The organism is Salinisphaera sp. T5B8 (assembly GCF_040361255.1).
Lineage (GTDB): Bacteria > Pseudomonadota > Gammaproteobacteria > Nevskiales > Salinisphaeraceae > Salinisphaera.
On sequence record NZ_APNG01000002.1, the window covers coordinates 1 to 56,316 of the forward strand.

Here is a 56,316-nt window from a genome sequence, read left to right on the forward strand (position 1 = left end):
TGAGAGAAGTTTAGCCGGTGGGAGCGTTTTCACACAGCCTGGGCCGATAGCAGACGCAATCGGGGCGGCTTGTCTTTCTTCGGAGATGACCCACTGCCGGGCCTAAACGGACGTGCTTCGGGGGCGCGGCGTCTTCGGGGTCCGACTGTCGACGCTGCAATGCACGCGCTTGCGAGCGCGCATGTCGCGGGTGCGCCGCAACCGCCGCCGTGCCGGTCTAGACCTGAGGCGGCTGCGCGTAACGGGCTGCTATGCAACCGGGTCGGTCATAGGCGCCGGGGTATCCGAGTGGGCCTATGCACACCATAGGCGGCACGCCCTGCCCTGTGTGTCGAGCTTTCGACAGCGATAGGGCCACGCCCGGCGCAAAATGCCGAATAGGCGATCAGATGCCGTAGGCGGCTTCTGACATACGGTCCACAAAGCCTTCTCCGTCGAAGCTGCGCACCATGCCCCGGCTGTCGAAAAATTCGTCCAGCTCCTGCTCGGACCAATCGCCCTCGAAGTTGAACCAGCGCAGCACTTTCTCCTACTCGACGATGCCGCGCCGAAGCGTGCTGTACTCCCCTTTCTCGAAGGCATCTTCCATCACCATCATCACGCGCTCGAGTTTCAGTGCTTTTCGATAGTTCTTGTCGGTTAGAAATCGGATCATGTAACCCGCGTGCTCCCTCGTTTTGACGCGGATGTGATTGCGCTGTGCCGCCGTGCGGCGATTGCTCTGCCGTGGGCTGCCCAAGGGTTATCAGGTCGGTGTGGAACCGCCTGCCGGGGCTCGAGGGTGAAATGACGATGGGCGTTTTGAGTACGGGTCGCGGCACGGGCCGCACCGATCAAGCCCGCTCGATGCTATATGCGGTCAGGCTATTGGCAACCGCTGCGACACGAAACCCGCGTCTGTGTGACGCGGGTGTCACCACCCCACCGGCGAACCGCCCTACCCGGCGAACGGGCCTCACGGATTGGCGATACGCTCGGTCAGTTCGCGGGACAGATCCTGAGCGCGGGTGATCTGTTCGCTTGTCATCCGGCTTTCGAGTTCGTCGCGCAGCCCGCTTTGTGTCGCCCCGGTGGCGACGACGTTGGCCCAGGCATAGCTGCGGATGTAGTCGCGTGGCATCCCGGTTCCCTTCAGGTAGAGCCATGCCAGGCTGGTCTGTGCGGTGCTGTAACCGTCATTGGCGGCCTTTTCGAGCCAGCGTGCGCCTTCGTCGTAATCGCGCCATACCGGCTTGCTGTTGACCATCGACGTGCCCAGCTCATAGGCGGCCTCGGTATCGCCACCTTCGGCGGCGCGGGTGAGCCATTTGCGTGATTCGGATTTGTTCTCGGGTACGCCATACCCGATCTCGTACAGTCCCCCGAGTTCGGCGGCGGCGCGGGCGTTCCCCTGCCGTGCGGCACGCTCGAACCACTGCGCGGCCTTGTTGATTTTGTCGTCGGCCATGCGCACCTGGGCGAGATACAGATTGCCCAAGCGCAAACCGGCGAGCGTGATGCCGGTGTCCCAGGCTTGCTCAAAGAGCTGGTAGGCCCGCTCGTCGTTCTTCTCGATCCGCACGCCGTCACGCTCGATGACTTCTGAGTAGTCACGCGTGTACGCCCACTCGTCCATCAAGCCATTGGTCTGATAGGGCGCGTGGAGCTGCGCCAGCAGCAACAGGGCCGGGCCGTACCCCTGCGCGGCGCCAGCTTCGTACTGTCGAATCATGACCGCCATGTTCTTGGGCGGGCCGTACTGTGCCCGCGCGCCCATCACGGTCTGGGCGCGGGCGACCCCGGCGTTGGCGAGCACGTGAATCAACGGGCGATAGACGGGCTCGAACGGCGGCCAGTACAGATCCGGGGGCGTGTAATAGGTCGAGCCGGTTCTGCTATCGACCTGGTAGGCAGTATCGACCAATCGCTGGGCGGTATAGCCGAGCCGCTGGTAGGTGGCGGCGGTCGCCAATACGACGGCCAGACCGGCGATCCCGGCTGTGATGGCGATAGCGCGCCGCATAACGTCCCCTGTTCGTGATTCGGTTCAAGCCGGTGAAAAATAGCGGCCCATCGCGCTAATCCTTTCACCTGCTTTTCAGGTGCTCTCGCATTGGCGGCGCTCTCGCGTCACTGGCTGCGGACACGTTCGCTGTAGGCGGTGAGCAGCTGCGTCTGGAAGTCGATGGCGTCTTCGAGCGCGTGGGTGAGCGTGATGCGCGGGTGATCGCTGGGCGAGCCGGGGTAGCAGTTGAGTTCGATGATCGGATCGCCTGACCAATCTGCCGAGGCGCACAGCGCGCCGTCATTCGACTGCGTGGTGCGCAAGCCGTGGGCAATGGTCTGGGTCAGCGTGGTCGCGCCCGGCTGCGTGTGCGGCTTCAAGGCGGTGTCGATGCAGCCTTGCAGCGCGATACACAGGGCTTGGAATGTGCCGTTGTCGAGCACGAACGCGGGGCCGTCCTGATCGACACGCAGCAGCCAGCAGTCGGGCTGGTTGGTGGCGCATAGACTCAGCGCGGCGTGGTCGAAGACCGTCCCGACGCATTCTTCGGTTGCCTGGATCGCTTGCGGTATCACCTGCCCATCTCCCCCTTGGGCGTGTGCTCTAGCCCAAATGCCTGTCGTGTTTCGTGTGTCATCACAGCCCGCCCGGCCCGCGATGTTGCCATGCCTCGATGCGGCGGATGATCCGATCGAGCGAGTCGGCTTCGCTGGGGCTGATGTCGCGTACCTGCGTCGCCAGGCTGATCAGCGCTCGCTTGCCTGAATCGGCAACGGCCTTGCGCGCCTTGAGCCGTTCGCGCTTGTGGGGCTTCATGCCGCGCCTTCACAGGCGGCGCTGTCGTGTGCCTGTTCGGCGCGCTACTCAATTGCGGGGGATGGTCGATCCGACAACGGCTGTCGCCTGAGACAGGCGCGCTCGAATCGCGTTCGTGACCGCTAGAGGCCACAGTCTCGCGTGGTGTGTCGCGGGTGGTCATCGAATGCGACGCTCCGCGCGGGTGACGCTGTGTTTACTGGGTGCACGTGGCGGCACTGGCTTGGGGCTACGTCTATAGGGCTTGCATTGATGCTCTTCGCAAAGCTTGGTGTCGGAACCGTACGTACCGCGTGGTGATGCGGCTGTAACGTGCGTGCCGCGGTGGATCCGAGGACTGCGACCGACGTGGACGCACGGCGCCCGGCAATGCGCCTGACCCGGCCCGTGCGATGCGCTATGGGACGCGATGTAACGGTGGCGTCGATACTGTGAACGCAGTGCGTGGTGATGGCGCTGCGTGTACTGCGTGGTTGGCGTGAATGCTCGCGCAATGGGGCTTTGTGTGCAGCGTGGCTGTTGGCGCTTTGCGTACTGCGTGAGTGTTGGCTCTGCGTGTATTGGCTCAACGTCAGCGAGGCGCTGTGCGCCGTTCTAAGCTTTTATCTCGGGGCGCGCCGATCAGCACGCGTGTTGGCACGCCATCGCAGGATAAGGCGCTTGTGCGTGCCTCAGACGTGCATTGAGCAGGCTGCCCCTCGTGCCTCGCATCATCGCGCTATCGGCTGGACGGCTCGCGTAGCACGAACTGAGTGCGGTTGCCGCGTGGGCTGCGTGCGATCGGGTGCCGCTCTACCTGCTGCCCTCGCAGCTCGGCATTGAGCCTCGTTCCTCGATCCATGGTTCTGCTGCGAGTGTCGGGTGAGCTTGCTGCTACCCGCGAGAAGGCGGGTGCTGAGGGGCATGGTGCTCTCGCGGCTAAGCGACGCCTGTGGCTACGAGATACGCGTGGTTGATCTCGGGTCCAGCGAACACCATCAGCAGCGAAGACGCGACGAGGTAAGGCCCAAACGGCTGCGGCGTGTCGCGGCTCGCCCTGCGGGTGAGGATCTGGGCAGTGCCAACAGCGAAGGCTGCCGTGGCACCGATGAATATCACGCCGGGTATCGCCGTCCATCCGAGCCATGCCCCGACCATCGCGACGGACTTGAGGTCTCCGTACCCCAAGCCCTGCTGATCGCTTACTAGCTCGAACCCGTTGGCGATAACCCAGAGCACGCCGTACCCGGCGATCGCCCCACTCGCTCTTCTCACGCTTGAGGCTTTTCGGTGCTCAGCCATGAACTTTTCGGCCCGCGTCTCGGCGATCCGGAGGAGTCGCTCACGCTCGAGCAGGATCTGCCGAACCATCGGCCGGATATTTGCTTCCATCGATTTCACCCTTCTGGCCCTATTAGAGGGATTTTCGACCCCCTTCTGTGAGCCATAGGGATCGCTGCCTCTGACCGCTTCGCAAACGCGACGAAGGGGTCAGAAGGGGGGTCAATCTCCCTTATATGGCTGACGGAAGGGTGTCGTTTTGAACGTGTTTTTGAGCAGATTTGCACCCTTTGGTGAGCCATATAAGGGAAAACGCCCCCCTTTGGTTCTGAGCGGAGATCATTCGCACTGTGCCCAGGTGACGGTAATGGAAGGGGGGCTTCTGGCCGTATATGGCTGACCAAAGGGTCTTAATCGGTTCGCCCGTTTGGCCTGAATTGCCACCCTTTGGTGAGCCATATAGGCACTTGGCACCCCTTCCGTCCTCACGGACTCTTCGTGTCGCTTGGGGCCGCAGGGCTGGAAGGGGGGCTTCTGGCCTTATATGGCGAACCAAAGGGGTCATTTATTCCTGGGCTGAACCGAACGATTGGGAAGGTATCAGTCCGTTCATCCAAGCCACGTCGACCTTTCGACTGCCGAAGATCCGGCTGGCGACAAGCACCGCATGGCGGCGGTGGCCTCGTACGGCCTGGCCGCTCGGGATTCGCCTGTTCGGGCAGCATGGCGATCGGGTCACACTCTAGTGCGACACGCGTGCTACCCCACTGATCTACCGTCGCCTCTTTATCAGGAAGTGAACTCTAGTGGCACTAGAGTGCGACACGCGTGCGACAGGCGGATCCGCACGTCTGCGCCGTCCCGTTTCGGCCCCGCCCTGTCGCACTAGAGTGCGACTGCAGTGCGACAGCAGTTTCCTCGACATTCCCTGAGCCCATCTCGACTTACCGTTTGTTCGCTCTGACGTCGTCTCTAAGGAGGCCGACACGTGTCCAGATCGACTATTTAAGGAACGAGATATGTATTTCATGGGCCTCGATGTTGGCTATTCGAACCTGAAGGTGGCGGGTGGTGCGGCTCGCAACATGACGATTCATGAGCGATTGCCGGCCGGCGCCGGACCCGCGGCTGATCTGGATGAATCGCTCGGCGGCAACCAGACCAGCGGTGTTGATGTCGACGTGAGAGGTCAGAGCTGGGTCGCCGGTGTCGAACCAAGCGGGTTTGCTTCCCCCAGAGAGAAATCCATTCCGACTACACGGCGACTTGTTCACGCCGATGCCGAGTGTGCTGATCGGAGTGTGGTAATCGAGACTGGCGTGCGGGCGATGCCAGTTATAGTCATGCAGCCAGTGCGGCAGATGCGCCGCGCGTTGATCCGCATTCTCGTAGGCGCGGGCATACGCCCACTCGTGGAGCGCCGTTTGGATCAGCCGCTCGGCCTTGCCGTTGGTGCGCGGACGGTACGGCTGCGTTCTTCGGTGTTTGAGCCCGAGTCGGCGACACGCCTTGGCAAACACATGTGAGCGATAGCAGGCGCCATTGTCGGTGAGCACGCGATCAAAGGGCACGCCCAGGCGTCGGTAGTATCGCAAGGCCGCGATCAGCGCCGCCACGGCGCTGACGCCCTTTTCTTTGGGCCAGATCGTGGCATGGCTGACGCGGCTGTGGTCGTCGATCGCCCTATGCACATAATCCCAGCCGGCACCCCGTGAGCGGCCGGCCTGCCGATCGCCGGTCATGCGATGGCCGGGGCGCTTGAAGCGGCCGAGTTTCTTGATGTCGAGATGCAGCAGGTCACCGGGGGCCTCGTGGGTATAGCGCTGGATCGGCGGCGCCGGATCGAGCACGGACAGCCGGTTCAGGCCGGCCCGCTGAAGCACGCGTGCAACCGTGGTCACCGGCACATCGACCTCGCCACTGATCGCGCGATAGATACGGCGCTCACGCCGCAAGGCTACGATCCGTTGCTGGGTCACCGCCGACAGCTGATGCGGGCAACGGGCCGGGCGTGAACTGCGTTCATGCAGGCCTGCTTGTCCTTGCGCCCGGTATCGAGAAAGCCACTTGTAGGCTGTTCGCGGACTTACGCCCATCGCTTGCGCCGCCTCGATGGGTCGCAAGCCGTCCTCCCGGATCCGGCGGACCAGCAGGGCTCGACCATGAACGGTCAGACGCGCATTCTTGTGCGTGTTCATCCGGGTCACTCCTGAAGCTTGAAGGATTCGACACCCATCAGCCTCAAGGCGGTCGCCCCGGATGAACAACCCACTGAGAGATCACAGCTAGGCGTTCCAGTTTCGGCCAGGAATCTGTCGTTGTTAGTGGAACCCCGGCCCGCATGCTGCACGGAATGTGTCGTTGTTAGCATGGTGCTAGAACTAGAATTCGCGCTTTAAGTTGTTGATTTTAAGACGCAACTCACATCGGAATTCGCGTCTGTCGCTCAACACGGAATCTGTCGTTGTTAGACTCCTCACAGGCACTGCGAAGCCCTGATTAGGTTGCTGATTATAAAGCGGATGTACAGCGCCATTTGGCGGGCTTGAGCCGACCCGGAATCTGTCGTTGTTACGTCGATGGCCGCACTGGTGGGTCGCGAATAAATATCAGCGGATACCGAGGCTTACATGGCCGGCGCTGAGGCGGAGTGGCAACACGGAATTTGTCGTTGTTACAGCGTCTGGCATGGCTGGTGCGGGATCGCCGGACAGGGCCTACGGGCCGCTGGCGCTGCACTAGATCTATCGTGCGCTCTTCTGCCTTGGTCAATGGGAACGGTTGCCCATCTGACTGAGAAAGGCGTGCTGAATGCGGAGGAATACGAGTCACGCAAGGCCAAGTTGCTGGCCGGATAAGGCCCTCGATCCCAGACATGGCGGCTGCAGCCCTTCGGGGCCGCAGCCGCTTTTTTATGGCTACTGGCCGAGCGCGCCCATCTGGGCGGTCAGGGCCTGCATGACCTGCGGCGGCAACGTGTTGCCGTTGAGCGCGAGGCTGTTGTCCTTGTAGTCCAACACCATGCTGTAGCGCGCGTTGTTCACAGTGACGAGGTTGTTATTCTCCCACTGGTCGATCATGCGTGCGACCTGATTGGGGTTGGACGATTGTTCGACCCCGTAGGCCAGCAATGAACGATCCGCGAAGGCGGCGGCGCTGACCTGCATGCGCTGCATCACCCGCGCCGGCAGCGGCATGTACTCACGGGCCCGTTCGGATAGCGGCTCACCGAGGCTGAGCGTGACGCCCATGCCGGCATTCCCCCGGCTGGTTTCCAACGATGACACGTCGAGTTCGATTTCCGAGTCGGTATCGAAGATGGAGGCCACGTCATCGAGAAATGCCATGCGTTGACGCTCGGGCACTTGTTGCATCGGCGTATTACCGATCTTGTCCAGTGTGGTGAGCGTACGGGCGAGCGCATCCACGCGCATCTTGTTCAGGTTGAACTCGACGGTGCCGCCCTTGATGTCGACCTGGTCGCGTTGCGCAACGCCCGGGCGATCGAGTTCGACGTCACTGATGGCCAGCTTCGATCGGAAGTCGCCGCGCTCGTCGCGGTAGTCTGCCGTGGCGTCGAAGTCGGCTGCGAACGAGACCGACTCGCCGCTGGGTGCGTTGAACGAGAACTTGCCGATCGTGATCTTGGCTTGCCCGGAGCCGAGCATGGAGCGCAGTACCGTCTGCTCATAGCGGTCATCCATGCGCGAATCGCCGACGAGACGAAGCTCGTTCACCGCAACGCCGCCCTGACTGTCGGAAATACGCACGCCGGGGGCAACCAGCTCGAAGGTTTCATCAAGGTCAGCGCGTTCGTAGAAACCAGACAGACCGTTCCACTCGACATAGGTCTGCACACCGTTGGCATCTTCGCTCGTGCCTTGCGCGACGGGCGAGCGCAGCTCGACCCGGAAGTTTTCGTCGTCTGTAACCCACGTTTCGATCCGCAGCGGGGGTTCGCTGAAAATGCTCGACAGGTCCGGGTCAGCATCACGCGACAGCGTGCTGACGATGTGCGTCTGCCCGAGGCCAGGCACCCACGGATGGGTGATTTCGTTGTTGAACGTCGCGCGCTCGTCACCCAGGCCACCGACCGAGACCTCGGCTTGTGAGCTCATCCAGCCCCGGTCATAGGATTCGATCGCGAAATCGAAGTCACCGCGCTTGTTCATGTTGTCGATGCCGGCCCGGAATTGGTTTTCGACTTCGGAGCCGGTCAAATACGGCACGAGCGCGGCGATGGCCACGACCAGTACCAAAACGATCGCAAGGATCTTTTTCACGTGAGTTTCCCCCTCGTAATGATGATGGCCAACGCCGGCACACGGCTATCCCGCAAAAAACGGCTACGCGCTTGGTCGACCGGGTAAAGCGTTGCCCGCCGATATGCGGACAACAGTTCGACGGGCCGCGCCCTGAGGCGACTCGTCTACGCCGCCGCTTAGTGCAGCGTGCGAATTTCGCGGGCGTGCTTGAGCTTTTCCATGACCGAATGCGGCGGATCACCGGCCTGTCGACGCTGGCGGTACCAGGCCATGAGGATGTAGCCGAACACGTCGTCGGTGATGGTGCCGCGCTCGAGGTCGTTGACGTCCTCGAGTGCTTCGATGGTGCCTTCGACGATATCGAGCTGGCCGGTCTGGCTGTCGAAGTGTCGAACCGGCAGTGGCCAGTCGCCCGGCACGTCGATGGATTGAACGGTAGCGGTATGGGTTGCGGTCATTGGAATATGCGTTGGCTGCTCGCCGGCGAGAACCGGCGGTCTGTTCTTATTCGACCCGTTCGGGGCCGGCGTGTATTGAGCTCTGCCGCATTGGCCGGTTTCAGCATGGCACGGCCGCCAGGGATCGCAAAGGCGGCTTCAGACAAGCGGTTGTCGCTGCCCTACCCCGCAGCTTGCGCCCCGATGATTTCGCCCTGCCGGGCGTTTGACGGCTAAGCGATCGAAAGGTAGCCCACCCGCGAAAGCGCGCAATCTTGTGCTGTATCCCATCTTGAATAGCGTGCCGGGCGAGGTTGTGCGTGCCGGCGACATACTCCGCGGCTGCGATGACTCATGCCATGTCCCGCGTCGGTCATTCGGCCAACGACACAGCCTCGTCCCAGTGTTTACCTCTGGCGGGGCAACTGGCCTTCTTGGCGACCTGTTGAACAAGCGGGCCGGCCAGTTGGTAGGCGCGACCGCCGTCGTCGGGCTTGGTCGCGTCCAGCATCTGCCGGTTTTTAAGGGTGTTGCACATGGGTGTCTGAATCCAGAGCGAGCTTTTCGCCGACGAAGGCGACGCAGCATGAACGTCCGCGATTTCTTTGGTCAGCCCGGCCTGGACACCGGGGCTGACATTGCCGTGTTCGTCGGTTTCAGTCGTTGTTGCCTGCTAGACAAGCTCGCCGAACTCCTCGGCGAATTTGACCAGGTCGTTGCTGGCCATGCTCATGACGCCACCACGCATTGGGAGGGCATCATCGAGGAGGCCGGCATGCGCAGCCGGTCTACGACCGCCTTGATGACCATGCTGTCGATCCCAACTGCGTGTGCGGCCGGCGCGCCGATCTATCGCCGTTCATCGACATACCCGTTTGCTACAAGCCCTACCGCACCAGCTATAAACGTCGTCATTTCCCCAGCTGGCTACTATTGCTCGCAGCTCGAAGGTAGATTTGCCAACCTGCGGCGGTGGCTTAAGTCGGCAGCGAGTTATAGCTTCGTGCTCTACGATGTTCACGACAGAGCACTGATCGATACCACGCTCGAACGGCTGGACGCCTATTGATCTCTGCCGTCACGTTCGTGCTCGCGGTGTTCTGTGTCGCTGGATACACCGTACCGGTTCAATCTCCAGAGCATTAAGACAGCGACCATAATGAACGGGAAAAGTACAAGAATCGCCACAGGCGCCTCCGCTAGTCCTCGCGGTTCCTTACCCAGCGCTGAGTTTTAGCACCGCAAAGCATTTTCAGGAGAGCCACGCCACGCTTAATTTAGCGTAGTTCGGTTTCGAATTGGCGCTGTGCAGCAAATCCATTTTCCGTACCAGTTAAATGGCTCTGGCAACTGATTAACTCCACGCCAGGCCCGGCTATAGCGTACGTAACCGAGTCAGTCTGATCCGTAGGCATCGCTCCGGAGGATACGAGTGAATCATTCTCAACCCCTGCTTGCGACGAACGCCTCTACATCGGAAAGTCTCCAGCGCGTGCATTCAGGTCCGAGTCGGACCGGCTGCGGCAGCCGCCCCTCCCGGGCCCAACGCCATATCGTATTTCGCGATACTAGAAAGCGATCTGCAAGGTCCCGGTCTCGCTCGTACCGCAGTGTCATGTCGATTTTTCCCGCCATGCTTTTCAGTGCGCTGTTTGAATTCACAAGAACAAGCTACGGCATTACATGATCTATTTTGTCGAGTTAAATACACGCAATGAACACGAGTGCTATCGCCATCGTTGAGAAGATATCTAAAGCGACGAAAACGTTTAGACCTATTACGTAACGCTGCAAGCACAGACCGCCTCATGTTGGACAGTAAGCAAGCGAAGGAATCGGCGAGTCACGAAATGCTCGCTCTTTCAGACTGTAGACTGCAGCGGCTCGTAGTCTCCCACGAGAGCCGAGTGCGACCCTATAGTTGGCTATTGAGATCCCCCTGGCATGAGGCGACCAAGTAGCTATTCGCCAAGCGGGATCGGGTTGCAGCAAAACCTAGCCCACTGCTCCATCATTATGGAGCGTTGCTCCAACAGCTCATCACGAGCATAAGCTGCTCGCGTGGAATCGCTATTGACATGTGCAAGCGCTAGCTCGCTCACCTCATCTGAGGCGTCGGTGCAATTGCGGGCCCAGTCTTTAAAGCTAGATCGAAAACCGTGCGGCACGGCGTCGACATCCATTTTTCTGGTTAACGACGATAGACTCATATCTGATAAAGACCCGCCGCGCGAGGCCGTGAATACCGTGTCCTCGTTTTCAAATCTGGGTAAGGTACGCAACAACGCGACTACCTCTTTCGATAGTGGCACTCGGTGCGCCTTACCGTTTTTTGTTCGCTGTCCTGGCACTACCCACAATGCAGCGTCCAAGTCGATTTCATTCCAAGTGGCGAATCGCACTTCCCCAGATCGAGCGGCCGTCAATATCGCAAACTCAAGCGCCCTCGCCGACATCCCTGTACGTTTTCGGAGCCGTCTCATGAATTCAGGTATTTCTTGCCACGGTAGTGCGCGGTGATGCTTTACCGTCGAAATTTTTGTCGGCTTCGGCAACACCTCCGCTAGATTTCCTTTCCATGCTGCTGGATTCGCGGTCTCGCGATATTTGCGGGCAATCGCCCAATCAAAGACCGCCTCCATCCGTTGTCTAACGCGATTCGCGGTGTGCGTCTTGTCCCTCCATATCGGCTCGATAACCGATAAGACGTGCGACATCTCGACGTCCGCCACTTCCATGTCGCCAACGACTGGAACTGCATATAGCTCTAGGGAGGAAAGCCAATTTGCACGAGAACGCGCGTTGCGAAACTCTGGAGCAATCGCCTCGTGCTTGCGACGAGCAGCCTCGGCAAAGCTCAATCGTTTAGCCTGACTCGCGCGCAACGCCACCTTCGCCGCTTTCCGCTCCTCGATGGGGTCAAATCCCTGGTCAATCTTGCCGCGTGTAACGCGTGCTTTTTCGCGCGCCTGAGCCAGAGTGACGTCAGGGAAACCGCCGAGCCCGATATCTCGTCTTCGACTACCGACGGTGGCACGGAGAATCCATGATCTAGCACCGGATTTCGAAACCTGGAGTAGCAATCCGGCCACGCCGCCCACGGCATGCATGCCAGGCTTATCTAATCGCTTCACCTGAATCGCGCTTAGTTCGATTCCCTTTTTTGGCATCCCAACGACCTACCCAACAATAGCGATGGTATTGGAAGATACGTGGCGTTACTGGACGAATCAAGTAACTATTTATTTTAAAAGGAATATACAGCTCATTGGTAAGCCTTGATACTGGATAAAACATGTTCCCGACACTTCTCCCCGGCACCATCGCTTTTTTAGCGCCCTTTCCGGCAGCGATCTCAGCTCCATAGCAGGCACGCACGCCAATGCGTCGCGTACCGATGGCGTGCGAATCCACGGCCATCGGCTTCGAATACCGTTTATCGGTGTTCGCTGTACGCCGGTCGGCGCACATACCCTATTCGCCTCGCAGGCGTCGATACTGCGAGCATGCTTCAATCTCCCCCAAACACACGGGTTGGTAACCGCGGGTTCACCCTGCTGGAACTGCTCGTCACTATTGCCGTGGCCGCTGTGTTGCTGGCGATCGCGATCCCGTCCTATCTGGGCATGGTCCAGCGCAACACGATTGCGGCCAACGCCAACGATCTGGTGGGCGATTTCAATTATGCCCGCAGCGAAGCCGTCGCCCGTGGGCGGCCGGTCCATGTATGCCAGAGCAACGACCAGTCGAGTTGTGGCAACGGCAGTTGGGACCAGGGTTGGATTATCTTCGCGCCGGACGCCGGCAGCACCGCCCCCACGAACGCCAACATTCTTCGCGTACACGGTCAGCTCGACCAGACCATCAATGTCGGCTACAGCCGCTCGGCTGGCACGCAGGTCATCTTTGATGCCAACGGCTTTGCCCGGTCAAGCAACGGGACATTTGATATTACCTCCAACGATACGACCGATCGCACCCAGATTCGTATCGCCACCAGCGGGCGCATCGAACGTCTGGACCCTGGTGAATCGTCATGAAGCAGCCCGCTCAAGTCCAAGGTTTCACCCTGCTCGAGGCCCTGGTCACGATCGTGATCGTGTCCATCGGCCTGCTGGGCCTACTCGGCCTGCAGACCGTGAGCATCGTCAATACGCAAGTCTCCGCCTCGCGCACCCAGGCCACGTTCGCGGCCGACAACATTGCCGACCGCATGCGGGCCAACCGCGCGGGCGTGGACAGCAACGCCTACGACGGGCTGAATCATCAATCGGCGAATGGCAGCAAACCCAACTGCGACAACGGCAATAGCTGCTCGCCCGCGGAAATGGCGAGATATGACGCCTTCGTCTGGGACGAGGCGCTGGGCAGCTCGCAAGCGGGCCTGCCGCAAGGTCAAGGCGCAATCGCCTGTATCGAAACAGCGGCCACCGGCAGCGGCTGCGTACGCTACAGAGTCACCATCAGCTGGCAGGAACGCCAGCCCGATCAGACCTCGGGTACCGGCACGCCGACCACCCAGTCCTTTCAAACCGTGGTGCAGCCATGAAGCCGCTCAAACAACCGGCGCGAAGCGCGGGCTTCAGCCTCGTCGAGCTCATGGTGGCGCTGGTCGTTTCGCTGGTACTGCTCGCCGGCGTGCTCCAGATCCTGCTAAGCAATCGCAACAGCTTTAGTTTCCAGCGCGATATGGCCGGACTCCAGGAGAACGCACGGCTGACCACGTTCGTCATCGAAAACGTGGTCGCCCACGCGGGCTATCAGGCCAACCTCAACCGCAAGGATCTGTTCGATGCCGCAGGCGCATTCGCCAAGGATGCGTTCGTTGCCGGCAGCGCCGACGACAGCAATGGCAACGACAGCTTGCGCCTACGTTTCCAGGCCACCGCCGGCCATGACGGCTGCAGCGGCCCGGACGCCGATGTAACCGAAGTCGCGGATACAACGCTCAAGCTGGCCGATCTCGAACTCTACGTGAACGATGACAACACCCTGCTGTGTCGCGACAACTCGACCGGCGCCAGCCCGATCCCGCAGCCGATCGTCGAAAACGTACAGCGCCTGAATATCAGCTACGGGCTCGATAGCGATGGCGACGGCTCGGTCGATACCTATGCCAACACAATTAATGCAACCAACGCCGCGGATGTCGTGAGCCTGCGTCTCGAGCTATTACTGGAAAGCCAGGACCTGATCACGCCGACGGCGGTGGAACACGACTACACCTTCGCCAGTGGCTCGCCTTTCGAGGTCAGCAACCGTCGGGCCTATCAAAAGATCGACCAGGTGGTCGCGCTTCGTAATGCCATACCATGAATAGCTTCACTACCCTGCCCCGTTGCCAGTCCCAACGCGGGTTCGTTCTCGTGACCAGTCTGATCTTTCTGGTGGTGATCACGCTGCTGGCCGTCTCGGCGATCAGCTCGTCGACGCTGCAGGAACGCATGGCCTCGAACCTGCGCGAAAAATCGCGTGCCCGCCAGGCCGCGGATGCGGCGTTGCGTGCCGCGGAAATCGATCTATCCAGCGCGAACCTGGCCAGCTATCAGAAAGCCCAGAACTGCAGCGAAGACGGCGAAATCAATCAGCCCGAGAGCGGGGTCGTCATCTGCCGGCAAGGCGTTTTTGCCGCCGCAGCGGACGACGGTGGCGAAAGCTACTTCGATGCCGACATCTGGGACTCAGCCGCCGTTCAGACCTACACGGCGGACCAGGAGATCGGTACCGATGTGCGCTTTATCGTCGAAGAACTCGACGACTGTGTCGGTACGGTCGATCCGGAAAAATGCTCCCGCACATATGGCACGTTTCGTTATCGCGTGACCGCGCTGGCCCGTGGCGAAAACCCGGCCGCCATTGCCGTGACACAAAGTGTCTACGAGCGCACGTATTAAGCCGAGGTCCATCACATGCTGACTTGCCAATCAACCCTGCGCGTGGCCTCGACCATCGCCGTGGCGATGCTGTCCCTTTCCACCGCATTGGCTGCCGAGCTCAAACTTGCCGACCGGCCATTACTCGCGAGTAACAACGTACCGCCGAATATTCTCGTCGCGGTTGACGACTCTGGTTCGATGGACTGGGAAACACTGTTCCCAACCGACAGCGGGCTGCTCTACTGGGACAGCAATAATCGAACGGTGCTCTCGGGTAGCAACTATATTCAGAATGGCGGCATAGCCTACGGCTATCTGTTCCCCAATGGCTCGGGCGAAAAAGGCCGCCGTATCTACACCGATTATGAAGGCGTACCACCGACGCCCCAATTCGGATTTGCCCGATCTTCGGCTTACAACCAAGCGTATTTCGACCCAACAACCACTTATAGCCCTTGGATCGGCTACGACGATGCCACAGCATCCAGTGCGCGTTACGAACCGACCGCAGCTAACCAAGCACTCACGCTGAACTTAACCAGCCCTCAGCGTCAGACCGATAACAACTTTACGTTCTATGTCACGAGCGGCATGAACAGCAGCGGAGTGACCTACAGAAAGCGAGACTGCTTCGTTATCTTTTGCAATTACGAGTGGATTAAAGGTCAGTCTGGGTCAACGTTTTCGTCGAATGGCGAGGTGGCCATCGAGTATTTCCCGGCCACTTTTTATATGCCGGCGAACTGGACGCCGCCCAGCGATTTCGGCTGGAAGAGCGGCGCGGCACCGCTGGTGGGCTATTCGCCCAGCTATCCATCGTCGCCAGACATGCGCCGCTACGAAATCAAGGTTGAGAACTTCACCACTACCGCGAAATATAACAAAGCCCTCCAGAATTTCGCCAACTGGTTTACCTACTACAGAAAACGCCATCTGGCGACGCGCGCCGGTATCACGAGCGCCTTCGGCGATATCAACGGCGCGCGTGTCGGCGCCTGCACAATAAACCAGGCGAATGCCGATTCGCCTGCCGACCTCAGCATGCTGATGTTGAATTCCGAGAACACGGACAACTACAACACCTTCAATAATCAGATTTTCAATATCGATTATTTCTCGGCCAAAGGTACGCCCAATCGGCCTGCCCTCAAGTTCCTCGGCGAACAACTCGAAAACAACGAGGACATAATTCAGTCTTCCTGCCAGCGCAATTTCGCAATTCTGTTCACGGACGGTTACAACACGTCGACGGTGACCGGTATTGGTAACGCTGATCAGAGCAGCGATGCCCGCAAGACCTACGGCGCGCCCTTCGGTGACAACGAATCGAACACCATCGCCGACGTCGCAATGCAATACTACGAACGTCTCGGCAAGATCACAGGAGCCAAAGAGCGCGGCATCGAACGTAACCAACTCCGCGTCGCCAGTGGCTGCGGCGAAACGCCGCCCGACCCGTGGCTGGATTGCCAAAACGATCTGCATATGGTCACGCTCGGTGTCACGCTTGGCCAACGTGGCGTGTTGTTCGACCCTGACGCCAATTACAGCGAAAGCGATCCTTACGAAACCCCGCCGGACTGGTCGAGCATCAACGTAACCGGTGGCTCGTACGGCAACGAACAGATCGACGACCTCTGGCATGCCACAATCAACTCGCGTGGCAAGTTGCTTAACGCAAAGACGCCGCAGGGCGTAGCCGACGCGTTCAAGACCGCACTGGAAGAAATCCTCTACCAGGATGGTTCGCTGGGCGGGGTAAGCGCCAACTCGCAAAGCCTGGAGACGGGAGCGGCCGCCTATCAGGCGAGCTATGCCGGCGGCACTTGGGAAGGATTTTTGCGCGCTTATACGCTTTCAGCGAATGGCGAAAAAGACGATCTTCTCTGGGAAGCCTCGGAGAACATTCCGGCCTTTGATAATCGCGTGATACTGACCTCCGTCGACAACGGTTCAGGCTTTGAAGGCATACCGTTTCGAGGATCCAAGCTAGCGAATTTCCTGGACAGCCTACTCTCACCACTCGGGGTATCGTTATCGGCGGATATCGTGAGTTATATTCGTGGCAATCAGGCGTTCGAAAAAAGCAATGGCGGAACGTTTCGCAACCGCTACGACAATATTCTCGGCGATATCGTGCAATCGACGCCCACCTATGTCGGTAGCCCAGATCGCGTGCGTTATCCGGTGACTTGGACCGATAAGCACCTCGGCAACGACGCCGCAAATTTCCCCGAATATGCGCGTAGCGCGCCTCCTTATAGCAGTCCCGGCAACAACAGCAGCTTTGCCGACAAATTTGCCTCTCGTACACCCATGGTGTACGTGGGTGCCAATGACGGCATGCTACATGGCTTCGATGCCGATACCGGTGTCGAGCGGCTGGCCTATATCCCCGGCACACTCCTCGACGATGTGGCAGACCTCAGCGAACCCGGGTACGAGCATCGCTTCTATGTGGACGGTTCGCCGGTAACGGGCGATGCGTTCTTCGGGGGCAAGTGGCATACCGTGCTCGTAAGCGGCTTGAACAACGGCGGCAATGCAGTATTCGCGCTGGACATCACCGATCCCGGTGCCTTCAGCGAAGCTAACGCCGAGGACACCGTGCTATGGGAATATACTGCCGACGGAGAACTGGGCCAGACCTATGGCAAGCCTGCAATCGTACGTCTACACAATGGCGAATGGGCCGCAATCTTCGGCAACGGTTACAACAGCCCGGGCAAAAGCGCCTCCCTGCATCTCGTTGATATCGCCAACGGCAGTCCGATACGCAGTCCAATCGACACCAACTCGGCGCCAACGGGCAACCGCTACCCGAATGGCCTGAGCGAAGTCACGCCGATCGACGTCGATGGCGATTTCATCGTCGATTATGCCTATGCCGGCGATCTCTACGGCAACGTGTGGCGTTTCGATCTCACGTCGAAATCGACCGCCAAGTGGTCTGTCGAAAAACTGTTCACCGCCGAAGCGCCGGGCGGTGGCGTACAGCCCATAACCATGGGCCCGAAGGTTGGCGTGCATCCCTACGGGCGCAACTACGGCGTGATGGTGTACGTCGGTACCGGCAAATATCTCGAGGATACCGACGCCCTATTCAACGAAGACGTACGTAACAGCTTTTACGGCGTTTGGGACAGCAATGTCTTTAGCGTAACGCCCACCAGTAACTGGACTCCGTCCGATAATAAAAATCTCACTCGCCGCAACCTGCAAGTACAGACTATTACCGAAGTCAGCGCGGGCGACGAGAATGAGAAAAAAGCCTATCGCGTGCTTAGCGAGAATGAGGTGACCTACAAGACCACCGATGACGGCACCGGCGTCTATGGTTGGTATATGGACATGCCGCCCCGCAGCGGCGAATTATTGATCACGACACCGACCCTCTACGGCGATTTCGTATTCTTTAATACCCTTATACCGCCGCGCGAAACCTGCGATTTGAGCACCTCCGGCGCTATCATGGCCGTACGTGCCGATACCGGTGGGCGTACCGACCAAGCGCTTCTCGACCTCAACGGCGACTACAAATACAACAGCAGCGACACGATAACTATCAATGGGGAGCAGGTACCCGTATCCGGGATTCGTCTTTCGGATATATCGCCGGTCGGCTCTCTCACCGTAGTAAAACGAAAGGACGGTACGGTCGAAGTGATTTACGGTACGAGCGACGGCAGTGGCATTGGCCGAGTTGGCGTAAATGTCGTGCCACAAACCAACCGACGCGTCAGCTGGCGCGAAATCAGGCGATAGACCATGCGACATCGCGCAACGAAGGGCTTCACCCTCATCGAGCTCATGATTACCGTAGCGATCGTCGGCATTCTTGCCGCGATCGCCTACCCGTCCTATCTCGATCAGGTTCGCCAATCACGCCGTGCCGATGCGCAGAGCGCGTTGTTACAGGCCGCCAACCGGCAGGAGCGTTACTTTACGACGCAGTACACCTATGCCGACACGCTCGACAAGTTGGGCATGCCCGCAGTCACGGAAAATGACGCCTATACGCTCAATGTTAGGGGCGACGCCAACGGCTTCGTGATCACCGCGACCGCGCAAAACGATCAGGTCAACGACGATTGCACGTCGCTGACGATCAACGAACGCGGCGAGAAGACGGCCAACGGCGAGGGCCCCAACACGGCGATCAGCCAGCGGTGCTGGTGAGTCCGGTGGCCAACGACAAACAACGACCGTCGCCGCTCGGCGTCGGCTGCCAGGTTTGAAGCAGGCATTGAGCCGCAGCGTCTTTTCGTTTTTTCAGCACCGGGGCAAATCGAAGTACGACACCGGCATTTGAGTCGCCCGTACCTCGCGGTCAGGTCGCCAAGCTCGGCATCGCTTATCGGTACTGCGATGCGACAGCACCTGCACGGCGCGCACGCATCAGCGGCGAGCGTCAATCCTCATACGCATTACCGGCACTGTCTCGCCGGTAACGCGGCCGACTAACGCCGGCGCGGGCGCAGCATGTCGATGCCCATCAGAATCGCGCCCAGCACGATGGCGCTATCGGCCACATTGAATGCCGGGTAATGCCAGCCGTGGATATGAAAATCGACGAAGTCGACGACATACCCACGCGCGGCGCGATCAATGGCATTGCCGAGGGCGCCGCCGAGAATCATTGCAAGCGAGGCCGCGACAAGCCGCTCGCCGTGGGGATGCCGACGCATCCAGATCAAAATACCGATCGCCACCACCACGCTCAGGGCGACGAAGAACCACGGCGTCGCCCCGGCGAAAATACTGAACGCCGCCCCCGTGTTGTGCATTAGCGTCAGGTTGAGCCAGCTGAACAGCGGGATTCGATCGAACAGGTCGAGATTGTTCACCACCAGCTGCTTGGTGATCTGGTCGATCGCGATGACCGCAGCCGATAGCCACAGCCAGTGCACGTTCTGCAATTGAAAGCCGCGCTCGTCCGGCGCGCTGGTCTTGTCGGTGGATAGCGTCATGGGGATTCAGGCTCTTGCAGATGGGCGCGCACGCTGGCGACGTCGCGGTGCATCTGGGCGGTCAAGGCATCGAGCGAATCGTAGCGCTCTTCAGCCCGTATGAACGCTTCGAAGCATACGTCAATCCGCTGGCCGTATAAATCACCCTCGAAATCGAGCACGAAGACTTCCAGCAACGGCTCGCGGCCATTCACGGTCGGCCTGACGCCAAAACTGGCCGCCCCGGCGCGGCGCACGCCGTCGGCCATATACACCCACACCGCATAAACGCCGTAGCGCGGCGCCGGCTTGCGAGCCAGACGAATATTCGCAGTGGGAAAACCGAGCGTGCGGCCCAGGCGCTTGCCAGCGACCACGCGTCCGCTCACCCAGTAGGCATGGCCAAGCAACCGCGTGGCCTGGCCCACCTCACCCGCGGCCAGCGCATCACGCACGCGGGTCGAGCTCACCCGCGCGCCGTCCACCTGTACGTCGGGCAGCGGCGCGATTTCGATATCGCGATCGTGGGCGAAGGCGCGCAGGGTTTCGATATCGCCGGCACGTTTCTGGCCGAATCGAAAATCCTCACCGACCAGCACATAATGCGCGTTCAAGCGCGCGGCGATCAGATCTTCGAGAAATGCATGCGGCGACAGGCTCGCAAAGGCCGCGTCGAAGCGCGCCCACACGAAGATATCGATGCCCAGAGCCTGGGCCATTCGCATCTTCTCGCGTGGCGAAGACAACCTTGCCGGCGCGCTGTCGGGCGCGAAGAACTCACGCGGCATCGGTTCGAAACTCATCATCACGCTCGGCAGATCCAGGCGGCGTGCATGCTCGCGCAGTTGGCGCACGATCGCCTGATGACCGAGATGCAGCCCATCGAAATTGCCGATCGTCACTGCACAGCCGCGCTCCAGCGCCGGCATGCGACGAACACAACGCACAATTCGCATACTCAAGCGCTCTCTCGCATGATGAACTCACGCGGACGCACACCCAGCACACCCAGCACGAGGAAGTACACAGCGATACCGGCGCCGATCCAGATAAGCAGCCACTCCACCCTTGCCAATGCGCCACGGCCGATCCAGACCGACAGATCGGCCGCGCCGAACCAGAGTACGCCCCCCATGGCCAGACAACCGGCGCTGACCTGCAGCATGAGTCGACGCCACGCCGCACTGGGGCGGTACACATCCGCCTTGCGCAAATAGCGATAAAGCAAGCCGGCATTGATGAATGCGCCCAACGACGTCGCAAGCGCCAGCCCGGCATGCGGGGCCGGCCAGTCCATGAGCGTGAACAGGCCCACGAACGACAGATTCATGATCATTGCGCCAATCAGCGAGATCACGCCACAACGTACCGGCGTTCGCGAATCCTCACGCGAAAAGAAACCGGTCACCAATACCTTGACCAAAGAAAACCCCATAAATCCCAACGCGTAGGCCATCAACGCATACTGGCTCATCAGCGCATCGTGGCCATCGAACGAGTGATAATTGAACAACGTGGTCACCAGCGGCCCGGCGAGCACGAACATACCCACCATGGCCGGCAAACCGACAACCAGCAACAAGCGCAAGGCCCAGTCCAGCGTATCGGAAAACGCGCCCGACGACTGGCTTGCGTGGCGGGCCGACAGGCTGGGCAGTATCACCGTCGCGATCGCGATCGAAAACACACCCAGCGGGAACTCCATCAACCGGTCGGCATAATACAGCCAGCTCACACTGCCCGAGGCCAGCAACGAAGCGATCACCGTATCCAGCAACAGGTTGAGCTGTGCGACCGACGAGCCGAACAGAATGGGCAGCATCAGCGACAGGATGCGTCGGACCTGCGGATCAGACCATCCCCAGCGCGGGCGCGGCAGGCGATCGATTTGCAGCAGAAACGGCAGCTGGAACGCCAGCTGCACAATACCGGCGATCAGCACGCCCACGGCCAGCGCCATTTCCGGGCGCGGAAAATGCGGCGCCAGGCCGATCGCTGCACCAATCAGGCAGACATTGAGCAATACCGGGGTAAACGCCGGCACGCTGAACCGCCCATAGGTATTGAGAATCCCGCCCGCCAGTGCGGTCAGCGAGATGAACAGCAAATAGGGAAAAGTCAGCCGCAACAGATCCACGGCCAGATCGAACTGCTGCGGCTGGTCGGCAAAGCCCGGCGCGAATACATAGATCAGCACGGGCGCGGCAATCACCCCGACCACCGTAATGCCGACCAGAATCACGCCCAGTGTACCGGCCACTACATCGATCAGATGCTGGACGTCGCGGCCCGTATCGCGGCTCTTGGTCGCCGAGAGCACCGGCACGAAGGACTGCGCGAATGCGCCTTCGGCGAACAGTCGGCGCATGAAATTCGGGATCTTGAAGGCGACCAGGAAGGCGTCCATACCCACGCCCGCGCCGAAGATGACCGCAAAGATCACATCGCGCAAAAACCCGAGTACGCGCGACAGCAGCGTCATCACGCCGACCGTACTGGTGGATCGCGCCAGCGACGAGGCCATGAATATATTTCCGTAAAAGCGCCAGAGTGCGGCGCACTATAGCGGGATTGCCGAATGCTTTGAAAGCGATCATGCGCAAGGCGCGCGTATTTCGAACGCGCACATCGCACCCAACGGCCGGTCGCCGATGTCCAACGCATCACGTCATGCTCTGCACAACCGAGCAGGCGTGTTGAAACGCTGACTACGTGCGCTTCGACCGGGCTGTCTTCTGCTTTAATTGCGCTTGTTCGTGTTCCTTTGCCGACAAGGGCCATCCTTTACTCTTGGCCGAGCGCATCTTCTCGCTGATCGCCAGATGTAACCGCGAACCCAGGAGTTGACAAATGCCGCGCAAATCACAATAATCGCGCGCCTGCCAACCTTACATTCAACGATTTCGAGGAGCCGCTCAGTGGCGAACTCTCCGCAAGCCCGCAAGCGCGCCGAACAGGCCGTGACCCGTCGTGAACGCAACATGGCGCAGCGCTCGCTCGTGCGCACCCATATCAAGAAGGTGCAGAAAGCCATCGCCGCCGGTAGTGAATCCGATGCGCGCGCTGCTTTCCAGGCCGCGGTCCCGATTATCGATCGCATGGCCGGCAAGGGGCAGATTCATCGCAACAAGGCCGCACGCCACAAGTCGCGCCTGAACGCGCAGATCAAGGCTCTGGCGAGCGCTTGATAACGGCCAGACGGGCCGCTTTCGGCCCTGACGAAAAAGCCCGCTACGTGCGGGCTTTTTTGTGGCTGAAAGAATAATGATGTCCGGGCTGCCCTGCGGCCTCGAAGCTTTGCGCTAGCCAGCCCGCGACAGCACCAGGTTGTTGCGGTGGATGAACTCCGGCTCCCCGCCGTAACCCAGCAGCGCTTCAATCTGATCGCTCGATTGCCCGGCAAGCTGGCGAACCTCGCGCGCATCGTAGTTGGCCAGCCCCTGCGCAATTTCCTCGCCCTCGGGGCCGATACAAGCAACCAGATCGCCCCGTCGGAAATTGCCGTCCACCGAGGTAATACCAATGGGCAGCAGGCTACGACCGGCGCTGCGCAGCACCTTCACCGCGCCGGCGTCGAGATGGACCGCACCCCGCACCTGGCGCTGACCGGCGATCCAGTTCTTACGCGCCGCACGGCGTGCACCCTGGCCCGGCGTAAGCAGCGTGCCGATCGACTCCCCGCCCATGATGCGCGCCAGCACGTCCGGCGCCAGACCATCGGCAATGACGGTCGCTGCCCCGGAATCGGCCGCCTGGCGGGCCGCCAGCACTTTCGTTCGCATCCCGCCACGGCCCAGCGCGCCGCCGGTACCGGCCGCGGCCGCCAGCAAAGCGCTGTCGTGGGCATCGCATTCGTCAATCCGGCGCGCATCCGGACGCTGGCGCGGGTCCGCGTCGTAAACCCCTGCCTGGTCGGTGAGAATGACCATCGCATCGGCATCGAGCAGATTGACTGTCAGCGCGGCCATGGTGTCGTTGTCGCCCACACGTATTTCATCGGTGGCGATGGCGTCGTTTTCGTTGACGATCGGCACCACGCCCAACCCAAGCAAGGTCATGAGCGTGCTGCGCGCATTGAGGTAACGGCGCCGATCGGAGACGTCCTCATGGGTAATCAGCACCTGTGCCGTGCGCAGCCCGTGCGATTCGAAACAGCGGGCATAGGCTTCCACCAAACCCGCCTGGCCAACCGACGCTGCCGCCTGCACCGCACTCAAACTCGACGGACGTTCGCTCCAGCCCAGCCGTACCAGGCCCTCGGCGACCGCCCCGGAGGAAACCAGTACCACCTGACAGCCGGATTTCTGCAGCGCCGCGATTTGTGCCGCCCAGCCGGCCAGACGTTCGCGATCGAGCCCGCGGCCATCGGCGGTGAGCAGCGCGCTGCCGATCTTGACCACCCAGCGCCGTGCGCTGGCCAGATCCTTACGCGTCGAAATCATCGCCTTCGTCGTCCGTCTCTCGCGTTGCCTGGTCTTGTGCGGGGTCGGCTTCGCGGCGCGCCTGTTCGGCCTCGAGATGATCCATCGCGTCGCCCAGCAATGTCCGCAAGGTATCGGGCTTGACCGCCGACACCGTGTACACAGGGCCCTGCCAGTCGAGCGTTTGCACGATGCGATCCCGAAGCGACGCGACTTCGTCGGCATCGAGTACTTCGGTCTTGTTGAGCACCAGCCAGCGCGGCCGCTCGGCCAGCTGCGGGCTAAACCGCGCCAGCTCGTCGGCGATCATGCGTACGTTATCGGCCACGTCGCCCTGCTCGAAGTCGAGCAGATCGACGACATGAAACAGCAGCCGTGTACGCTGGATGTGGCGCAGAAAACGATGACCCAGGCCCACGCCTTCCGCCGCCCCCTCGATCAGCCCTGGCAGATCCACGAGCGTAAAGCTGCGCAGCGCACCGACGCTGACCACGCCGACCTGCGGGTTCAGCGTCGTGAACGGATAATCGGCGATACGCGGGCGCGCGCCGGAAACCGCGGCCAGCAGCGTGGATTTGCCGGCATTGGGCATGCCGACCAGACCGACATCGGCCAGCAGCTTGAGCTCCAGGCGTAACTCGCGGATTTCGCCAGGCGTGCCATCGGTGGTCTTGCGCGGCGCCTGGTTGGTGCTGGACTTGAAACGCGCATTCCCCAGACCGTGGAAACCACCCTGGGCAACCAGCAGCGTATCGCCGTCGTGGGTCAGATCACCGATCAGCTCGCCGGTTTCGCGGGCGTAACACAGCGTGCCGACCGGCACCGGCAGATAGCGATCCTCGCCCTTGGAACCCGTTCGGTTCTTGCCCGCGCCGTTCCCGCCACGCTCGGCCTTGAACACCCGGCTCACCCGGTAGTCGTAAAGCGTATTGAGGTTGTGGTCGGCAACCATGTATACGCTGCCGCCATCGCCCCCGTCACCGCCGTCCGGCCCACCATGCGGCACGTATTTCTCGCGCCGAAAACTCAGACAGCCGTGCCCGCCATCACCTGCCTCAACGCGCAGATTGGCTTCATCGACGAATTTCATGCGGTTCTCTCTCGGCGCTGTGATGCGGTGGGCTGCGCCTCGCGCACGCCCGTGATCACCCTATTCTCGGACAAAAAAAAGCCCCGCGCTCGGCGAGGCCTTTTTCGCGGCATACGCGCGGTTCGTTACTCGACGGCTTCGATCGAGACGAACTTGCGGTTGCGCGGGCCCTTGACAGCGAAATTGACGATACCGTCAGTGCTGGCATAGAGCGTGTAATCACGACCGGTGCCCACGCCATCGCCGGCGTGGAAGGTGTTGCCGCGCTGACGCACGATGATGTTGCCGGCCTTGACCTTCTGGCCACCGAACTTCTTGACGCCGAGGCGTTTCGATTCGGAATCGCGACCGTTGCGGGTACTGCCGCCTGCCTTTTTATGTGCCATGAGTCCTTTCCTCTAACCTGTCTGGTGAGCCGAGCGCTACGCGTCGAACGGTCGCTCAGGCGCCCGGGATCGACGTAATCTTGAGCTGCGTGTAGTGCTGGCGATGGCCGAAGGTACGACGGTACTTCTTGCGGCGCTTGAACTTGATCACCTGGATCTTATCAGCGCGCGCATGCGTCATCACTTCGGCGGATACGGCCTTGCCGTCGAGCAACGGCGTGCCGATCTGGACGTTGTCGCCGTCGGAAATCAGGAGCACGTCGCTCAGATCGATGGTGCTGCCGGCTTCCACATCCAGCTTTTCGACGCGCAGAATATCGCCTTCTGCTACTCTGTACTGCTTACCGCCGGTGCGTATAACCGCGTGCATGACCACTCCACATCGCGTAAAAACAAGGGCTGTTGCCCGTTTGAAGAGCGCGAATGATACGTTCTCGAACCCCCGCGGTCAACGACTGGATACAACAGTCGCTGTTCTTGACAGCAAACGGGCACACGCCTAAGTTTGCGGCTGTTTTCTCAGCCCCTGCCCCATGAGTATCCAGCCGCTTCTCAAGCCGGTCGATGACGATATGCGCGCGGTCGATGCGCTGATCCGCGCACGCCTGAATTCGGACGTCATCCTCATCAACACCCTGGGCGAATACATTATTTCCAGCGGTGGCAAGCGTTTGCGACCCGCGCTGGTGCTACTGGCCGCGCGTGCGAGTGGCTATAGCGGCGAAAAACAGCACCTGCTCGCCGCGATCATCGAATTTATCCATACCGCGACGCTGTTGCACGACGACGTGGTCGACGAATCGACCATGCGCCGCGGTCAGCAGACCGCGAATACGGTCTGGGGTAACGACGCCAGCGTACTCACCGGCGATTTTCTGTATTCGCGCGCATTCCAGATGATGGTGGAGCTGGAAAGCTTCGACGTCATGCGCGTTCTCGCCGACGCGACCAACCGGATTGCCGAGGGTGAGGTCATGCAGCTGATGTATGCCCATAACCCGGATCTCGCCGAGGCGGACTACCTGGAAGTGGTGGATCGCAAGACCGCCAGCCTGTTCTCGGCCGGCTGTCGCCTGGCGGCCCAGCTGGGTGGCTGCGACGCGCAGCAGCAACAGGCCATGGCCGACTATGGCCGCCACCTGGGCGTGGCTTTTCAGGTCATTGATGACGCGCTCGACTACGGCCGCGGCGATGGCAACTACGGCAAGAACGTCGGCGACGATCTCGCCGAAGGCAAGGCCACCCTGCCCGTGATCCGCGCGTTAGCCTGCCTGGACGCCGATACGGCGGCTCCGATTCGGGCTGCTATTCGTGATGGCGACCTCAATGCCATGGATTCGATCATGAAAGCGATTGAATCCACTCAAGCGATGGCATACACTTGCCGCCGCGCTGAGGAGGAAGCCGCCAAGGCTATCGCCGCCCTCGACGCTTTCGAGGAGTCCGAAGCAAAGCGAGGGCTCATCGAGCTGGCCGAGTTCTCGGCCCAGCGACGACACTAAAATCGGAGTATAGCTCAGCTTGGTAGAGCGCCACCTTCGGGAGGTGGAGGTCGTAGGTTCAAATCCTGCTACTCCGACCATTGACTCGTCTTTCCCGACTTCTTCCTGATCGCCACGGGCGTATCGGCGACAAAAGCCGATAACACCCTTTGCCCGCGGGCGCGAAAGCCGGGCGCGACACGCCCGGGCTTTCGGCTATCTGGCTCGTCGCTTCAGGCGCCGGCCTGTTCCTCCATCATGTCGTCGTAGGTCTTGGCCAGTTCAGTCTTGTCGCGCTCGCTCAATACCTTGCCGGCGACCTGAAAGACTTCCTGTTCTTCTTCATCGAGGTGATGGGTCACCAGTTCCTGCAGCTGCTTGGCGTAGGTAAGCCAGGCCGGCGAGCTGTAATCGGTCTGCTCCAGCGTTTCCACCAGCTCGTCGATCTCATGATGCTCGGCCACGCTGTGGCGCGCTTTTTCCTGCGTCTGATCGTATTCCATCAGCGGCACATAAAAATGTCGCTCCTCGGCGGCCGCATGATGATGAAGCTCCGCCTTGAGCGCCGCGAACAGCCCCTCGCGCTTGTCGGTATCGCCGTGCGTGTCGGTGAGCGCGTCGAGTAGGCGGCGTTGCTTGTCGTGGCTTTCACGCAACGCTTCGAAGATATTTTTCACGTATTGTCCTTATGTCGTCTCGGTGGTCTTTAGTGCATTGATGGTACCGTGGCCGAAGACCGCATAAAATCCGGTCGGACACCGATGCGCAAGCCGCCCGCCATCGCACCTTCTCGCCGGTGCGGCTCGGGCGTAACCGGTGCCGAAATCATTTCGAGAACACCCTATGGCCACGAAGAAGAATACGCTCGCAACCCCGGCACTGGGCGGGCTGGCGCGGCAACTCGTCGAGGATCGGCTCATCGATGCCGACAAGGCGCGCGAGATCCAGAACGAAGCCCAACAGGAAGGCGAGTCCTTCGTGGCACGCGTGGTCAGCCGTGGCGTGCTGTCCGCGGCGGTACTGGCCAAGGCCGCCTGCGAAGAATTTTCCATGCCGCTACTGGATTTGCGTGCGGTCGATATCGACCAGATGCCGATCAAGAAGGTGCCGGAAAACCTGATCCGCAAGCACGAAGTCCTGCCGCTCTATGAGCGCGGCCGCGACCTGATGGTAGCGGTCGCCGATCCGACCAATCTGCAGGCGCTGGATGAATTCAAGTTCAGCACGGGCCTGAATATCGAGCCGATCCTGGTCGAACAGGACAAGCTCGCCAAGGCGATCGAAAACGCCTTCAGTGCGATCGACAGCGCCATGGCGGGCCTCGACGACGTCTCGCTGGATGGTCTGAGTTTCGATGATGCCGCCGACAGCAACGAAGCCGCCTCCGATGCCAGTCGTGTCGATTCCGACGACGCGCCGGTGGTGCGCTTCGTCAACAAGGTCATGCTCGATGCCATTCACAAGGGCGCGTCGGATATTCATTTCGAGCCCTATGAAAAAAGCTATCGCGTGCGCCTGCGCCAGGACGGCGTACTGCGCGAGGTGGCCGCGCCTCCGGCCGGACTGGGCATGCGCCTTTCGGCACGCCTGAAGGTCATGGCCCGCCTGGATCTGGCCGAACGGCGTGTACCGCAGGACGGACGGATCAAACTCAACCTGTCGAAGAACCGATCGATCGACTTTCGTGTGTCGACCTGCCCCACCCTGCACGGCGAAAAGATCGTGCTGCGTATCCTCGACCCGACCAGCGCCCAGCTGGGCATCGAGGCCCTGGGGTACGAAGCCGATCAGCGCGCGCTGTTCGAAGAGACGATCCACCGGCCTTACGGCATGGTCCTGGTCACGGGGCCCACGGGTAGCGGTAAAACCGTGTCGCTGTATACAGCGCTGAACATGCTCAACACCGCCGACCGCAATATCTCGACCGCCGAGGACCCGGCCGAAATCAACCTGCCCGGCATCAATCAGGTCAATGTGCATCCCAAGGTCGGACTCACCTTCGCCAGTTGCCTGCGCGCGTTCCTGCGCCAGGATCCGGACGTGATCATGGTGGGTGAGATTCGTGATCTGGAGACCGCCGAGATCGCGATCAAGGCCGCCCAGACCGGCCATATGGTGCTGTCCACGCTGCATACCAACGATGCGCCGCAAACGCTTACGCGCCTCGTGAACATGGGTGTGCCGGCGTACAACATCGCGGCTTCGGTATCGCTGATCATTGCCCAGCGTCTGGCACGCCGACTGTGCAACCACTGCAAGGTCGAAGCCCAGATTCCGCGCGAAGAACTCATTGCCGAGGGCTTTCGCGAAGACGAGGTCGACGAACTGCGTCTTTTCGAGGCCAACCCGGAGGGTTGCGACAACTGCACCAACGGCTACAAGGGCCGGGTCGGCATCTATCAGGTGATGCCGGTCACTGACGAGATCGGCCAGATCATCATGGAAGGCGGCAACGCCGGCGATATCGAACGCCAGGCCGAACGCGACGGTGTGATCGATCTGCGCGAAGCCGGACTCCAGAAAATGCGGACCGGCGTACTCAGCCTGGCCGAAGTCAACCGCGTAACCGTCGACTAGCGTCAGTAATTCGGCCAGATGCCGGGCGTCACCAGCTCCAGCAGATGGGCGTCCGGATCGCGAAAATAAATGCTGATCGCGCCCTGCGGCCAATGCGTTCGCCCTTCGATGACAATATCGTTGGCCTGTAGATGCCGTTCCCAGTCGGCGAGCGCCTCGGCCTCGATTGCAAAGGCGATATGCTGGCGCCCTGTGCCGTCGTGGGGCGGGATCGTGCCCCGGCCCTCCGGCAATTCGACGGTTTCGCGGGTTTCGCCTTCGGCGAAGATCAACAACATGTTCCAGGCCAGCGCGTAGGCGGTAAACCGATGATCGGCCGTATGCGCCTGCAATCCCATGACCGACTCGAAGAAGTCGCGGGCCGCGTTCATATCGCGCGTGTAGAGCACGGTTTCTACAACGCCCTTGAGTTGCGGCATCGGGGGCTCCTTTGGGGCAGGCCGTGTCGTTCGTGGCGGCCGCTTAGTCGTCGTAGCCGCGATCGCGGGTATCGGTTTCCACCACGACGGCGTTTTCGAGGGTTACCTCGCGCAGCAGTCGGCTACTACCGAAATTGAATATCCAGCGTTCGCGATAAACCGGTACCACGCCGCGGGCCCGGCGATAGTCGTACACGCCATCGTCGTTACGCGCGCTATATACATAGGCGCCACTTTTCTGTACTGGCTGACCACAGGCCACGAGTAGCCGGTACTTGCTCATGCCGCGCACGATATCGCTCGGCCGACAGCCCGAGCCGTTGCCCGACACGCTGAACCCGTAACCGTCTTCGCGAATACGCTCGAGCTCGCCATCGCGAAAACGCAGAATCTGAAGCAGACGCCGCGGACCGCGATTGTAGGTCCACTCTTCCATATCGGGCACCGCCCCATAGGCGATGCTCGTGCCGCCGATCCAGGGATCGACGAAATCGGGCTCGCCGCAGTTCGCACGAACCACGGCCGCCGGATCACCCGTTTGAACCAGTGAGCCACCACAGCGCAGGTTGTCGGCGTGGGCCGGCGCGCTCAACAGGCACGCGAGCCCGACCAACGCAGCCACGGCCATGCCATAGCGACCCGTGTTCGATTTTGTCATTAGCCCGGGCCTCGCACGTGGTAACGCCTGCCTTGATAATTGAGTGTGGCGCCGGTGGCATCGATACTCTCCACCGCCGGCCCCTGCGCAAGGCGCTCGCCTTCATGGTAGCGCTGTCCGCGCACGAGGATGAAACTGCGCCCGGGTACCGAGCTGTAGAGATGGCCGTTGATGGCAACGTCCGGCGCGCCCGGCGGGGGGCTGTCGGCGACCGGCGCGCCGCGCTCCTCGTCGGCGACAAAGCCGGCGTCGTCATCCAGCGGCGTGGCCGAATAGGTCACTTTGCCACCCGCACGCGGGCGTGCATCCACCGGCGCATCGGGCAGCGACTCGACGGGCGTGTCGTTATCGCTATTGCGGCGTGACGGCGGCAACGTGGGGCTTGCGGCCGTGTCGGTCGCGCTCGATTGCACAGCGCTACCCGCAGCGCCGACCACGGGCGCTGCGGCTTCGGGCTCTGGCTCGCTGGCGGGCGTCGCATCCTTTGTGGCTGAGGAGTCATCAGAACGTACAGCCGTGCGCTGAGGACGTTCGGCGGTCGCGGGCGACGTTACGCTTTCATCGGCGGTATCGCCTTGTACCGCGGGCTGCGACTGCTGTTCTGTGGCCGGCGATGCCACCAGCCCGGCAGAAACCGAGGCGGGCAGGAATAGATAGACCAGCAAGGCCGCGTTACACAGTACGAGCACGCCCACCAGCCAGCGCAGCGCGCGGCCGGCGCTCCCCTCGGCGGGGCCGCCACCAGCTACCGATCGCATATCGGCACGCTGATTTTCGTGGCGTTCGCGCTCGGCTTTTTTCAGTGCATCGACGAGATACGACACGCCCTACTCCTGTTCCACCGGTTTCAAGGCCGGGGACCCCGGCGACGGCACCGCGCCATTGAGCATCATCTGCGTGCGCGGGCCGGCCATGCCGTCCGCCTCGAGACCGTTGGCGGCCTGGAAATCGCGCAGACGGCGCTCGAGCGCATCGTCATAGACTGGCGACGCCGGGCCCAGGCGCGTTTCCGGGTTCTTGCCGTCAATGCGATCGAGACGCTTGCGTAACCACACCACCGCCGATCCAACCGCGCCCGGCTGGATCAGGCCCACGCCCGAATCCGCGCGCCAGACCACTTCGAACTCTCCATTCCAGATACGCAGCAACGCCATGCGCGAAATACGGCGCGTACCGTTTTCGCCCACCAGCGTTGCGTCGTCGTCTTCGAGCGAGCTCAGCAACACCTTGTGGGTACGGCCGTCGTGACGAATGGTCAGCAGCGCCGGGCGATTGTAGCGTTCGATCATGGAGAAGCTGCCCCGGTCGGCCAGACAACGCAGATCGCCGATCCTCAGATTCTCGCAACCGCTGCGCACCTGGGCGCCGAACACGCCCCACAGGCGTAGCAACTGGGTGATGGTGGCATCGCCGGCGGGCACGCCCTTGAGCGCGGCGGTGTTGTCGGCGCTAAGTTCGCCGCCGCTGTCGCTACTGATGCTGGTCGCTTCGGCTTCACCGGGCGTCGACACCTTATCGGCCGTCGGCGGGCTGGACGCATCCTGGGTGTCGTCACTCGCGACCTGCGTGCCGTCGTTCTTATCCGCGGGCGAATCGTCGGCCGCCGCCCCGCTGCCGTCTTCCGGGCTATAACTGTCGCCGCCCTCGCCGCGCGCGCTGGCGGCGGGCTCGCCCGGCACGCCCGTTGTGCCATCGGGCTGCGCTGACGACTCGTGCGTATCGACCGCGACCGCCGGTGCGGAAGCCCCCGAGGATTTCACCCAGTCCGCTGCGCGACTGAGTTCGATACCGGGATACCAGGCCAGCGCGCCCACCACCGCGAGTGCTGCCAGGCTGAGCGCGGGCACCGCCACCCGTAGCCAGCGCGCGCGGCGTTCGCGCGGCAGGGTTTCGGCGGCGGCACGCAGCACCATGGGCGCGCCGATACGCGCACGCGAATGGGCATAGCCGCCCATGAGCGCGCGCTCGCAGACCATGTTGATCAGGCGCGGAATCCCCCCGGTCACCCGCCGCACCGCAAACAGCGCCGGTCCGGTAAACAGATGCGGCGGCCCGCCCGCCAGACGCAGTCGATGCTGGACGTAGGCCCGCGTTTCACCATAGCCCAGCGGCTTGAGCTTGAAGCGCGCGGTGATGCGCTGCGAGAGCTGGCGCAGGTCGTGCCGGGCAAGCAGCTGTTCGAGCTCGGGCTGGCCCACCAGGATGATGCGCAGCAGCTTGTGCTTGTGGGTTTCCAGATTGGTCAGCAGCCGCAGTTGTTCGAGCACGCCGCGGCTCAAGTTCTGGGCCTCGTCGATCACCAGCACGGTCCGCCGGTTGCGCGCGTGGGTTTCCAGCAAATGCCGGTTCAAACGATCGACCAGGTCCTTGAGCGAGGTATCGCGGCGGGCATCGTAGCTCGCGCCCAGTTCGTCGCAGATGGTGGCCACGAACTCGCGCACCTCCAGATGCGGGTTCCAGCACAGCGCGATATCCAGATCAGGCATGTCGTTGTCGACCAGCGCACGAATGAGCGTGGTCTTGCCCGTGCCCACTTCGCCAATCAACGCCACGAAGCCGCTGTGTTCGCCGGCGCCGTAGAGCAGATGGCCTAACGCCTCGCGGTGGCTGGCGCTCAGATACAGAAACGCCGGGTCGGGCGTGACCGAAAAGGGATAATCGTCAAAGCCGTAATAGCGCAGATACATGCGAACAAACAAGCGAGGCGGCAACCCGCCAAGTCTAACCCGCACCCGCAGCCGCGCAAACTCGTATGGTCAAGGTGAAAATCTTTCTGTGCGCAAGCGCGAAACGTTTGTGCTGGGTTAGACTTGCCGGATGGCCGTAGAACTCTCACGCGACGCGCAGCGCTGGCTCGCCCGACTGCCGGAAATCGTCAACATTGTGCTCGTGATTCTGATCGCGCTGTCGTTGGCGCGATTGTTCTGGCTGGCGTGGCCGGCCGGCGACAACGAACTGACCCCGGCAACCACCGCACAGCAGTCCGCAAAAGACGAAAGCGGCGCGGTGGATGTGGATACCATTGCCAGCGCGCATCTGTTCGGCGAACAAACGGTCAAGGATCGCGCCGCTGAACAACGCGAGATCATCAACGCGCCGGAAACCCGGCTCAATCTCGTGTTGACCGGCATCGTCTCCGAGGCCAACGGGGATCGTTCGCGCGCGCTGATCAAGAGCGGGCGCAACGATCAGGACAGCTATGCCGTGGGTGACGATGTCAGCAACGGCGTGAAACTGCATGCCATTTATGCCAATCGCGTCATCCTCGACCGTAGCGGCCGCTACGAAACACTCACGCTGGAAAGTGTGAAACAGGCCCGTAATCTGGCAGGCGTAAAACGCACCCAGGCCGTGTCCAGCGATCTGGCCCAGGACCTGGGTGAAGTCCGTAAACAGATCCTGGCCAATCCGGCAAATGCCCAGCGATACATTCGCTTGCAGCCGGAGCGACAAAACGGCAACCTCGTTGGCTACCGGATATATCCGGGGGCCGACCGAGGGCTTTTTGAAAAGGCCGGCCTTAAATCGGGGGAACTGGTCACCGCTGTCAACGGGCAGCCGCTCGACAACCCGGCCGCGTCGCTCAAGCTGTTGAGCAATCTGGCCTCGGCGAGCAGCGCGTCGGTGACGCTCGAACGCGATGGCCAGCAACGTACCGTCACGGTGAATTTTTAGATGACAGCCATGCTATTGCGTCGGTTCTGCCTGTTCGCACTGCTCGCCCTCGCCGCGGGCCCGGCCGCTATGGCGCAATCGACCGGCAATGCAGCCACGGCCGGCGATGCGTTCACGCTCAACCTCAAGAACGCCGATATCACCACGCTGATCGCGACCGTCAGCGAGGTCACGGGCCGCAATTTCGTGGTCGACCCGCGGGTAAAAGGCGATGTCACCGTACTCTCCACCGAGGCGATGACGCCCGACGAGCTCTACGAGACGTTTTTGTCGGTGCTCGAAGTCCACGGCTTCGCGGCCGTGCCCTCGGGCGAAGTCACCAAGATCATTCCCCAGATCAATGCCAAGCAGGATGGCGGGTTCGGGCGCGGCGGCAGCACTCGCGAAGACATCGTCACGCGGGTGATTTCGGTAGCCAACGTACCGGCCGATCAACTGGTGCCGATCCTGCGCCCGCTGGTGCCCCAATATGGCCACCTGGCGGCCTACTCGGCATCCAACACCCTGATCATCTCCGATCGCGAGGCCAACGCCCAGCGTATCGCCGAGATCGTCAACAAGATCGACCGCAACGGTCTGCAGGACGTCGAAAACATCCGGCTGCAATACGCCAGCGCCTCGGAAGTCGCGCGGGTGATCGACCAGCTCAAGTCCGGCGCGGGCAATAATTCTGCCGCCGCGAACTTCAGTGTGATTCCGGACGAGCGGACCAACAGCGTGATCATCAGCGGCGGTCGCAAGGAACGGCTGCGCCTGCGCGCGATCATCGCCGATCTGGATACCGCCACGGAACAGACCGGCGGCACCCAGGTCGTCTATCTCGACTATGCCGATGCCGAATCGCTGGCCCCGGTCTTGCAGAACTTCGCCAGCGGCCGGGGCGCAAGCACCAGCAGCGCTTCCTCTTCGGCCGGCGGCGCTGCCGGCGGCAATGCCAGCGGGCTACGTGCCAGTACAAGCGGCGGCGCGGGCGCGAACGGCGTGACCGTGATAGCGGAACCGGCCGCCAACGCGCTGGTCGTCACCGCGCCGGCCGATACCATGCGCGAGATCAAGCAGGTGATCGACCAGCTCGATATCCGCCGCGGTCAGGTGCTCGTCGAGGCCATCATCGCCGAAGTCACCCTGTCGCGTTCGCGCCAGTTGGGTGTGAACGTGGCCGTGTTCGACGATGGCGGTCCGGCCGCCGCCAGTATTCTCGATTCGCAAACGCTCCAAGCTGTGCCGTCGCTGGCGCTGGACGGCACGCCGCTGGATCTGGTCCAGCAGGGCCTGAATCTGGGCCTGGGCAAGATCAATGACGGCGGGACCAGCTTTGCTGTGCTGGTCAATGCGCTGTCCGGCAATACCAATACCAACGTGCTGTCCACACCGTCGTTGATTACGCGTGACAACGAGGAGGCCGAGATCAAGGTCGGCCAGGAAGTGCCGTTCGTGACCGGCAACTACACCAGCAGTACGACGGGCGGTGGTACGGGCAACGGGCTAACTAACCCGTTTCAGACCATCGAACGCAAGGACGTGGGCCTCACACTGGGGTTTACCCCGCAGATCAGTGCCGGCGATACCATCCAGCTGACCATCGATCAGGAAGTCTCGAGCATTGCACAGGGCTCGAGCCAGACCGGCGCGGTCGATCTGATCACCAACAACCGGACACTCACGACCTCCGTGGAGGTCGAGAACGGCCAGATCCTGGTGCTCGGCGGGCTGATCGACGATCAGGTGACCGAAACCGAGCAGAAAGTGCCGGTGCTGGGTGATATCCCCATTCTCGGCGCGCTGTTCACCAACCGCAGCGTGCAGAAAAACAAGCGCAATCTGCTCAACTTCATCCGGCCGACCATTCTGCGCGGCGGTGGCGAGGCGGATTACTACACGCGCAAGAAATACAACTACATTCGCTCGCTGCAGGAACAACAGGCCAAGACCAGTATCCCGCTGATGGCCGAAGAACAGCGTCCCCAGTTGCCCGCGATCGAGTCCTATGACGACCGCGACTCGTTTTCCGAAGACTCGGGCGTGAGCGGCAATGACAGCGTGCCGCGCGACTCGGCGCCCGATACGCGCAGCGGTAAACGCCGCGGCGATGATTTCTAGCCGTACACGGCAGGAGCGAACATGAGCGACAGCCTGGAAACGCTCAGCCTGGAACCTCTCGTCGAACACAACCCGCCGCCCGCTACTTCGAGCGCGGGCGGCGGAATCGACCGCCTGCCGTTCGCGTTCGCCAAACGCCACGGCGTCATGCTCGGGCCCGAGCGCGATGGCGCGATTCATGTCACCGTGCGCACGCCGGTCAACCAGACCGCGCTGTCGGAAGTACGTCGCTATTGTCGCCGTCCGTTGACCATCGAGCGCGTCGATGCCGGCTCCTTCGATGCCCTGCTGCAGAACGACTACGAAGGCAAGGCCAACGAGTCGATGCAGATCGTCGAGGGCATGGACGAGGATATGGATCTGTCGGACGCGGCGCGCGCGCTTTCTGAGCCCGCCGATCTGCTCGAGTCTTCCGACGACGCACCGATCATCCGCCTCATCAATGCCCTGCTGACCGAAGCGATCAAGGAAAACGCCTCGGATATCCATATCGAGCCATTCGAGGCCCGGCTGACCGTACGTTTTCGCGTGGATGGCGTGCTGCGCGAGGTGCTCAACCCGCCGCGCCAACTCGCACCGCGGCTGATTTCGCGCGTGAAGGTCATGGCCAAGCTCGATATCGCCGAAAAACGCGTGCCTCAGGACGGGCGTATTTCGGTGCGCATCGCGGGCCGCCCGGTCGACGTGCGTGTGTCCACGATTCCTTCAGGCAATGGCGAGCGCGTGGTGATGCGCCTGCTCGACAAGCAGGCCGGGCGGCTGGACCTGCCCCAGCTAGGCATGCCGGCGGATACGCTCACCGCGATCGACGAACTGATTCACAAGCCGCACGGCATCATGCTCGTCACCGGCCCGACCGGTTCGGGCAAGACCACCACGCTCTATGCCGGGCTTACCCGCATCAACGACCGCACCCGCAACATCATGACCGTGGAAGACCCGATCGAGTATTACCTCGACGGCATCGGCCAGACCCAGGTCAATTCCAAGGTGGACATGAGCTTCGCGCGCGGGCTGCGCGCGATCCTGCGCCAGGACCCGGACGTGGTGATGATCGGCGAAATCCGCGACCTGGAAACCGCGGAAATCGCAGTCCAGGCCTCGCTGACCGGACATCTGGTGCTCTCGACCCTGCATACCAACACCGCCGTGGGTGCGATCGCGCGCCTGCGCGATATGGGCGTGGAGCCGTTTCTGCTATCGTCGAGCCTGATCGGCATCATGGCGCAGCGGCTGGTCCGTACCCTGTGCAAGCACTGCCGCACGCCCTACGAAGCCAACCGGCGCGAATGCGAACTGCTGGGCGTAGACCCGGCGACCCCGCCCACGCTCTACAAGCCCGCAGGCTGCGAGGCCTGCAACCAGTCCGGTTTTCGCGGCCGGACCGGCGTCTACGAGCTGGTGGTCGTCGATGACGAGATGCGCAATCTCATCCACGAACAGGCCTCGGAACAGAAACTCGAGAAACACGCGCGCCTGACCACGCCGAGCATACGCGCGGATGGCGTGGCCAATGTGCTGGCAGGCAACACCACGCTCGAGGAAGTACTGCGCGTTACGCGTGAAGGCTGATGGGCGCCTACGAATACACTGCACTCGACGCCCGCGGGCGGGAAAAGAAAGGCATCCTCGAGGGCGATGCCGCACGCGCGATTCGTGCCCAGCTGCGCGAACAGGGCCTGACACCGCTGGAAGTCAGCGAGGTCTCCGACCGCAAGAGCGGTGGCAGCCGCAACATATCCTTTCGGCGCGGTATCAGCGTCACCGAGCTGTCGTTGTTCACCCGCCAGCTGGCCACCCTCACCCATGCCGGTCTGCCCATGGAGGAAGCCCTCAAGGCCGTGGCTGAGCAGACCGACAGCGACAAGGTACGCAAGATCATCGTCGGCGTGCGTTCGCAGGTGGTGGAAGGCCATACCCTGGCCGACGCGCTGGGCGAGTTCCCCAACAGCTTCGACGAGTTATATCGTGCGACCACCGCAGCGGGCGAGCAGTCCGGGCGTATCGACGAGGTGCTCAACGGCCTGGCCGACTACGTGGAAGATCAGCAGTCGATGCGCCAGAAGGTCATGGCCGCGCTGATCTACCCGGCGTTTCTGTCGATCGTGGCGATCGCCATCGTCATCGCCCTGCTGACCACGGTCGTGCCCGATCTGGTCCAGGTCTTCGACAGCGTGGGTGCAGATCTGCCCGCCCTGACCACGGGCCTGATCTCGGTCAGCGATTTTCTGCGGGTGTGGGGCTGGTTGCTGGCGCTGATACTCATCGCGCTGATTACCGCCTTTGTCTACGGCATGCGCCGGCCGGCGTTCAAACGCGCCGTGCAGGCGCGTATTCTGCAGCTACCGTTGATCGGGCGTTTCGTGCGCGGCGTGAATACCGCGCGCTTCACACGCACGCTATCGATTCTCACCCGTAGCGGCGTGCCCGCGCTCGATGCCATGACCATCGGCGCCGACGTTGTAACCAATCTACCCATGCGCGACGCGATCAAACGCGCCTCCACGCGTGTGCGCGAGGGCGATGCCATTCATCGTGCGCTCGGGCGCGAACGCCTATTCCCGCCGATTACCCTGCACATGATCGCCAACGGCGAGATTTCGGGCGAGCTGGACATGATGCTCGGGCGTGCGGCCGAACATCAGGAACGCGAAGTCGAAACATTACGGCAAGGTGTCATGGGCATACTCGGCCCGGCCGTGATTCTGCTCATGGGCGGGCTGGTACTGATCATCGTGCTCGCCATCCTGCAGCCGGTGTTCAATCTCAATCAGCTGGTCAAATAAGCCAGCATCTCGTTCGCGCCGGCTCGGTCGGCACGCGCGTACACTCAGTCAGCCAATACAAACGATCGTCATCGAGGAGTAAAACGACATGACACGACAAGGCCTTCGCGCTGCACCGCCGCGCGCCCAGGGCGGTTTCACGCTTATCGAAATCATGGTCGTGGTGGTCATCCTCGGCATTCTCGCCGCGCTGGTCGTGCCGCAGATCATCTCGCGCCCCGACGAGGCCCGCGTGGCCAAGGCGCGCCAGGATATTCGTGCCGTGGAATCGGCACTCAAGCTCTACCGGTTGGACAACTTCCAGTATCCGACCACCGAACAGGGTCTGGCCGCGCTCGTGGACAAGCCCACGACCCAGCCCGAGCCACGCAACTGGAAATCCGGCGGCTATCTGGATCGTATCCCCACCGACCCGTGGGGTAATGTCTATCACTATCGCAACCCCGGCGAGCACGGCGAGATCGACGTCTACACGCTCGGGCGCGATGGCCGACCAGGCGGCGACGAATCCGACGCCGATATCGGCAACTGGGCGCTGGACAACTAGCGCGCGGCTGATTCGCAGGTGCCGGCACGGGGTCAACAGCGCGGTTTCACGCTGATCGAGGTACTCGTCGTTGCCCTGATCATCGGCGTGGTACTGGCGTTCGTATCGCTGTCGATCAACCCCACCGGCCCGGCCGACCGTCTCGATACCGAAGCCCAACGCCTGAACGCGCTGCTTGAAGCAGCCGCCGACGACGCCATCCTCTACGGACGCGAACTCGGGCTTGATATCACCCGTGGCGGCTATCGCTTTCTGCGCCTGGGCGACGACGGCTGGCAGCCGCTTAACGCGCCCGACACGCCGCTGCGCGCGCGCGAGCTTGGCGATGGGATCGTGCTCGTACTCATCGACCGCGGCGACGACACCCCGCGGCTCGTCGCCGCCGATGACGATGAAGAAGAAGAAGAGGATCTCGTTCGTCCGGAAGCGGTACTGCTGTCGAGCGGCGAATTCATCCCCTTCGAACTCGAGCTGTATGCGCCGGACGTGAACTATCGTTACCGGCTGACCGGCGCCGCGGCCGGCACGCTCGAAATGCAGCGTATCGACGGCCCACGATGAAAACGCAAGCCGGTTTCACCCTGGTGGAAGTGCTGGTCGCCACCGCGATCATCGCCCTTGCCCTGGGCGCCTTCATTTCCGGCGGCGCGCGCTATGCCGACTATGCCCGCTATATCCACGACCGCACGCTGGCCCAGGGCGTCGCGCGCAACCAGCTGGTGCAATACCAGATCGCGGAACAATGGCCGGGCACGGGCACTGAAGACGGCGATACGGATATGGGCGACACGGCCTGGCACTGGGAGGCCGAAATCCAGGAATCGCCCGATCCGGATGTTCGCCGGATCGATATCCGCGTGTTTCGTATCGACCCCAACAGCGGCGAACCCGAAGACAATTCCGTGGCCCTGCTCAGCGGCTTCGTCACCCAGCACATCGCCCTGCAAAATGCCCCCGCAAGCGGCGACAGCGCGCAGGCCGATGAAGACACCGCGAGCGACTACGGCTCGAAGTTCTGATGCGTACGGCCCGAGCTCAAAACGGTTTCACCCTGATCGAACTGCTGATCGCGATCGCCGTATTCGTGGTCATGGCCGCGATGGCCTATGGCGGTTTGTCGTCGGTGATCTCGACCCGCGAGACGGTGAGTGCAGCGCTCGATCGCAGCAAGACACTGCAGATGTCCATCTGGCGCATGCGGGGCGATATCGAACAGATCGTCAATCGCCCGATTCGCGATAGCTTCGGCGACAGCCAGCCGGCGCTGTTCGGCAGCCCGGATATCGGCCTGCAGTTCACCCGCAACGGCTGGCGCAATCCCCTGGGCGATATTCGCAGCAATCTCCAACGTGTGGCCTATCGTATCGACGAAGACGATAACCTCGTACGCGCGCACTGGCGCGTGCTCGATCGGGCCCAGGACAGCGCACCGGTGGAATCGGTTCTGTTCGAGAACGTCTCCAACGTGGAATGGCGTTTTCTCGATAGTAATCGCGAATGGCAGGACCGATGGCCCGCGGACACGTCGATCGGCGCATCGTTGTCCGGTGCCCCGACCCAGGCCGGCGCCGGCAACTACGAACCGCCCCTTGCCATCGAACTGCGCCTGACCACGCCCACCTGGGGCGATCTGCGGTTTTTGTTCATGATCCCCGGGGCCGAACGATGACCCGCGTCGGCGCAATCCGACAGCGCGGTGTAGCATTGCTGACCGCCATGCTGATCGTGACACTGGTCGCCATCATCGGTGCCGGCATGCTCTCGCAGATGAATCTCGCCCTGCACCGCAGCGGCAATATCTGGCAGTCGGAGCAGGCCTGGTGGTACGCCGTCGGCATCGAGAACTGGCTGGGCAAACTGCTGCGCCAGGACGCCGAACACAGCGATATCGACAGCCTCGACGAGGCCTGGGCCAAGCCAGTCGACTACCTTCCGCTCGATGGCGGCGCGCTCCAGGGCCGGTTGGTCGACCTGCAGGGGCGTTTCAATCTCAACAATCTTGGCTCCGGCGATGCCGAGGCGACCCAAAAGCAATTCGAACGTCTGATCGAGCTCGTGGCCGATACCGACCAGATCACCGCGCGCACGATCGCGGCCTCGACCCGTGACTGGATCGATGCCGATATCAACCCGACCCTGCCGGATGGCGCCGAAGACGACTATTACCTTGGTCTTTCGCCCGCGTATCGTACCGGCAACACGCCGATGGCGAGCGCCAGCGAGCTGCGCCTGATCAAGGGCGTAACGCCCGCCATCTATAGCGCGCTCGCCCCCTATATCTGTGCACTGCCGGAGGCGACGGCGATTAACGTCAATACCGCCGCGGCGCCGATACTGGCCACGATTGCGCCGGAGCTGCCGCCGGATACGGGCGAAGCCCTGGTCAAGGCCCGGGCCGACGAACCGTGGAAATCCGTCGAAGCATTTCTTCAGGAACCCGCCCTGGCCGGCCGGGATATCGAGGGCAACGAACTGGCCGTGACCACCCACTATTTCCTGGCCACCGGCCAGATCAGTGTTGACCGTGCCCAGGTACAGTTTTTCAGTGTACTCGAACGCGGCGATAACGGCGCCGTACGCACACTACGCCATAGCACCAATGTGGATTGACACACGCCCGCCGCCCATCAGCCTGTTCGCACGGCGACGCGCTGCTATGAACACAGCTCGCCCCGCATCCCGGCGTGCCGCCGCGCCGTTAGCGCGCGGTGCATTAAAAGCCGTTTGGATTCAGGTAGACTGGCCGCGGATCGGTACGCCCGCGCCGCGCGCCGGCCGATCGAAGATTTCGGGGGTATGCTTTCGTGGCTGAACGATTCATCGTGCATTTCGACGGCGAACGCGCCGCCTGGCTGAATGCGGCCGATGAACTCGTGCTCGGCGAACTAGCCGACGCCGCGCTGGCTGCCGACGGGCGCGAATGCATCCTGTTGATCCCCGGCGAGGACGTGCTGCTCACCCGTGTCACCCTGCCGCCCATCCGCCAGGCGCGCCGCCGCCTGCAGGCCGCGGCGTTTGCCCTGGAAGATCAGCTGGCCACCCGCGTGGACGATCTGCATTTCGCGCTTGCCGCCCGGGCCGACGCCGATGGCGATACGCCCGTGCTGGTGGTCGATCGCGCGCTCATGCAGCGCCTGCTGGATGCCTGCGCCGAGGCCGGACTGGATATTGTTCAGGCGGTACCGGACATCTTCGCCTTGCCCAACCCGGAAAGCGAATGCTGGCACGTCGCCGTCGTGGCCGATCGCGTACTGACCCGAACCGGCACTCACCACGGCTTTGCCTGCGAAGCATCGCTCTGGCCGGTGCTGGCCAGCGGTTGTACGCCGCCGGCGCGAATCGTGGTCGAGGCCGCACGAAACAATACCGCCGCCCAGACCATGCGCACCGAACAGGGTCTGGAGCCGGCGCCCACGATCGAGCCGACCGAATACGCCGACGACGACACCGTGTTCGCCCGGCTGCTCGCCCGCGCCGACACCAGCCAGGCCATCAACCTGCGCCAGGGCGTCTTTGCGCGGGCCTCGGCGATGCAGACCTGGTGGCAGCCGTTCAAGCTCACTGCCGGCCTCGCGGCCGCCTGGCTGCTGGTCGCGCTTACCGCGCGCGGTATCGAAAGCTATCAGTTGCATCAACGCATTAACGCACTCGAAGCGCGTAGCGAAAGCGTGTTCCGCGAGACCTTTCCGCGGGTCGGCACCATCAACGACCTGCGTGTACAGGCCGAACAGAATATCCGGGCGCTGCGCGGCAACGGCGCGAGCGGCGGTGTATTCCCGTTACTGCAGGCGACTGCCGAGGTCGCCGGCCAGGCTGGTAGTCTGAGCATTCAGTCGTTGCAATACCGTGACGGCGCGCTCTATCTGAGCCTGCGCGGAGACAGCGTGCAGTCCCTGGAAGCGCTGCGGGCCGGCTTTGCCCGCCAGCGCGGCACCCGCCTGAACGTGGAAAGCGCGGATGCCGCCGCCGACGGTGTCCAGATCCGGGCCAGCGTGACCGCGGAGCCGACATGAACGCATTACGCCAATGGTACGAAGGCCTGGCGCCGCGCGAACGCGTGGCGGTGATCGTATGTGCTGTCGTGGTGAGCATTGCCCTGTTCTACTACGCCCTCTGGCGGCCGCTGAACACGAGCGTCGAGGAAGGTCGCATGCGTCTGACCGCCCAGGCCGAGGAAACCCGCTGGATGCTGGGGATTCGCGATGAAGCACGCCTGCTTCAGGCCGATAACACCCAGCGCCAGATTCAAGGGCGCAACGATTCGCTGCTGTCGATCGTCGACAGCACCAGCCGCGAGAACGGTCTTGCCGATGCAGTGCGGCGTATCCAGCCCGACGACGACGATCAGGCCACGGTCACCCTGGAAAAGGCCAATTTCAATCAGATGCTGTTCTGGCTGCACAGCCTGCAACGCGACTATGGCGTGGCCGCACGCCAGATGACCATCACCCGAGACGAAGAAGCCGGCACCGTCCAGGCTCGGCTCACCCTCGCCCGAGGTAACGCATGATGCGCGCGCTACGCTACGGGCTGATCGGGCTGGTCGCCTTCGTCATTGGGTTGCTGGCCTTTTTGCCCGCGCGCGTTGCCGCGGGCTGGGCCGAACAGATGGGCCCCATTGCCATGGGCGGCGTCACGGGCACGCTGTTCGCCGGCCGCGCCAGCTATATCTCCGGGCCGGACGGCGCCATCGAAAACGTTGCCTGGACACTCGAGCCGGCATCGCTGCTGCTCGGCCGAGTCAGCGCGCGCCTGCAGATCGACTCCGATCTGGGCGGCTTCGATGCGGATATTTCGCGCTCGCTGTTCGGCCAGACCACGATCGAAAACGTCTCCGGTAGCGCCTCGGCCGGCTGGCTGGCCAAGCTTGGCGGCTATACCTTTCTACCGCTGTCGGCCGACGTACGCGTGAATATCGATCACGCCGTATTCGACGACACACTCGCCTTCGACGCGCTCGACGGACAGATCAGCCTGGCGAACACTCGCTGGCAACTGTTCAACCCGCCGGTGCCGCTGGGCCAGTTCACCGCCGCCCTGGCGCGCGCCGACGATGGGCTGGGCCTGACCATGGTCGAAAGCGAAGGCCCGTTGGCCATCGACGGCGGCCTGACCCTCGACGAAAGTCGTCGCTACCGGCTGGATGTGCGCCTGCGCGCGCGGGCCGGCGCGGACGAACGATTGCCGCAAATGCTCGATCAACTCGGCCGGGCCGACGCTGACGGCTGGCATACGATCCGCGAACAGGGCCGGCTCTGAAACGCACTGCCCGCCTTAGCCAGGCCGACAAAATGTCGTTCGTTCAACCGGTCTGGTCGAATTCGGCATCCCGGATCAAACGCGGCGCCTCGACCCGCTCCGGGTAGAGATAATTCCGGGTTACCGGCACCACATCGTTGCGCTGTGCGAGCTGGATATGAAAGACCACCAGCTCGCCCCAGCGAAAGATGGCCTGACAACCCAACAGATAGAACTCCCACATCCGGCAAAAGCGCTCGCCCAGGCGTTCTCGAAACACATCGCGATGCTGCTGGAAACGCTCGTTCCAGCAGTCCAGCGTGCGCGCATAGTGCAGACGCCAGACTTCGAGATCCGCCAGGCTCATGCCGGTCTTTTCCACACAGGGCGCGAGCTCCGATAGCGACGGCACATAGCCGCCGGGGAAGATGTATTTCTCGATCCAGCCGTGCGTATCCTCGATCGGCGGGCCATTGCGGCCGATGGTGTGGATCAGACTGCGCCCGCGCGGTTTGAGCAACCGCTGAACCTGGTCGAAGAACACCTGGAACTGCGGCCGGCCGACGTGCTCGAACATGCCGACACTCACGATCGCATCGTAGCCCTCGCCGTGATCGCGCTGGTGCTCACGATAATCCTGCTTGAAAAAGCGGACCCGCTCGCTCAAGCCTTCGTTCGCCGCGCGTTCGCGTGCATATTCGTATTGATCGTCGGACAGCGTCAGCCCGGTGACATCCACGTCGTAGTGCCGGGCGAGATACAGAGCCAATCCACCCCAGCCGCAGCCGATATCGAGCACGCGATCACCCGGCTGCAGGCACAGCTTGCGGGCGATATGGCGACATTTGGCCTGCTGCGCGGCTTCCAGATCCATCTCCGCGGATTCGAAATAGGCACAGGAGTACTGCATGTCGCGGTCGAGAAACCGCGCAAACAGCTCATGGTCGATATCGTAGTGGTGTTTGACGTTGCGCCGCGAGCGCAATCGCGAGTTGGCTTCGCGCAGGCCGCGCAGCGCATGGCGGGCCAGATCCAGAATCCGGCTGGAGCCGAAATTGCTGGCGTTGGCGAAGTAGAGCTCGAACACGGCGAGCAGGCCGCCTTCGCCGGGCCACCAGTCGCCGTCCATATAGGCTTCGCCAAAAGCCATTTCCGGATCGGAGAGCAGCCGGGCGAGTACCTTGCGCTCGCGTAGATGAATATGCGCGGTCGGCCTGCCCTGGCCGATGATCTGCGTATTCGTATCCGGATAATGGATGACGAGCGTGCCACGGTCGATCAGCCGGTCGAAAAAGCGGGTCTTCATGTCGTCCCAGTCCTTCGGACGACGCATGGTCAGCGCCATCCGCTTCATGCCTGCTGAAAATACTACACAGACTGGCGATCGATGTACATTACACTCACATGTCTTGATTCAATTTAGATTGCGCGCATGGTTTTTATTCGGGCACGTCTGTGTAGGCTGGACGAACGATAGCTTTTACAGGGAGAACGACGATGTTCGAAAAAATCGTGGTCGCAGTCGACGGCTCGGAGCACTCCAAACGAGCGATAGAGATCGCGGCAGATATGGGCCAGCGCTATAGCGCCACCTTGCATATCGTCCACGTGCCCCAGCACACCGGACACGAAAAGACACTGGCGCTGGGGGGCGCGGCGATCACCATCCAACCCTCGCCGGAAGAACTGGAAGCCGCCGGTCGTTCGGTCGTCGATGCCGCCTGCCGGATACTCGAAGACGCCGGCTGCAAGAAGGTGAAAACGGAAATACTCGGCGGCGACCCGGCGCAGCAGATCGTCGCAGCGGCCGACCGTGTCGATGCGGATCTGATCATCATGGGCCGGCGCGGCCTGAGCGATTTCACCGGCCTGGTGATCGGCAGCACGTCGCACAAAGTGGGCCATCTCGCGCCCTGCGCCTGCCTGACGACGCGCTAGATAGCGCGCCGCGCGCGCTGCGCAGCGGTTCAGTCGATCGCCTGCCGGCCCATCGCCGGCAGGGGCCGATCCGCGCGACGTAGCAACCAGACGATATCGCGGCCGAACGACAGCATCAGCAGGGCCAGCGAGACCAGCAGCGCACTACTTGCCGCCGCAGACCCGATGCCCAGCCACAGACAACCCAGAAGCGTTGCGCCCTGCCACACGCAGGCAATCTTGCGCAGTCGCGAGGCAGGCAACGGGCGCCTGAGCGGCGGACACACGCCCTGGGCGATCACGAATACATAACGCGCCAGGCCGATCGCAAGCGCCCAGCTGCCCGCCTTATCGAGGGCGACGATCAACGCCGATAACACCAGTAAAAAGAAGGCATCCACTTCCATATCGAAGCGGGCACCGAAGGCACCGCTGGCGCCTGTCCGCCGGGCGATCCAGCCATCGACCCCATCCAGCAGCAGACAACCGAGCGCCAGCAGCACGAATGTCTGTACATGTGCGCTGAGAAACTCCGGAAACAGGCCGGCGCCCGCGAGTAGCATGACCGCCGCGCCCCGAATAAGGGTGATCCTGTTGGCCCAACCGAACGGCTGCGGCCAGAATGCCCGGTAATGGTAGAGAATCGCCGCCAGGCCGAGATACAACCCGCCGGCGGTGATGTGCAGCGCGGGCGGGCCGCCGACCAGCTGCAACAACGCTTCGATGCCGATACCCAGCATGGCGAACCCGGCGAAAAGTTCGTAGGCACAGGCCCACGACGGCGCCAGCAGGGCCAGTCCGACCGACGCCGATGGCGATCGCGCGGCGGCCATTGGTCGCCGCGAGGGCATGATGCGGGTTACATTTCGCACAGAAGCTCGTACTCGCTGAGCCGGCGCATGGGCGTCGGCCTCTTTAATCGGGCGCGTCGCAACGCCTGCGACGACGTCATGGACTTTAGTTTACGCGAGCCGGCTTTCTCCCGTTTCAATTTTATGACGCTGCCATGCCCCCTGCCGTGACCGATTGCCTTGCCCGTGCTCTGTGGCTGAAACCGCCGTATGACTGCGAGTTACGTGAACAACATCTGCCCGAGCGCGCGCCTGGGCAAGTGACCATCCGCAGCCTTTATTCCGCGGTCAGCCGGGGTACGGAAACACTGGTATTCGCGGGTGCCGTGCCCGAAAGCGAGTACGAGCGCATGCGCGCCCCCTTTCAGGCCGGCCAACTGCCCGGCCCGGTCAAGCACGGCTATGCCAACGTCGGCGTGGTCGAAGCCGGGCCGGATGGTTGGCTCGGGCGGCACGTGTTCTGTCTGTTCCCGCATCAAACCCGCTACGTGGTGGATACGGACGCGGTCATCCCCCTGCCGGCAGATGTGCCCGCGGCGCGCTCGGTGCTGGCCGCGAATATGGAAACCGCGGTCAACGCGCTCTGGGATGCGGGAATTGGCGTGGGCGATCGCGTCACCGTGGTCGGTGCCGGCGTGATTGGCGGCCTGATCGCGGGGCTCGCGAGCGCGCTGCCCGGCGCCGATATCGAACTCGTGGATATCGATGCCGGCAAGGCCGCGCTGGCGAACGCGCTCGGTGTGGCTTTTCGTACGCCCGACAACGCGACCGGTAATCGCGATGTGGTGGTTCACGCCAGCGCCAGCGCGGCCGGGCTGAACACCGCCATCGGCCTGGCCGGCTTCGAGGCCACGGTTCTGGAAATGAGCTGGTACGGTAGTGCGCCGGTCAGCGTGGCCCTGGGCGGGGCGTTTCACTCGCAGCGCCTGACGCTGCGTTCGAGCCAGGTGGGCGCGGTCTCGCCGACCCGTCGGGCGCGGCGCGATCATCGTTCACGCTTGGCGCTGGCGGTGTCGTTGCTGGCCGATCCCCGCTTCGATGCCTTGTTCGAAACCGAGGACGCTGCGTTCGACGACCTGCCAGCGGTCATGCACCGTCTGACCAGCGACGAAGACAAAAGCCTGTGTCAGCGCATCCGTTACGACTGACCACAGCGATCCATTCTCAGAACTCACGCAAGGATTCGACATGTTCAGCCTGACCGTTCGCGACCATTTCATGATCGCCCACAGCTTCGAGGGCGAAATCTTCGGCCCGGCCCAGCGTACGCATGGCGCGACCTATATCGTGGATGTCACCTTCATGCGTAAAGAACTCGATGCCGACGATCTGGTCATCGATATCGGCCTGGCCAGCGATGCGCTCAAGCGCACCCTCGCCGACCTGAATATGCGCAATCTCGACGAGATGGACGAATTCAACGGGCGCAACACCAGCACGGAATTTCTTGCCCGTGCGGTGTTCGAGCGCCTGCGCCAGGCCATCCATGCCGGTGAACTCGGCGAGAGTGCGCGCGCGCTCACGGCCATGCGCGTGACCCTCGCCGAGTCGCATATCGCCTGGGCGAGCTACGAGGCCGATATTTGAGCGCGGCCACCTTCATCGTCGCGGGCACGCTGGATCAGCCCACGGGCGGTTATGTCTACGATCGCGCGATTATCGATGGCCTGCGCAGCCAGGGCCTGGATATCGAGGTCATCGAACTGCCCGGGCGGTTCCCGCTGGTCGACGACACCGCCCGCGCCGCTCTCGAGCATGCCCTGGCAAACAGCAGGAGTCAGGCGCCGATTGTGGTCGACGGGCTGGCTGCGGGCGGCGCACCCGAGGTTGTAGAACGGCATGCCGACACGCGGCCGATCGTCGTATTGCTGCACCACCCGCTGGCCGATGAAACGGGCCTCGATGCCGACACCGCGGCCCGGTTACTGGAATCGGAACGGCGCGTGCTGGCCTGTGCACGGCATATCGTCGTCACCAGCCGGTTCACCGCGCGTCGACTGGCCGTGCTCGGCCTGGCCCGCAGCGCGGATGTGACCGTCATCGAACCGGGCGTGCGTACAGCCCAGCCCAGCCGCCCGACGTCTGGAAGCCCGTGCCGGCTGCTGTGTGTCGCAAGCCTGATTCCACGCAAGGATCATCTGATGCTCGTCGAGGCGCTCGGACGTATCGCCGAGCTCGACTGGGTCTGCGATTTCGTCGGCGACGACCAGCGCGATCCCGCGCAGGCCCTGGCAATTCGCGCGGCCATCGACCGGCATGGGCTGACCGATCGTATCCGCCTGCGCGGCAGTCAGCCGCGCGCGGCGATCGACGACTTCTACGCCGCGGCGGATCTGTTCGTGCTCGGCTCGCGCTACGAAGGCTACGGCATGGTCATCGACGAAGCCGTGGCCCATGGGCTGCCGATTGTAACCACCACCGGCGGCGCGCTGGCAGATACCCTGCCGGTCGGCGCGGGGATCGCCGTGGCCCCGGGTAGCAGCGACGCCATGGCCGAAGCACTACGTACCCTCATTACGGATACCCAGCAACGCGCATGTGCCGCCGCCGGGGCACGCGCCGCGCGGGCACGCCAGCGCGACTGGCAAGCAGCCGCGTGTGAGTTCGCCTCGGTACTCAGCGTATGAACGACGCCGATCGCCATGCCTATTTCGCTGCCGACTGGCTCAGCCTGCGCGAGCCCGTCGATCATGCCGCGCGGGCCGAATCACTCACCGCAGCCGCCGCCGACTGGCTCGCCGGCCAGGCGGACGCGACCTACCGGATCATCGATCTGGGCGCCGGGCGCGGCTCGAACCTGCGCTATCTGGCGCCGCGCCTGCCGGCACGCCAGCACTGGTGTTTGCTCGATCACGATCGCGGCCTGCTCGACTCCACGCGGGCCGAAGCCGACCGCTGCACGGACGCCAATGGCGCGCCGGTCACCATCGAAACACGCACGCTCGATCTGGCCAGCGCGGATCTCGAGGCAGCGCTCGATGGTGCGAAGCTGGTCAGCGCGGCCGCGCTGTTCGATCTGGTCACGCAAGACTGGATCGAACGTCTGGCTCGTGCCTGTGCCCGCCGCGGTGCGGCTGTTCTGTTCGTGTTGAGCATCGACGGTCATATCGACCTGGCCCCCGCGCACGCTGACGATGCCGTTGTATTCGATCTGCTCGCGGCGCATCAGCAGCGCGACAAGCAATTCGGTGCGGCCCTCGGCAAGCGCGCCCCTGCCGTGTTGCGACAAGCCTTCGAAGCCCGGGGTTACACCGTCACGCGGCGATCCAGCCCCTGGCAGATCGATCGTGCACGGGCCGAACTCGGCGCGGCCTTGATCGAGGGCTGGCGCAGCGCGGCCTGCGAACAGGCGCCACAGGCCGCGGCCAGGATCGACGACTGGGCAAAGGCGCGTATTCGCGCACTGCGTCGCGGTGAACTGGCGATGACCGTCGGCCACGAGGATATGTTCGCCACGCCCGGTTCATGAACCAGGGCTTTCGTTTTGCGCTGCGCGCGCTGATCACCGTCGCGCTGCTGGCGACCGTGTTCTGGCAGATCGAGCCCGCCGCGCTCGCTACACAGTTCGACAACCTGCGCTATTCATGGCTGGCGGCCGCACTCGCGCTGACCGTGCCACAGGTCGTGATCTCGGCCTGGCGCTGGCGGCTGACCGCAGGTTGCGTCGGCCTGCGGCTGTCGATGAAAACGGCGATTCGCGAATATTATCTCGCGACGTTTCTCAACCAGGTATTGCCGGCCGGCGTACTCGGTGATGCCCACCGGGCCTGGCGCCATGCACGGCGCGACCACGATAGCGCCGCCGCCTGGCATGCCGTGTTCATCGAGCGTTTTTCCGGCCAGCTGTCGCTTGCCTTGGTGACGCTCATTGCCCTTTGGCAAACACCCGCGCTCATCGATGGCATGTGCCGAAGCCTCACGGCCATGCCGATATCGCCAATGCAAAGCGCGCTGCTGATCGCAGCCCTGCTGCTGTTGCTCGCCGCCGGGCGACGCTGGGCCGGCCGTTCCCCCAACTTGTTTGCGCCGATCGTACGTCTGGGCAGCAATCTACGCCGCAGTCTGCTCGCGCCCGGCGTCTGGCCGGCGCAATTCGTGAGTTCGCTGCTGGTGGTCGCCAGCTATATCGGCGTGTTTCTGCTATGCGCCCGGGCGATCGATATGGGCACGCCAACGGCCGAACTGCTGTGGCTGGTGCCGCCGGTGCTCATGGCCATGGCGCTGCCGCTGTCGATCGCCGGCTGGGGCCTGCGCGAAGGCGCGGCGGCAGTGGTATGGACGCTCGCCGGCCTGCCCGCTCAACAGGGCGTGGCCCTGTCACTGTGCTACGGCGTGCTCGTACTTGTTTCCAGCCTGCCCGGCGCGCTCGTACTCGCCTTCTGCGCTCGCGAACCACACCAAAGACCGGATATGGCCGAATGAAAACGGATCAGAAAGAAGCAGATTGGTCCGCAAATGAACGCGAATAAACGCAAATGGAAGTCGATGGTTCGTGAGCGCTTGGCTGCTCACAACCGTCGAGCCGGCCGCGAAAACCGCAAACCGCTGGCTAGTCTTTTGTCTTTATTCGCGTTCATTGGCGTTCATTCGCGGACAGGCTGTCTTCGCCTTTAGCGGCGATCAAAAAAACTATCCGCAAATGAACGCCAATACACGCAAATGTAAAGAGACAGTTCGTGGGCGAGTGGCTGGTCGCTACCATCGACCCTGCCGCGAAACCGCAAACTCCAGACTGGCCTTTTGTCTTCATTCGCGGACAACCTGTCTTTGGCCTTCGCGACGACGGCTTGAAGAATATCCGTCCGCAAATGAACGCGAATACACGCAAATGGAAGGAGTGTCTTCCCGCGCATCAGGTCATCAGTCGACCCCAAGGGCCGTTTAAAGAAAGGCAGAACACCAATACCGCTTTGTCTTTATTCGCGTTTATTTGCGTTCATTCGCGGACAAACGGTCTTGGGCTTTGGCGATGATCGCTTGAAGGAAATCATCCGCAAATGAACGCAAATGGAAGTAGCAGACTGGTTTGTTGTCTTTTATTCGCGTTTACTCGCAGACTCACATCTTGCCGGCGCGTAGGTCGAGGTCGAAGAACATATCGTCACCCATCGGCGTGCTGCGACACGGTGGGCGCAGGGCGGTGTCCAGACGCTCGATCGGCCATAACGACAGCGCGGGGCGGCCGGAGCCGATTAGCATGGGCGCGACCACCACATGTAACCGGTCGAGCAGCCCGGCGTCGAGAAAACGCGAGATCGTCACCCCGCCGCCCTCGACCAGCACGCGTTCCAGCCCACGCTCGGCCAGCATGGCCAGAATCGCCGCCGGGTCCAGGGTCGCGCCATCGCCGGGCATCACCACGCGTTCCACGCCAGGCGGGCTCGGCGGCGCGTCGGTGGCAACCACATGCAGTGTTGGCACCGCATCGTCGCAAAACAGCCGGCAGTCGGCACCCAATCGCGCGCGTGGATCAAGCACGACACGTACCGGGTTGGCGCCGGGCACGTGGCGTACGGTTAGCTGCGGATCGTCGGCCGCGACGGTGCCCGCGCCCACGATGACCGCATCGACGAGCGCACGCAGGCGGTGTAGATGGACCCGGCTGGCCTCACCCGTAACATAGTGCGAATGGCCACTTTCAGTGGCGATACGTCCATCCAGACTCTGGCCGAGTTGGGCGATTACAAAGCGCCCGCCGCCGAGCGCGACCGGCAACAACGTATCCAGCAGTGCCGCGGCCGCGTCGGATACCGGGGCCTTTACCTGCCAGGCGCCACGTTCATCGATTAGTATAGGCGTCTGCTGCGTATTTCCGTCGCCAAGCGTCGTCGGCGCGCTGCGCCGATCAATGCGTGCATCCTGAATCAAACGCCAGGCGTAATGGTCGTCCATCAAAGACATGATTGGGTCGTCGCGGGCTGATTTGGGTTGGCGGCGCGTTTAGCGCATGCGTCACACGCGCAGAATAATGCCACGCCACGTGCCGCCGTCACGGCCGATCACACTGCGGGCGCGATACGCGCAACTTGAGTTTTGCGAAATAGCAACCATACCGGGACACAGTATGCGACAGGTGGAACGTTCGATATTCGATTTGCGGCGCGGTCTTCCCGTGCTTATTCGCCACAGTGCGCCGCAAGCCGATGACTCGCACAGCGCCACCCTCGTCGCCCCGCTGGAAGGCATGACCGATGACATCCTTCAGCGTCTGGCCGAACATGCCGGCAATCCCTGTGCGCTGATCGTCACCCGCCACCGGCTGGAGGTGATGGGCCTCGATAGCGACGCCGAGGCTGCCGCGCTGCCGATCACCGACAGCCAGTCTGCGACGCAGCTCATCGAATGGGCCTGTGCCCGCCATCCGCAATCGCCGCCGACCGCCGCGTCGCTACAAAACGCAGACGTTGGCGACGCCGCCGGGCTGACACTGATGCGCCGCGGCCTGCTCATTCCGGCGGCGATCACCGCGCCGGTGGCCGCCGATCGGCTCGCAGCGATCGAAGCCCGGGTCACCGACGGCAGTCTGCTGGCCACCGATACCGATGCCGTGGCCGGTTACGACAACGAAGCACCGCGTTTTCTCAAGCGCATCAGCGCGGCCGATGTGCCGCTCGATGATGCGCCGCGTTCGCGCTTCGTGCTGTTTCGCGAAGCGGACGGCATGCGCGAACATCTGGCGATCGTGATCGGCGATCCGCAAAAGTGGGCCGATGCCGTGCCGGTGCGCCTGCATTCGGCCTGTCTGACCGGCGACCTGTTCGGCAGCCTGCGCTGCGACTGCGGCGAACAGCTGCGCTCGAGCGTGGCCAAGATCGACGAGCACGGCGGCGGCGTATTGCTCTATCTGGCCCAGGAGGGCCGCGGCATCGGCCTGGCCAACAAGCTGCGCGCCTACAGCCTGCAGGACGAAGGCCTGGACACGGTGGATGCCGATCACGTGCTCGGCTTCGGCGATGACGAACGCCGCTACAACGTAGCCCTGGAAATGCTCGCCCAGCTGGAAATCCAACGGATCGAGCTACTCACCAACAACCCCTCCAAGATCGCAGCCATGAGCCGCGGCGGCGTGACCGTGGTCCAGCGTAGTGGCGTGTATGGCCGGGTAACCCACCAGAACCGGCGCTACCTCACCGCCAAGGCAACCCGTGCCGGCCACTGGCTCGATCAGGTGCTCGGGACCACGCCGGAAGACGCGGCCGCCACCGACAACTGATCGTGGTGTGGCCTCACAAGCGAGCGACTCTGGATGCTGATCACAGCGATTTGCGACGGAATTAGTCCGCAAATAAACGCGAATACACGCAGATGTAAGTAGATGGTTCGTGGGCGAGTGGCTACCCGCCACCCTCGCGCCTGCCGCGAAAACCGCAAACTCCAGACTGGCCTTTTGTCTTTATTCGCGTTTATTGGCGTTCATTCGCGGACAACCTGTCTTTGGCCTTCGCGACGACGGCTTGAAGAATATCGGTCCGCAAATGAACGCGAATACACGCAAATGTAAGTAGATGGTTCTTGGGCGCGTGGCTGCTGCCAGCCTCGAGTCTGCCGCGAAAATCGCAAACTGCTGGCTAGTCTTTTGTTTTTATTCGCGTTCATTCGCGGACAAACTGTCTTGGGCTTTGGCGATGATCGCTTGAAGAAAATTATCCGCAAATGAACGCGAGTACACGCAAATGGAAGGAGTGTCTTCCCGCGCATCAGGTCATCAGTGCGCCCAAAGCACCGTTTAAAAACGCAGAACACCAATACCGCTCTGTCTTTATTCGCGTTTATTTGCGTTCATTTGCGGACAAACGGTCTTGGGCTTTGGCGATAATCGGTTGAATAAAATCATCCGCAAATGAACGCGAATACACGCGAATGGAAGTAGCCGGTTCGTGGATAAGTGGCTGCTCGCTACCCTCGAGCCGGCCGAGAAAAGCAAACTGCTGACTAGCCTTTTGTCTTTATATTCGCGTTCATTGGCGTTCATTCGCGGACAACCTGTCTTTGGCTGCCGCCAACACGCAAAAAGTGGCTGTCAGGGATTGCGGTGACCGAGCGTATCCAGATCGAAGGCCAGCGTTTCGTCGATGATCGCGGCCAGGCGGGCGCTGAAATGTGTGGCCAGCGTAGCGCCGCGCTCGGCGCTGGCCAGGCGGGTATCGCCGGCCACGCCCTGCGGATGCAGATCTTCGGCCATCCAGGCAAAGCCGGCGTCGCCTTCGGGCAGTAACGTGGCTCCCGCTGCGGCGCGATGCGCGCCGATGGGTTTGAACTCGGCCAGCTGGTCACGCCGCACCGACGCCGGCGCGAAATGCAGCATCAACGAGGTTTCCAGAGCGCCGCCGTGCAGGCCGTGGGCAAGCTCGTCCGCCGCGAGAATGGCCGGTGGCGCGCTAAAACGAAAATAATTCGCCTTGACCACGAGCATGGCATGGGCCGCACGCAGCTTGAGCGCGACGATGTCGAGCACGGCCTTGTTGCCGCCGTGACTATTGAACAGCAATAACCGGCGAATGCCGGCCGCCGCCAGCGACGCACCGATCGATTCGATCACCGCGATTGCTGTTTCCGCGTCGAGGCTGAGCGTGCCGGTAAAGC

At 62.3% G+C, this 56,316-nt stretch carries 58 protein-coding genes, 1 tRNA gene and 2 pseudogenes (1 of these 61 only partly in view); 32 read left to right on the forward strand and 29 right to left on the reverse strand.

Features of this window, described 5'->3' with window-relative positions:
• Positions 1–385 precede the first annotated feature (385 nt).
• From T5B8_RS01720 to T5B8_RS01745, 6 genes are all read right to left on the reverse strand, one after another.
• A complete protein-coding gene (locus T5B8_RS01720) occupies positions 386–523 on the reverse strand; it encodes a hypothetical protein (protein ID WP_293626396.1) in 138 nt (45 codons plus the stop codon).
• A gap of 6 nt (positions 524–529) precedes the next feature.
• A complete protein-coding gene (locus T5B8_RS01725) occupies positions 530–655 on the reverse strand; it encodes a hypothetical protein (RefSeq protein WP_293626397.1) in 126 nt (41 codons plus the stop codon).
• A 300-nt stretch (positions 656–955) separates the two neighbouring features.
• Positions 956–2,002 (reverse strand): tetratricopeptide repeat protein, encoded by a 1,047-nt coding sequence (locus T5B8_RS01730; protein ID WP_293626398.1) that lies wholly within the window; start codon positions 2,000–2,002, stop codon positions 956–958.
• Between the two features lie 107 nt (positions 2,003–2,109).
• A complete protein-coding gene (locus tag T5B8_RS01735) occupies positions 2,110–2,559 on the reverse strand; it encodes a hypothetical protein (protein ID WP_293626400.1) in 450 nt (149 codons plus the stop codon).
• Between the two features lie 61 nt (positions 2,560–2,620).
• Entirely contained in the window at positions 2,621–2,800 is a 180-nt protein-coding gene (locus T5B8_RS01740; protein ID WP_293626402.1) for a hypothetical protein, read from the reverse strand.
• A gap of 918 nt (positions 2,801–3,718) precedes the next feature.
• Positions 3,719–4,171: a prepilin peptidase gene (locus T5B8_RS01745; RefSeq protein WP_353175698.1), complete on the reverse strand. Its 453-nt coding sequence runs from the start codon at positions 4,169–4,171 to the stop codon at positions 3,719–3,721.
• Positions 4,172–5,145: 974 nt separating this feature from the next.
• Here T5B8_RS01745 and T5B8_RS01750 point away from each other — a divergent pair.
• Positions 5,146–5,238: pseudogene (locus tag T5B8_RS01750) on the forward strand (hypothetical protein); the annotation flags it as partial.
• A gap of 105 nt (positions 5,239–5,343) precedes the next feature.
• Here the strand turns inward: T5B8_RS01750 and T5B8_RS01755 are convergent.
• From T5B8_RS01755 to T5B8_RS01770, 4 genes and pseudogenes are all read right to left on the reverse strand, one after another.
• A pseudogene (locus tag T5B8_RS01755) lies at positions 5,344–6,258 on the reverse strand (IS481 family transposase); the annotation flags it as partial.
• A 720-nt stretch (positions 6,259–6,978) separates the two neighbouring features.
• Complete coding sequence (locus tag T5B8_RS01760) at positions 6,979–8,343, reverse strand: DUF945 family protein (protein WP_293626406.1); 1,365 nt, start codon at positions 8,341–8,343, stop codon at positions 6,979–6,981.
• Positions 8,344–8,501: 158 nt separating this feature from the next.
• A complete protein-coding gene (locus T5B8_RS01765) occupies positions 8,502–8,783 on the reverse strand; it encodes a hypothetical protein (protein WP_006911997.1) in 282 nt (93 codons plus the stop codon).
• Positions 8,784–9,135: 352 nt separating this feature from the next.
• Complete coding sequence (locus T5B8_RS01770; protein WP_293626409.1) at positions 9,136–9,300, reverse strand: hypothetical protein; 165 nt, start codon at positions 9,298–9,300, stop codon at positions 9,136–9,138.
• Between the two features lie 48 nt (positions 9,301–9,348).
• Between T5B8_RS01770 and T5B8_RS01775 the strand changes: the two genes are divergently transcribed.
• Positions 9,349–9,831: a hypothetical protein gene (locus T5B8_RS01775; RefSeq protein WP_353175700.1), complete on the forward strand. Its 483-nt coding sequence runs from the start codon at positions 9,349–9,351 to the stop codon at positions 9,829–9,831.
• 374 nt (positions 9,832–10,205) lie between these two features.
• Here the strand turns inward: T5B8_RS01775 and T5B8_RS01780 are convergent, their stop codons facing one another.
• From T5B8_RS01780 to T5B8_RS01790, 3 genes are all read right to left on the reverse strand, one after another.
• A complete protein-coding gene (locus T5B8_RS01780) occupies positions 10,206–10,397 on the reverse strand; it encodes a helix-turn-helix transcriptional regulator (RefSeq protein WP_353176184.1) in 192 nt (63 codons plus the stop codon).
• Between the two features lie 326 nt (positions 10,398–10,723).
• The gene (locus tag T5B8_RS01785; RefSeq protein ID WP_353175702.1) at positions 10,724–11,932 is read right to left on the reverse strand and encodes a tyrosine-type recombinase/integrase; all 1,209 of its coding nucleotides are present in this window, start codon (positions 11,930–11,932) and stop codon (positions 10,724–10,726) included.
• Entirely contained in the window at positions 11,880–12,176 is a 297-nt protein-coding gene (locus T5B8_RS01790) for a hypothetical protein (RefSeq protein WP_353175704.1), read from the reverse strand. Before T5B8_RS01790 ends, T5B8_RS01785 begins: the two co-directional genes overlap by 53 nt.
• A 92-nt stretch (positions 12,177–12,268) precedes the next feature.
• Here T5B8_RS01790 and T5B8_RS01795 point away from each other — a divergent pair, with 92 nt between their 5' ends.
• From T5B8_RS01795 to T5B8_RS01820, 6 genes are read left to right on the forward strand one after another with little or no spacing between them, the layout of a single operon-like run.
• The gene (locus T5B8_RS01795; RefSeq protein WP_353175706.1) at positions 12,269–12,802 is read left to right on the forward strand and encodes a GspH/FimT family pseudopilin; all 534 of its coding nucleotides are present in this window, start codon (positions 12,269–12,271) and stop codon (positions 12,800–12,802) included.
• On the forward strand, positions 12,799–13,311 hold the full coding sequence (pilV, locus tag T5B8_RS01800; RefSeq protein ID WP_353175708.1) for a type IV pilus modification protein PilV: 513 nt from the start codon (positions 12,799–12,801) through the stop codon (positions 13,309–13,311). The genes T5B8_RS01795 and pilV overlap by 4 nt, the downstream gene beginning before the upstream one ends.
• The gene (locus T5B8_RS01805; RefSeq protein WP_353175710.1) at positions 13,308–14,078 is read left to right on the forward strand and encodes a PilW family protein; all 771 of its coding nucleotides are present in this window, start codon (positions 13,308–13,310) and stop codon (positions 14,076–14,078) included. Before pilV ends, T5B8_RS01805 begins: the two co-directional genes overlap by 4 nt.
• Positions 14,075–14,656 (forward strand): pilus assembly PilX family protein, encoded by a 582-nt coding sequence (locus tag T5B8_RS01810; protein ID WP_353175712.1) that lies wholly within the window; start codon positions 14,075–14,077, stop codon positions 14,654–14,656. The genes T5B8_RS01805 and T5B8_RS01810 overlap by 4 nt, the downstream gene beginning before the upstream one ends.
• A 15-nt stretch (positions 14,657–14,671) precedes the next feature.
• Positions 14,672–18,403: a pilus assembly protein gene (locus T5B8_RS01815; protein WP_353175714.1), complete on the forward strand. Its 3,732-nt coding sequence runs from the start codon at positions 14,672–14,674 to the stop codon at positions 18,401–18,403.
• Positions 18,404–18,406: 3 nt separating this feature from the next.
• Complete coding sequence (locus tag T5B8_RS01820) at positions 18,407–18,817, forward strand: type IV pilin protein (protein ID WP_353175716.1); 411 nt, start codon at positions 18,407–18,409, stop codon at positions 18,815–18,817.
• Between the two features lie 281 nt (positions 18,818–19,098).
• Here the strand turns inward: T5B8_RS01820 and lspA are convergent, their stop codons facing one another.
• From lspA to murJ, 3 genes are read right to left on the reverse strand one after another with little or no spacing between them, the layout of a single operon-like run.
• Positions 19,099–19,608: a signal peptidase II gene (gene lspA / locus T5B8_RS01825; RefSeq protein WP_353175718.1), complete on the reverse strand. Its 510-nt coding sequence runs from the start codon at positions 19,606–19,608 to the stop codon at positions 19,099–19,101.
• The gene (locus T5B8_RS01830) at positions 19,605–20,543 is read right to left on the reverse strand and encodes a bifunctional riboflavin kinase/FAD synthetase (RefSeq protein WP_353176185.1); all 939 of its coding nucleotides are present in this window, start codon (positions 20,541–20,543) and stop codon (positions 19,605–19,607) included. The genes lspA and T5B8_RS01830 overlap by 4 nt, the downstream gene beginning before the upstream one ends.
• A 2-nt stretch (positions 20,544–20,545) precedes the next feature.
• Complete coding sequence (murJ, locus tag T5B8_RS01835; protein WP_353175720.1) at positions 20,546–22,111, reverse strand: murein biosynthesis integral membrane protein MurJ; 1,566 nt, start codon at positions 22,109–22,111, stop codon at positions 20,546–20,548.
• Between the two features lie 394 nt (positions 22,112–22,505).
• On the opposite strand from murJ, the gene rpsT reads away from it, so the two are divergent.
• A complete protein-coding gene (gene rpsT, locus T5B8_RS01840) occupies positions 22,506–22,775 on the forward strand; it encodes a 30S ribosomal protein S20 (RefSeq protein ID WP_353175722.1) in 270 nt (89 codons plus the stop codon).
• Positions 22,776–22,889: 114 nt separating this feature from the next.
• Here the strand turns inward: rpsT and proB are convergent, their stop codons facing one another.
• The 4 genes from proB to rplU form a co-directional block, all read right to left on the reverse strand.
• Positions 22,890–24,029: a glutamate 5-kinase gene (proB, locus tag T5B8_RS01845; RefSeq protein ID WP_353175724.1), complete on the reverse strand. Its 1,140-nt coding sequence runs from the start codon at positions 24,027–24,029 to the stop codon at positions 22,890–22,892.
• Positions 24,013–25,098, reverse strand: coding sequence for an Obg family GTPase CgtA (gene cgtA, locus T5B8_RS01850; RefSeq protein ID WP_353175726.1), 1,086 nt, complete (start codon positions 25,096–25,098; stop codon positions 24,013–24,015). The genes proB and cgtA overlap by 17 nt, the downstream gene beginning before the upstream one ends.
• A 125-nt stretch (positions 25,099–25,223) precedes the next feature.
• Entirely contained in the window at positions 25,224–25,484 is a 261-nt protein-coding gene (gene rpmA, locus T5B8_RS01855) for a 50S ribosomal protein L27 (RefSeq protein ID WP_353175727.1), read from the reverse strand.
• A 55-nt stretch (positions 25,485–25,539) separates the two neighbouring features.
• The gene (rplU, locus tag T5B8_RS01860; RefSeq protein WP_353175729.1) at positions 25,540–25,854 is read right to left on the reverse strand and encodes a 50S ribosomal protein L21; all 315 of its coding nucleotides are present in this window, start codon (positions 25,852–25,854) and stop codon (positions 25,540–25,542) included.
• Between the two features lie 163 nt (positions 25,855–26,017).
• Between rplU and T5B8_RS01865 the strand changes: the two genes are divergently transcribed.
• Together T5B8_RS01865 and T5B8_RS01870 are read left to right on the forward strand one after the other, a co-directional pair.
• Entirely contained in the window at positions 26,018–26,986 is a 969-nt protein-coding gene (locus T5B8_RS01865) for a polyprenyl synthetase family protein (RefSeq protein ID WP_353175731.1), read from the forward strand.
• A 3-nt stretch (positions 26,987–26,989) separates the two neighbouring features.
• A tRNA-Pro gene (locus T5B8_RS01870) sits at positions 26,990–27,066 on the forward strand.
• A 132-nt stretch (positions 27,067–27,198) separates the two neighbouring features.
• On the opposite strand, the gene T5B8_RS01875 is transcribed toward T5B8_RS01870, so the two are convergent.
• Complete coding sequence (locus tag T5B8_RS01875; protein ID WP_353175733.1) at positions 27,199–27,642, reverse strand: hemerythrin domain-containing protein; 444 nt, start codon at positions 27,640–27,642, stop codon at positions 27,199–27,201.
• Positions 27,643–27,808: 166 nt separating this feature from the next.
• On the opposite strand from T5B8_RS01875, the gene pilB reads away from it, so the two are divergent.
• Positions 27,809–29,542: a type IV-A pilus assembly ATPase PilB gene (gene pilB, locus T5B8_RS01880; RefSeq protein ID WP_353175735.1), complete on the forward strand. Its 1,734-nt coding sequence runs from the start codon at positions 27,809–27,811 to the stop codon at positions 29,540–29,542.
• 2 nt (positions 29,543–29,544) lie between these two features.
• Here pilB and T5B8_RS01885 read toward each other — a convergent pair whose 3' ends face one another.
• From T5B8_RS01885 to T5B8_RS01900, 4 genes are read right to left on the reverse strand one after another with little or no spacing between them, the layout of a single operon-like run.
• Positions 29,545–29,961: a VOC family protein gene (locus T5B8_RS01885; RefSeq protein WP_353175737.1), complete on the reverse strand. Its 417-nt coding sequence runs from the start codon at positions 29,959–29,961 to the stop codon at positions 29,545–29,547.
• Positions 29,962–30,004: 43 nt separating this feature from the next.
• The gene (locus T5B8_RS01890; protein ID WP_353175739.1) at positions 30,005–30,619 is read right to left on the reverse strand and encodes a DUF2845 domain-containing protein; all 615 of its coding nucleotides are present in this window, start codon (positions 30,617–30,619) and stop codon (positions 30,005–30,007) included.
• Positions 30,619–31,443, reverse strand: a complete 825-nt coding sequence (locus T5B8_RS01895) for a general secretion pathway protein GspB (RefSeq protein ID WP_353175741.1) — start codon at positions 31,441–31,443, stop codon at positions 30,619–30,621. Before T5B8_RS01895 ends, T5B8_RS01890 begins: the two co-directional genes overlap by 1 nt.
• Positions 31,444–31,446: 3 nt before the next feature.
• Entirely contained in the window at positions 31,447–33,306 is a 1,860-nt protein-coding gene (locus T5B8_RS01900; RefSeq protein ID WP_353175744.1) for an AAA family ATPase, read from the reverse strand.
• Positions 33,307–33,436: 130 nt separating this feature from the next.
• On the opposite strand from T5B8_RS01900, the gene gspC reads away from it, so the two are divergent.
• The 12 genes from gspC (at position 33,437) to T5B8_RS01960 (ending at position 44,986) form a co-directional block, all read left to right on the forward strand.
• The gene (gspC, locus tag T5B8_RS01905; protein ID WP_353175746.1) at positions 33,437–34,294 is read left to right on the forward strand and encodes a type II secretion system protein GspC; all 858 of its coding nucleotides are present in this window, start codon (positions 33,437–33,439) and stop codon (positions 34,292–34,294) included.
• Positions 34,295–36,394, forward strand: a complete 2,100-nt coding sequence (gene gspD / locus T5B8_RS01910; protein ID WP_353175748.1) for a type II secretion system secretin GspD — start codon at positions 34,295–34,297, stop codon at positions 36,392–36,394. It abuts the gene before it with no gap.
• A 21-nt stretch (positions 36,395–36,415) separates the two neighbouring features.
• Entirely contained in the window at positions 36,416–37,966 is a 1,551-nt protein-coding gene (gspE, locus tag T5B8_RS01915; RefSeq protein ID WP_353175750.1) for a type II secretion system ATPase GspE, read from the forward strand.
• Positions 37,966–39,180: a type II secretion system inner membrane protein GspF gene (gene gspF, locus T5B8_RS01920; protein ID WP_353175752.1), complete on the forward strand. Its 1,215-nt coding sequence runs from the start codon at positions 37,966–37,968 to the stop codon at positions 39,178–39,180. The genes gspE and gspF overlap by 1 nt, the downstream gene beginning before the upstream one ends.
• 88 nt (positions 39,181–39,268) lie before the next feature.
• Entirely contained in the window at positions 39,269–39,727 is a 459-nt protein-coding gene (gene gspG / locus T5B8_RS01925; protein ID WP_353175754.1) for a type II secretion system major pseudopilin GspG, read from the forward strand.
• A gap of 18 nt (positions 39,728–39,745) precedes the next feature.
• On the forward strand, positions 39,746–40,288 hold the full coding sequence (gene gspH, locus T5B8_RS01930) for a type II secretion system minor pseudopilin GspH (RefSeq protein WP_353175756.1): 543 nt from the start codon (positions 39,746–39,748) through the stop codon (positions 40,286–40,288).
• The gene (gene gspI / locus T5B8_RS01935; RefSeq protein WP_353175758.1) at positions 40,285–40,746 is read left to right on the forward strand and encodes a type II secretion system minor pseudopilin GspI; all 462 of its coding nucleotides are present in this window, start codon (positions 40,285–40,287) and stop codon (positions 40,744–40,746) included. The genes gspH and gspI overlap by 4 nt, the downstream gene beginning before the upstream one ends.
• Complete coding sequence (gene gspJ / locus T5B8_RS01940) at positions 40,746–41,396, forward strand: type II secretion system minor pseudopilin GspJ (protein ID WP_353175760.1); 651 nt, start codon at positions 40,746–40,748, stop codon at positions 41,394–41,396. Before gspI ends, gspJ begins: the two co-directional genes overlap by 1 nt.
• A complete protein-coding gene (gspK, locus tag T5B8_RS01945) occupies positions 41,393–42,337 on the forward strand; it encodes a type II secretion system minor pseudopilin GspK (RefSeq protein WP_353175762.1) in 945 nt (314 codons plus the stop codon). The genes gspJ and gspK overlap by 4 nt, the downstream gene beginning before the upstream one ends.
• 194 nt (positions 42,338–42,531) lie before the next feature.
• Complete coding sequence (gene gspL / locus T5B8_RS01950) at positions 42,532–43,740, forward strand: type II secretion system protein GspL (protein ID WP_353175764.1); 1,209 nt, start codon at positions 42,532–42,534, stop codon at positions 43,738–43,740.
• Complete coding sequence (locus T5B8_RS01955; protein WP_353175766.1) at positions 43,737–44,237, forward strand: type II secretion system protein M; 501 nt, start codon at positions 43,737–43,739, stop codon at positions 44,235–44,237. The genes gspL and T5B8_RS01955 overlap by 4 nt, the downstream gene beginning before the upstream one ends.
• Positions 44,234–44,986: a type II secretion system protein N gene (locus tag T5B8_RS01960; RefSeq protein WP_353175768.1), complete on the forward strand. Its 753-nt coding sequence runs from the start codon at positions 44,234–44,236 to the stop codon at positions 44,984–44,986. The genes T5B8_RS01955 and T5B8_RS01960 overlap by 4 nt, the downstream gene beginning before the upstream one ends.
• A gap of 43 nt (positions 44,987–45,029) precedes the next feature.
• On the opposite strand, the gene T5B8_RS01965 is transcribed toward T5B8_RS01960, so the two are convergent.
• Complete coding sequence (locus tag T5B8_RS01965) at positions 45,030–46,298, reverse strand: class I SAM-dependent methyltransferase (RefSeq protein ID WP_353175770.1); 1,269 nt, start codon at positions 46,296–46,298, stop codon at positions 45,030–45,032.
• Positions 46,299–46,462: 164 nt separating this feature from the next.
• Between T5B8_RS01965 and T5B8_RS01970 the strand changes: the two genes are divergently transcribed.
• Positions 46,463–46,903 carry a universal stress protein gene (locus T5B8_RS01970; protein WP_353175772.1) on the forward strand — a complete coding sequence of 147 codons (441 nt, stop codon included), beginning with the start codon at positions 46,463–46,465 and terminating at the stop codon, positions 46,901–46,903.
• Between the two features lie 29 nt (positions 46,904–46,932).
• Here the strand turns inward: T5B8_RS01970 and T5B8_RS01975 are convergent, their stop codons facing one another.
• On the reverse strand, positions 46,933–47,715 hold the full coding sequence (locus T5B8_RS01975; RefSeq protein ID WP_353175774.1) for a CDP-alcohol phosphatidyltransferase family protein: 783 nt from the start codon (positions 47,713–47,715) through the stop codon (positions 46,933–46,935).
• Between the two features lie 278 nt (positions 47,716–47,993).
• Here T5B8_RS01975 and T5B8_RS01980 point away from each other — a divergent pair, with 278 nt between their 5' ends.
• From T5B8_RS01980 to T5B8_RS02005, 6 genes are all read left to right on the forward strand, one after another.
• Positions 47,994–48,881 carry a zinc-dependent alcohol dehydrogenase gene (locus T5B8_RS01980; RefSeq protein WP_353175775.1) on the forward strand — a complete coding sequence of 296 codons (888 nt, stop codon included), beginning with the start codon at positions 47,994–47,996 and terminating at the stop codon, positions 48,879–48,881.
• Between the two features lie 40 nt (positions 48,882–48,921).
• A complete protein-coding gene (locus T5B8_RS01985) occupies positions 48,922–49,320 on the forward strand; it encodes a 6-pyruvoyl trahydropterin synthase family protein (protein ID WP_353175777.1) in 399 nt (132 codons plus the stop codon).
• A complete protein-coding gene (locus T5B8_RS01990; RefSeq protein ID WP_353175778.1) occupies positions 49,317–50,360 on the forward strand; it encodes a glycosyltransferase family 4 protein in 1,044 nt (347 codons plus the stop codon). Before T5B8_RS01985 ends, T5B8_RS01990 begins: the two co-directional genes overlap by 4 nt.
• Positions 50,357–51,202 carry a class I SAM-dependent methyltransferase gene (locus T5B8_RS01995; protein WP_353175780.1) on the forward strand — a complete coding sequence of 282 codons (846 nt, stop codon included), beginning with the start codon at positions 50,357–50,359 and terminating at the stop codon, positions 51,200–51,202. The genes T5B8_RS01990 and T5B8_RS01995 overlap by 4 nt, the downstream gene beginning before the upstream one ends.
• A complete protein-coding gene (locus T5B8_RS02000; protein ID WP_353175782.1) occupies positions 51,199–52,155 on the forward strand; it encodes a lysylphosphatidylglycerol synthase transmembrane domain-containing protein in 957 nt (318 codons plus the stop codon). The genes T5B8_RS01995 and T5B8_RS02000 overlap by 4 nt, the downstream gene beginning before the upstream one ends.
• A 254-nt stretch (positions 52,156–52,409) precedes the next feature.
• Positions 52,410–52,706, forward strand: coding sequence for a hypothetical protein (locus T5B8_RS02005; RefSeq protein WP_353175784.1), 297 nt, complete (start codon positions 52,410–52,412; stop codon positions 52,704–52,706).
• Between the two features lie 85 nt (positions 52,707–52,791).
• Here T5B8_RS02005 and T5B8_RS02010 read toward each other — a convergent pair whose 3' ends face one another.
• Positions 52,792–53,625 (reverse strand): RibD family protein, encoded by an 834-nt coding sequence (locus T5B8_RS02010; protein WP_353176187.1) that lies wholly within the window; start codon positions 53,623–53,625, stop codon positions 52,792–52,794.
• Between the two features lie 172 nt (positions 53,626–53,797).
• Between T5B8_RS02010 and ribA the strand changes: the two genes are divergently transcribed.
• The gene (ribA, locus tag T5B8_RS02015; protein WP_353175786.1) at positions 53,798–54,946 is read left to right on the forward strand and encodes a GTP cyclohydrolase II RibA; all 1,149 of its coding nucleotides are present in this window, start codon (positions 53,798–53,800) and stop codon (positions 54,944–54,946) included.
• Between the two features lie 807 nt (positions 54,947–55,753).
• Here the strand turns inward: ribA and T5B8_RS02020 are convergent.
• On the reverse strand, positions 55,754–56,316 hold the 3' portion of the coding sequence (locus T5B8_RS02020) for a creatininase family protein (protein ID WP_353175788.1). 241 nt of this gene lie beyond the right edge of the window; 563 of the gene's 804 nt are visible here — the last part of the coding sequence; its start codon lies off the right edge, out of view — the gene reads right to left on this strand; it ends in the stop codon at positions 55,754–55,756.

Excerpts from the sequence above, each read along its gene's own strand:
- gspI (WP_353175758.1), top strand. The coding sequence starts at position 40,285 with ATGAAAACGCAAGCCGGTTTCACCCTGGTGGAAGTGCTGGTCGCCACC.
- T5B8_RS01885 (WP_353175737.1), bottom strand. The coding sequence starts at position 29,961 with ATGCCGCAACTCAAGGGCGTTGTAGAAACCGTGCTCTACACGCGCGAT.
- T5B8_RS01965 (WP_353175770.1), bottom strand. The coding sequence starts at position 46,298 with ATGCGTCGTCCGAAGGACTGGGACGACATGAAGACCCGCTTTTTCGAC.
- rpmA (WP_353175727.1), bottom strand. The coding sequence starts at position 25,484 with ATGGCACATAAAAAGGCAGGCGGCAGTACCCGCAACGGTCGCGATTCC.
- gspK (WP_353175762.1), top strand. The coding sequence starts at position 41,393 with ATGACCCGCGTCGGCGCAATCCGACAGCGCGGTGTAGCATTGCTGACC.
- gspC (WP_353175746.1), top strand. The coding sequence starts at position 33,437 with ATGGCCGTAGAACTCTCACGCGACGCGCAGCGCTGGCTCGCCCGACTG.
- T5B8_RS01810 (WP_353175712.1), top strand. The coding sequence starts at position 14,075 with ATGAATAGCTTCACTACCCTGCCCCGTTGCCAGTCCCAACGCGGGTTC.
- lspA (WP_353175718.1), bottom strand. The coding sequence starts at position 19,608 with ATGACGCTATCCACCGACAAGACCAGCGCGCCGGACGAGCGCGGCTTT.
- T5B8_RS01785 (WP_353175702.1), bottom strand. The coding sequence starts at position 11,932 with ATGCCAAAAAAGGGAATCGAACTAAGCGCGATTCAGGTGAAGCGATTA.
- T5B8_RS01960 (WP_353175768.1), top strand. The coding sequence starts at position 44,234 with ATGATGCGCGCGCTACGCTACGGGCTGATCGGGCTGGTCGCCTTCGTC.
- ribA (WP_353175786.1), top strand. The coding sequence starts at position 53,798 with ATGCGACAGGTGGAACGTTCGATATTCGATTTGCGGCGCGGTCTTCCC.
- pilV (WP_353175708.1), top strand. The coding sequence starts at position 12,799 with ATGAAGCAGCCCGCTCAAGTCCAAGGTTTCACCCTGCTCGAGGCCCTG.
- T5B8_RS01830 (WP_353176185.1), bottom strand. The coding sequence starts at position 20,543 with ATGCGAATTGTGCGTTGTGTTCGTCGCATGCCGGCGCTGGAGCGCGGC.
- T5B8_RS01975 (WP_353175774.1), bottom strand. The coding sequence starts at position 47,715 with ATGGCCGCCGCGCGATCGCCATCGGCGTCGGTCGGACTGGCCCTGCTG.
- T5B8_RS01770 (WP_293626409.1), bottom strand. The coding sequence starts at position 9,300 with ATGTGCAACACCCTTAAAAACCGGCAGATGCTGGACGCGACCAAGCCC.
- T5B8_RS01745 (WP_353175698.1), bottom strand. The coding sequence starts at position 4,171 with ATGGAAGCAAATATCCGGCCGATGGTTCGGCAGATCCTGCTCGAGCGT.
- T5B8_RS01740 (WP_293626402.1), bottom strand. The coding sequence starts at position 2,800 with ATGAAGCCCCACAAGCGCGAACGGCTCAAGGCGCGCAAGGCCGTTGCC.
- gspJ (WP_353175760.1), top strand. The coding sequence starts at position 40,746 with ATGCGTACGGCCCGAGCTCAAAACGGTTTCACCCTGATCGAACTGCTG.
- T5B8_RS01765 (WP_006911997.1), bottom strand. The coding sequence starts at position 8,783 with ATGACCGCAACCCATACCGCTACCGTTCAATCCATCGACGTGCCGGGC.
- T5B8_RS01775 (WP_353175700.1), top strand. The coding sequence starts at position 9,349 with ATGAACGTCCGCGATTTCTTTGGTCAGCCCGGCCTGGACACCGGGGCT.
- T5B8_RS01900 (WP_353175744.1), bottom strand. The coding sequence starts at position 33,306 with ATGTATCTGCGCTATTACGGCTTTGACGATTATCCCTTTTCGGTCACG.
- proB (WP_353175724.1), bottom strand. The coding sequence starts at position 24,029 with ATGATTTCGACGCGTAAGGATCTGGCCAGCGCACGGCGCTGGGTGGTC.
- cgtA (WP_353175726.1), bottom strand. The coding sequence starts at position 25,098 with ATGAAATTCGTCGATGAAGCCAATCTGCGCGTTGAGGCAGGTGATGGC.
- T5B8_RS01780 (WP_353176184.1), bottom strand. The coding sequence starts at position 10,397 with ATGGCGGGAAAAATCGACATGACACTGCGGTACGAGCGAGACCGGGAC.
- T5B8_RS02000 (WP_353175782.1), top strand. The coding sequence starts at position 51,199 with ATGAACCAGGGCTTTCGTTTTGCGCTGCGCGCGCTGATCACCGTCGCG.
- T5B8_RS01955 (WP_353175766.1), top strand. The coding sequence starts at position 43,737 with ATGAACGCATTACGCCAATGGTACGAAGGCCTGGCGCCGCGCGAACGC.
- pilB (WP_353175735.1), top strand. The coding sequence starts at position 27,809 with ATGGCCACGAAGAAGAATACGCTCGCAACCCCGGCACTGGGCGGGCTG.
- T5B8_RS01725 (WP_293626397.1), bottom strand. The coding sequence starts at position 655 with ATGATCCGATTTCTAACCGACAAGAACTATCGAAAAGCACTGAAACTC.
- gspD (WP_353175748.1), top strand. The coding sequence starts at position 34,295 with ATGACAGCCATGCTATTGCGTCGGTTCTGCCTGTTCGCACTGCTCGCC.
- T5B8_RS01730 (WP_293626398.1), bottom strand. The coding sequence starts at position 2,002 with ATGCGGCGCGCTATCGCCATCACAGCCGGGATCGCCGGTCTGGCCGTC.
- T5B8_RS01805 (WP_353175710.1), top strand. The coding sequence starts at position 13,308 with ATGAAGCCGCTCAAACAACCGGCGCGAAGCGCGGGCTTCAGCCTCGTC.
- T5B8_RS01985 (WP_353175777.1), top strand. The coding sequence starts at position 48,922 with ATGTTCAGCCTGACCGTTCGCGACCATTTCATGATCGCCCACAGCTTC.
- gspE (WP_353175750.1), top strand. The coding sequence starts at position 36,416 with ATGAGCGACAGCCTGGAAACGCTCAGCCTGGAACCTCTCGTCGAACAC.
- T5B8_RS01865 (WP_353175731.1), top strand. The coding sequence starts at position 26,018 with ATGAGTATCCAGCCGCTTCTCAAGCCGGTCGATGACGATATGCGCGCG.
- T5B8_RS01995 (WP_353175780.1), top strand. The coding sequence starts at position 50,357 with ATGAACGACGCCGATCGCCATGCCTATTTCGCTGCCGACTGGCTCAGC.
- T5B8_RS01795 (WP_353175706.1), top strand. The coding sequence starts at position 12,269 with ATGCTTCAATCTCCCCCAAACACACGGGTTGGTAACCGCGGGTTCACC.
- T5B8_RS02010 (WP_353176187.1), bottom strand. The coding sequence starts at position 53,625 with ATGGACGACCATTACGCCTGGCGTTTGATTCAGGATGCACGCATTGAT.
- rplU (WP_353175729.1), bottom strand. The coding sequence starts at position 25,854 with ATGCACGCGGTTATACGCACCGGCGGTAAGCAGTACAGAGTAGCAGAA.
- T5B8_RS01820 (WP_353175716.1), top strand. The coding sequence starts at position 18,407 with ATGCGACATCGCGCAACGAAGGGCTTCACCCTCATCGAGCTCATGATT.
- T5B8_RS01815 (WP_353175714.1), top strand. The coding sequence starts at position 14,672 with ATGCTGACTTGCCAATCAACCCTGCGCGTGGCCTCGACCATCGCCGTG.
- gspF (WP_353175752.1), top strand. The coding sequence starts at position 37,966 with ATGGGCGCCTACGAATACACTGCACTCGACGCCCGCGGGCGGGAAAAG.
- T5B8_RS01890 (WP_353175739.1), bottom strand. The coding sequence starts at position 30,619 with ATGACAAAATCGAACACGGGTCGCTATGGCATGGCCGTGGCTGCGTTG.
- T5B8_RS01970 (WP_353175772.1), top strand. The coding sequence starts at position 46,463 with ATGTTCGAAAAAATCGTGGTCGCAGTCGACGGCTCGGAGCACTCCAAA.
- gspG (WP_353175754.1), top strand. The coding sequence starts at position 39,269 with ATGACACGACAAGGCCTTCGCGCTGCACCGCCGCGCGCCCAGGGCGGT.
- murJ (WP_353175720.1), bottom strand. The coding sequence starts at position 22,111 with ATGGCCTCGTCGCTGGCGCGATCCACCAGTACGGTCGGCGTGATGACG.